This is a genomic window from Actinoplanes sp. DH11, assembly GCF_020873875.1.
GTDB lineage: Bacteria > Actinomycetota > Actinomycetes > Mycobacteriales > Micromonosporaceae > Actinoplanes.
Window position 1 is genome coordinate 1 of record NZ_JAHWGU010000042.1, and the last position, 57671, is coordinate 57671.

A 57671-nucleotide genomic window follows, 5' to 3' on the forward strand; every position below is an offset into this window, starting at 1 on the left:
TCGGCCCGATGCAGCCGACGGATCTCAGCCCAGTCCTCCACCTTCAACACCCCTTCCAAGATCAAGGAGGAAGGGGGTCAACTTTCCCGGATCCCTACGGGGTCACTCTTCAGGAAGCGGCGACAGGGGCCGACTGCAGGGGCTCAGCGACGCATGGACAGCTGAGCTGTTCAGCGCCGCACTCCGCAGGCCCCGGCAGGCGATGTAGATCATCGACTGACAGAAAGTTTTGGTGTACGGCAACCTTTGCTCGGCTCCAAAGCGTAAGTGGTACCCGTGACATTGAGACCGAAGGTACGGGGGCCGATGCGCGATCGCAGGGATGAGGAGGTCACCGCCTTCGTCCGGGCGCGGTACGGACCGCTGCTCCGTACCGCCTTCCTGTTGTGCGGTGATCATGGCAAAGCCGAAGACCTGGTGCAGGCAACGTTGGCCAAGACAGTGGCGGCATGGCCTCGGCTGCAGCGCTCCGAGAGCATCGATCACTACGTCCAGCGGGTGCTGGTCAACACATTCGTGACGTCACGGCGGCGGCGGTCGTGGTGGGAGCAGCCCTTCGGCCGGCTGGTGGAGAGCCGGGCGCCTGACGAGTACGCAGGCGTGGAGCAGCGGGATTGGCTGCGACGGGCGTTGGACGGGCTACCGGCGCGTCAGCGTGCAGCGGTTGTCTTGCGCTTCTATGAGGACCTTTCCGAGCAGGACACGGCGCACGCGCTGGGCTGTTCGGTGGGAACGGTCAAGAGCCTCTCGTCAAGGGGCCTGCAGACCCTGCGACAGCGGTGGGTTGAGACTGACGCTGCGGCGGAACACGAGGTGCGATATGCATAGTCAGACAGAGTTGCGCGCCAGCCTGGTCGAGCTGGCCGAGCCCGTCCAGCCCGCGGAGGGCTACGAGGACCGAGTCATGCGGCGGGCCCGTCGGATTCGTGGCCGACGCCACTTCGTCACCGGAACAGCGGCCGCGGTGTGTGTGGCAGTGCTGGTGACGATGTTTCAGGTGGTCGGCATCGGGCCCGCACCGCAACTCGCGGCAGTGTCTCCGGACGGGCCATTCCTGGGCTGGTCTCCTGTTGGCGACGTAGACGCCGGCCTGGTCCGTGAGGCTACTGACGTCTGGGACCGTACCAACTCGGCAGGTCCGCATACTGCCGTGCGGGCCCTGGTGGCAACGCAGCATCCGCGCTTGCGCTCGGCGGTGGTCGTCTTGCAGGGGTACGACCAGCAGGGCGCCGCGCGGTTGGCTTTCTTCACCGGAGATTCCGAAGCGGGGGACGCATTGCGGGTGCGGGTTGATCGGCCGGCGCCCGACCCAGTGAAGACCCAGGTGATCAGTCTGGTCAGTCCCCGGCTGACCGGAGCCGCCGGCGACCTTAGCAAGGATTCCTGGGGCACCTATGCCATCGCCATCGCCATGCCGGGCGTGACGGCGCTGCGAGTGTCGAGTACCGCGGTCGATGATGAGATGACACAAACCCCTGACGGGCCTACCAGCCGCCTTGTCATAAAGCGATTCCCGATCGCTGCGACTCCGCAGACGACGACGATTGCCGGGTTCATCAAGCCGAAGCGACCTTTCGCCAGCGCGACGAAGGTGTTCGAGGTTCCTGGGGAGGGCGGAGTTGATGGCGACGCACGGGCCGTGCCTGCTCAGGTGGTCAGCAGGACCAGTCAACAGATAGTCGTGGCATACCCGAAGAGCAACGGAGTTCGGCCGGGTCAACTCGTCGTTGTTGCCGACGGACTGGTCGGACGTGTGACGGCAGTTGAAGTCACACGTAATGAAGCGACGATTGACCTTGTCACCAGTACCGGCTTTGCTGGAGAGGTTTACACCAACATCAGTAACGTGCCGGGCTCAGTTCGTGGCACCGGCAAGGGTCTCGTGATGGAGCGCATTCCTGCAGGTGGAGAGGTGTATCAGACAAATCGCGTCCTGATGCCCGACCCCTGTCAAGGGAGTAAGCAAGCCGGTGCTGTCTCGATTGGACGAGCTGCCTCAGATAAGGCGGCGGAAGTCAGCAGCGTGGAATTGACGCCGACGGCTGACCTCATCAGCCTGCGGGAAGTATCAATTATGACGTCATCCACTAGCGGCGACTGCTGACAGCAATGAACTGCGCAGCCGAATCAATGTCGACGTAATCAATGCGAGTAACGGCTACAGCGGTGAGGTTCAAATGGGGTGGCGTGCGGTGCGGGCGCCAATATCGGCTGGCGCAGTCAGCTACAACGCCTACTGGCAGGAGCTTGGTCAAAACGTGGAGGAATACCACGCCTTGCCATTCGTGGATCCGGTCGGCAGTCCCAATGGATCGAACGTCGCAGACGGTGCTCAGCACACCTACATGATGATGGCATCGTCCACGGCCGGTCAGTGGGACCTGTTCTACGACTTTAACTACGTCGCGACGACCAAACGGCAGTCAGGCGGCCGCGCCGATTTTGTCACCACCGGCCTCCAGAGCCGCTACATCGATGCGCTCACCCAGTCCCAGCCGTATGAGTTCCGCGTCCAGACGACGAATGCGGCCGGAGTTAGGGTCAAACCCGACCTGGCGCAGACGGCGCTGGGCAATAACAAGGAATGCGGCATGTTCCCGATCTGGGAGGACTTCTCCAGCGGCGCTGGCAACAACCAGCCGCCTTGGTGTCTTACCACGGCCCGTACCCAGACCGAAGCGAAGACGACTGTCGAGACTACCAAGATCAGTAAGCCCACCACTGCGGTATCACTCCTCGACCAGAGCCCAGCTACGAACTTCCTTCCCCGCAGCGGCGTTGTGAACGGCGTCGACCAGGCGCTGTTGTCGCGCTGCCTGGCCAGTGATCCCACCCGCTGCCTGCAAGAGGTACCCGGCCTGCAAAGCTGCGTCCAGCAGCGACTGCTCTGTTCCGTGTCGGCGGCCACCAGGCACGCAACCATCACACGGTCCGCGACCCCGACGAGCGAGACGGACGCGATCGTCGCGGCCCGTAGCCTTATCCACAGTTCTGAGCAACCTAGCGCTAAGAGGGCGTCTGATCCCGACATGTCCGTTAGCAACGAAATACGAGTTACTCAGCGCCAGGTTTGGGTGGATTCTCCGGTCAGTCTGAGCATGATCGTGTTAGACATCGCCCATCGGACCATCGCCGCCGAACGCTGCGGGAGTGCCTCGTAGTCGCGGACCAGGCGTCGGTGCTGCATCAGCCATCCAAACGTCCGCTCGACCACCCATCGACGTGGAAGGACATGAAATCCCTTCTCGGCACGGCGTGGCACCACCTCGACGTCGATGCCGAGTCCTGCCCCGTGGCGCAGCACCGTGTTCTGGTAGCCGCCGTCGACCCAGACCTTGCTCACCGTCGGATGCTCGGCGGCCAGCGTGTTCAGCAGGCCCTTGCCGGCGGCGGAGTCGGATACCGACGCCGCCGTGACCACTACCGCCAGCAGTAGTCCGAGGGTGTCGGTGGCGATGTGCCGTTTCCGTCCTTTGATCTTCTTCGCCGCGTCGATGCCCTGCTCGGATTCCCTTACGTTGCAAGACGTTTTGACGCTCTGGGCGTCGAGCACCGCCGCGCTCGGCTCAGCATCTCGGCCCATCGTCTCGCGCACCCGAGACCGCAGAAGATCGTGGATGCGAGCCGTTGTGCCGTCGATCTCCCACTTGGCGTAGTAGTCATAGACGGTTTTCGCTGGGGGGAAGTCGTGCGGTAGGCACTCCCACGCCATGCCGGTCCTCGCTACGTACAAGATCGCGTTGACGATCTCCCGCAGATCGTGCACCGGCGGCTTGATCCCTAGGCCCCGCCGGGCCTCACGCCACTGCACCAGCACGGGCTCGATCAACGCCCACCGGGCACGCGGCAGCGTTCGGTAATCCCGCAAGCGTCCGATGACGTGCGCAAACGTGAACTATCCCCTTAGAGGATCAGACGCCCTCTTACGCGAGTACGAACACCACCACAATCAACACCGGCTTCACCGAGGCATGGCCAACGCCCGACCACTGCGGCCGCTGCCCGAACCGATCACCGAACCAGCGGCCCTCGCACGTCTACGCATCCGCCGACACGACCGACTCGGCGGACTCCTCCACGAATACGAGCATGCCGCTTGACCAGCACGGATGACATTCTCGGCACCCGCAACGGTTCACCCTTCAATCAAGCCCAACTGGCGAAAGCTATACACCTCTTTGAGCGTCGAGAAGCTACAACTACCGTCAGAAAGATCAACTTTGATGGGCATGTTCCCGCCCAAACGGTCGTCAGAGTTACCCGTTTCCAGGAATTTGGCACTGTCGAACTGTATGACGAAAACACCTTCATGCACGAATGAGGTTTCGGGCATTAGCCGAAATTCGCGAGCCCATTGTTCGCCCTGTTGCGAGAGAAAGCTCTGCGCACGAACCAAGGCATCTTCGTTACTCAACACATTCATCTCGTTTTCATCAGCTTGTAGTACCGCCACTGTATAGAGTCAGGCCCAGCCTGACCCTGCTGGCCATCGATGAACACCACTGCACCCCGGTCGTTGACGACGTTGAAGAAGTGTCCTATCCCGGCTACCGGTAAGCCCATCACGATACCGCGAGAGCCATGCCCCCAGTCACGGACCCGGCGAACCACGTTACTTAGGCCACTGGTGTCAACCCATGGGCCTCCACCAGCCATAGCCTGGACCTGGCTAGCTGTCATCGGCAGCCCGTGAGGGTCCGCGGCTTGAGGGGTTCCACCCCCAAGGGCAATGTCCACCTGACAAGCGACCAGACCGCAGTTGGTCTGCCCTCCGCCGGGGTTCACAACGTCCCGGAGGTTCGGTAGGTCAGGTGCCTTATAGCTTCCGTGCGCAGTCGTGCCAGCGTCCTCGTACTTTGCGTAGCGGCCCCCTTCGGGGTCGGGGTTGACGCCACCATTGCTGCGGCTTCCTGCGCTTGCAGTGGCACTCTTCCCGCCTCCGCCACCACCACGACTGGCCGTCGCCTTTGGGTTAGCCTCCCCTTGAGCGCGCTTCTGTATGGGGTTACCGGTCTTCTTCGTAGCCTCGACCGCTGCCGTACTAGCCTCGGTCTTTCACTTGGACGTCGGTCCATAGTCGGTGTTCGATGAATGCGGTTCGCGTGGCTGATGGCGTTTTGGTGGCATGCCGAGAGCCCGGCGCGGGGCCGGGTTCCTCCGTGCTGCTGGTCGAAGCGTGAGTTTGCGGGTTAGCCGGTGGGCCGAGGCAACGCCATAAGCTTGCTGAAGGCGCTGGTCAGGGAATCGGTCCAAGGCCAGTTCGCGGCGATGGCCAGGCGGGTCCGGCGGGCGGTGCGGGTGATCCGGGCCGCGACGTGCAGCAGCCGGTACCGCAGCTTCTTCGGCTCGGCGGTGGCCAGATCGCCGTCCAGGAGCAGGGCCTGGGTCCAGGCGAGCAGGTCGATGCCGGTCAACGCGAGTTGCAGCCAGGTCTGGTTGATCGCGAACACGCGGGACGGGAACCGGCCGAAGCCGGTGCTCTTGCCGCAGCGGATGCGGTCCTCGACGCGGGCGTGGGCCCGGTGCCGGGCTTCCAGGAACTGGATGCTGCCGCCACCGGGTGGGGTGTCGGTGGCGACGACCTGGTGTCGCCAGCCTTCGATGGAGTCGAACAACGACAGTTGGGCGCCGGGGTGCGGGCGTTCCCGGCGGACCAGGAACCGGGTGCCTTCCGGCCAGCCGGCGGCGTCGAACGATCCGGTGATCTCGCAGACTTCGGCGTGTTCACGCAGGTCACCGCCGGTATCGACGGCGGGGACCCAGCCGGTCGCGGCCCGGATCGCTGCCCGGACCGGCTCGGTGATCGCGGCGCCGACGCTGAACCGGATGTCGAGGTGCCGGTCCCGCAGCCCGCGGATGTGAGCGAGGAAGCCATGACTGGATCCGGCCGCATCACTGCGGAGCAGGATCGGGGTGCCGTGCCGGTGGGTGTCGGGGATCTGGGCGAGGGCCTGGTCCAGGACGGTGATGTGGTCGGTGGTGGTGTTGGAGCCGGCCCGGCCTTCGCGGAGCAGCCCGGCGAGGGCTTCGCCGGTGTTGTCGAGGAAGCACAGCAGAGGATGGAACCCGAACGTCTTCTTCCAGGTCCGGGTGGCTGATTCCTTGTCGGAGTGGCAGATCACGATGGTGGCGTCGATGTCGAGGACCAGGCCGTCGACGGGTTGGCCGGCGACTGTCGGCTGCGGCACGTCGCCGCGGGTGTCGGCGTGCTGGGCCCAGGCGATCTCGCGGGCCCGGGCTCGAGCGGTCCGCAGCTCGGCCAGCATCGTCGCGTCGAGTTGCGATAACAGTCGCCATGCGGTCGCATCGGACGCGACCGGCCCGAACAAGGCCTTCTGGTCACGCAGCACTGCCAGGTCGGTGATGGCCTCGCCGCCGTCGGCGAGCATCACGGCGAGATCGACCGCTATCCGGCCTGGGTCGTGCCCGCGCTGCCGTTGCCGCAGACCCGCCGGTACCGGATGCGATGACCATGGTTGGGGCGCCGCAGGTGTCATGGCCGTGGCCGTGGCCGTGGCCGGTCGAGATGAGTACGCGGTTGCCGAGGGGCGCGTTCAGGCGAAGTAGCATCTCGCGGTCATATATGTAATCCAGGGAAGCGTCGCGTTGCCGTATCCCCACGGGTTCGATGAGGACTGCCGTGGCTGTCTCGTGCACTTTGGCGCCCGGGTAGTCGACGCCGGGATGCGCGGCGAAGCGGAAGGTCAGCGTGCGGCCGTCTGCCGCGAGAGAAGCAGGTTGGCTGCTGGTGGTTCGCAGCCCTGGCGGCCACCAGGTGTGGTTGTGCTCGAAGTGAGGGTCCATGGCGATGAACGGGCTTCGGCGGCCGTCCGGGACCATCATCCAGGCCGGGAGAAGTTGTACGCCGCGGTCCGTGCCGAACGGTCCGTCGCCGCGGATGAGTGGGCCCAGTCGTCGGCCGGGAGGTAGCCGCAGGCCCTCACAGTAGGCGAGCGCGGCCGCGAGCAACGAAGGCGGAAGATCGTCCTCGGCGGGCAGGACGACGCCGGGGCCGGTCAGGTCCGCGCGCCAGCCGGGGTTGGCGCGCAGCCAGTCGTCGGTGCTGATGGCGGAGAGCACGATGGGGCGGGGTTCGCGGTGAACCGGGAAGTCGGCCCACCTGTCCAACGCCTCCATGACGGCAAGCGAGCGGATCGGCACGCCGGAACCCTATCGGGGCGTACCGCGTCTGCGCGGCACCGAGGCACGGCCCGACACCGCTGGAACTCGTCGTCGAGACACACACCGCGCTCGGCGGCGGGCGTACGAACGACCATAGGTCGGCTCGGTCAAGGCGCCGAGCAGCGGTAATCGCTCGGGGAGAACCTCACGAAGGTGCACCGCCACCCGGCACTCGAAACAGGGTAGGCGCACCGTATCGCGGACGGCTCCCGATCATCAGGGCCAGCGCATGCCGGCATACACGGGGCCGGCACCGTCGCTTGCCCCGGCATCAGCTGCTCCAAAAGTGCTCCGGGACGCCTGGTCACCATGAGGTAGCACTGGTCATCCGGTGGCAGCCGGAGTCACGTTCCGCCGGGTGGTGAATCCATATGCTCCTCATGTGCTCGCGACGACGGCTCACCCCGCCCACGATGCCGCCGATCAGCACTGGGCACCGGCGGGCAGTGGTGGTGACTCGGGGGCAGCCGCTGGTCCGGTAGCATGAGCCTTCGCGCCCTCGTAGCTCAGGGGATAGAGCATCGGTTTCCTAAACCGTGTGTCGTAGGTTCGATTCCTACCGGGGGCACCCTAGTGATCACCAGAAACGTTCGTTGAGCTGCGCGGACATAAGATCGTCGATGTGCGGCCGTGTGCAGCTGTACGCCTCTGAAAGCCGCCGTTTGTCGCCAGTCGTGCAAAATACGTGCAATGGATCTTGGTGACGTTTCCGCAGGTCAGCCCGCGGATTTCAGGCATCGAGTGCAGCCTCGATCCGGGCGTTGAACCGCTTTCGATCGCCGTCGAGGCACTTGGCGTAGACCTTGAGCAAGACGTCGACGGAGTGTCCAGCGCGGTCGGCGACGTCCGTGGCGGGAACTCCAGCGTTGAGCCACAGCGACACCCCGGCATGCCGCAGGTCGTACGGACGACCGGCCAGAGGCGTGCCGACCCGATCGGGTGGGAACGCGACCGAGCGAGCGATGTCCCACACCCGGGCGTACGACGAGGCCGAGACCACTCCGCCACGCGTGCTCCGGAACAGCCGCCCGGTCTCGTCGGTGCCGAAGCGCTCCAGGTGCTCGCGCAGGATCGCCACCAACTCGGGCGGGATGGGTACCTCTCGCGCCTCTGTCTTCCCCCGGTGTTTGAGCCCGCGGTCGTCGTGGACCTCGCCGCTGTCCGTGTACCGCTTGCCCGCAGCCGGCCGCGAGCGTTCCACGGTCAGGCTGCCCCAGCCAGTTGCCGGAAGCTTGCAGTTGCTCCGACGTAGATCCGTGGCTTCGCCTGGCCGCAGGCCCGCAAAGTAAATGCAGGCGAAGAAGGCGCGAAGCCGCTCGCCACGTCGGCCATCCTTGCCTCGCGAGCCGACGTAGGTCACGGCCGTCAGCAGCTCTCGCGCCTGGGCGGGGTTGACGACCACGCGCCGGTCGACCTGGACGGAAACCTTGGTCCGGTTGGAACTCACCCGCAGTTGGTCCACCGGGTTGTAGGCGAGGAGTTCCAGCTCGACTGCGTACTGAAGGACGTTGTAGAAGACCGCGCGCTTGCGTCGGCTGGTGGTGGCCGCAGCGCTTCGGCCGTCGAGCCGCACCGTCAACGCATTGAGTGCCGGACGGACGACCGACGCCTGAGCCAAGTCTGCCAGCGGCAGCGATGCCCGCTCCAGCCATTGCAGCGCCCTGGCTACGTCGGCCGGGCGATGCTCCGTCCTCGTTGCCGGAACAAGTTCGTAGCCACGGAGAGCCCGCCGAAGTAGCTCGAGGTCCGGCCTGCCGGGAACGTCAGCCGTCAACGCGGGCGTGACCGTAGCCAGTGCATCGGTCAAGCTCTCACGTGACTTCGCGGCGGCATCCGGCCACTTCATGTTGAGGTAGCGCCGCACGAAAACCAACCAGCTGACCCCGGACACGGTCGGCATCATTGATTCGGGCAGGCCGGTATCGGTGTCGAACGCCTCTCCACGGTTGATGGCCTGCATGAGGTCGGACCGGTAGTTGTCGGCCAGCGCCCGGGTCGCGAACGTCTTCGATTCCGGCTTGCCGGCCAACAGCCACCGCACTGTGTACGACTTCCGGCGGTTGGCGAGCTGGTTGACCTGGATGGACCGGATGCGGACTTCCTGGGATCTCACGCCGCCTCCCGGTGCCGGTTGAGCCACTCGCGGAGGTCGCTGCGGACGATGCGGAGTTCACCGTTGGGCAGGCGGATGCAGGTCGGGGCTGTGCCGAGTTCGCGCCAGCGGTAGAAGGTGCGCCGTGACACCCCCTTCAAGACGTCCAGCACCTCAAGAACCGTCATCAGGTCGTCGTCCGCCACTATCAAAGTCCCCCTCCTACTTGTGCGTCCTGGGTTGCCGAGACATCTGCGGGTCTTCGTGCTTCGGCGAGTTCGGCGCGGCGTTGGATGCGCTGGGAGATGGCTCGCAGGAGCCGATGTTCGAGCGCTGGTAGATCCGGGTCGTCGTGTCTCGCCATCTCCCAGGCGACCGCCGGCTTTTCGGCGGCTTCCGGGTCGTCGGTGACGCCGAGGACCGCCTTGACCCAGGCGTGAGCGTCCGCGCGGTGATCGGCCAACGTCTTGCCGGACCAGTCGCGGGAGACCAGCACTCGCCGGCCGCCGATGCCCAGAGTTGTCTTCTGGTGCACCCGTCCCTTGCAGTGGCCCGGTCGGAGCCTGCCGTGGGCCTTCTTCGGCTGGACGCCGTAGAGCAGCCAGTTCGAGCACCGCTCGGAGCACGGGGTTACGCGCAGCTCGTGCCAGAGCCGGTCGAGGTGGTCACGCTGCGGGTCGCTGGTGACCTGGTGGCAGTCAGCCGCGGACTTGGTCACGTACTTGGTGATGTAGCCGACGGTGCGTTCGACGTCGGCCGAGCTGGGATCGACGCCCTTGGCCTTGACCTGGGCGCCGAAGCGGACCAGGTGCGCCGGCTCGGCGTCCGGATCGTCGTCGACCGCGTCCAGCGCCTCAGCCCACGTCGGCAGCGGTCGGCCGGTGTCCGGGTCCACCCATGTCTCGGTCTTGGCGTCCCAGACGGGCGGCCGGTTGATCGGGTAGCGGAGCTGGTCGGCGGGCGGCCACCACACCTGGTGGTAGGTGGCCTTGGCGACCAGCTCCAGCATCGTCCGAGGGATGGTGCCGCGGATGGCGAAGTGCGCGTGCGGCGCCAACCGGCGTTGCGGCTCGACGCAGCCGGCGTACTGGACGTTCCAGCCGACCGCGCGGCGCAGGTTCTGCCAGTAGCGGTCGAGTAGGCGGGGGAAGTGGACGGCGTCCCAGGCGGCCCGGCGGTAGTCGTAGCGAGACGGGTCGACCGGAGTGCCGAGCAGCGGATCATCCTGGTCGTGTCGGCGGCGGCAGGAGCAGGGCCGGCCCTGGTGGATGGAGTGGACCGGGCCGTAGCTGTCCAGGGTCAGCGTGAGCCACATCGAGGGCTGGTGTTCGACCCCGTCCGGGCCGACGTAGGTCCGGCCGACGGTCCGCGGGTCGACCTTCTGACGCGGCAGGTCGGGCACGTCCTGGCGCCGCTTGGTCGACCGGATCCGCCGGGGCTGGTCATCGTCGTCCTGGTCGCCGAGTCCACGACCGGGGGCGATGCTGCCGCGGAGTCCTTCCGCCGCGATCTCCTGTTCCACAGCATCGATGGCCGTGGCGATCCGTTCGAGCTCAGCCGCGCGGTCGGCCGGGTCCATCGGGACGAGTTCGAGAGCAGCGCGGTCGAATTCGAGGTGCGCCCGCGCCGTGATCAGCTCCCGTTGCCGAGCAGTCGCCGGCGCCGGGCCGGGCTGGGGTTCGTCAGTGCGGTGCCAGCCTTCCCGGATCTGAACCTGCCGCAGGCGCCGCGCCTTCTTGGCGCAGGGCGGACACTTGGCTTCCAGGGTGGCGCCGCAGGGCAGGTCGACGAGTTCGGTCTTGCCGGTGGCCAGGTCAGTGCGGCGCAGCGCGATCGGGCGGATGCAGACGCCGTGGTCGATGGCGAGGTCTTTGAGCGCATCGACGGCCCGAGGCTGGGCCAGACGTGCCGCCCGGGAACCGGGCCGGGGAAGGGTCGCGGTGGTCAACGGGTCACCTGCCCGATGACCGGCACCCCGTTGGTCCGGGTGATCGGCTGGACCGGGACCGTCACCACCGGAGCCGGTTCCCGCTCCGTGGCGGTCGGCTCGGCGGCGGATGCCGGTGTACTGGCGAAGACCAGCTTGACCAGGGCCATGAAGGCCAGTGCGGGCACGGCGGACAGCAGCCAGCCGGACGGGCTGGGCTGGGCGACGGCGAGCTGCGCCGACAGCGACAGGGTGCCGGCGGCGATGAGCAGGAACAGCGGGTAGGCGATTGACGCATCTGCCTTGCGACGCTGCTTGATGGTCAGCAGTGCCGCGACGGGGACGAGTTCGGAGATGACGGCGTTGACCCAGCCGAACGCGTCCGGGGTGCCGGCCGGGGTGTGGCGCATGGTCCAGTCGTGGACGTGGGTGAAGGACGCCCACCCGGCCGCCACCGCCACGACGGTGAGGATGACGGCCAGGGCGAGAGATTCGATCCGGTCTTTCACGCGGCCACCCCGTAGTCGTCGGCCATGTCGCGGACGGTGTCGTCGTCGCAGTAGGTCAGCCGGACCCGCATCGGCGTCGGGTCGCCTTCCAGGACCACGAACCCGGTGCCTGGCTGGGTCTGCGGAATGCGGTCGCAGAGCGCGCCGCGGTCGCGCATCTTGTCGCCGAGGACCAGGTCGACCTCTGCGGGCTCGGACAGCCGCAGTCCGATTCGGGTCGGGAACAGCCCGCGAGCCGGAAGGACCTCCTTGCGCGGGTCCTGGATAGCGGCGACCACGTGCACCCCGACGGCACGGCCTTGGGTCAGGACGATGCCGAGCGCGGCCTTGATCCGATCCTTGAGCTGACGTTCGGTCAGGTAGGCGGTCAAGTTCGCCAGTTCGTCGATGACCAGGACGATCAGCGGCTCGTCCTCGGTCGGGACGTGCTGACGAGTGCGACCAGCCAGCCGGGCCGCCCGGTCCTGTGCGGTGGCCGCAGCAAGTTCGAGCATGGCGGCCATCTCGGCGAAGTCTCGGGAGGCGAACTTGGCGAACAGGGGTCGGCCGATGCCCAGTTCCATGCCGCCTTTGGGGTCGAGGCCCCACAGCTCGACCAGGCCAGCGTCGACCCCGCCGGCCAGGGCGCGGACGATGGACCAGATGGCCGAGCCCTTCCCGGAGCCGGTCGCACCGACGATCAGGACTTGCGTGCCGAACAGCCGCAGGCGGTAGAGGCCGCCGTCTTCCTGGACACCGATCGGCAGGGCCGTGAAGTCAGGCAGGGCAGGCACCGGGAGCGGCTCGATGGTCTCGCTCAGGGTGTCGCCGCGCATGAGGACCAGGACCACGGAACCGTAGGCGGAACCGGGGATGGCCTTGACCTGACGGACTCCGAACGTCTGCGCCAGCCGCTCTGATGCCTTGGCGAAGTCGTCGGGGATCTGCCCGGTGACCATCCGGACCAGGACTTCATCGCAACCGCCGGCCCGGCATCGCACACGGCGGATCTGCGGGATGATCGTGCGTTTGTCGTAGGAGATCGACAGGCCCGCGGTGACCATCGCAGCCATCCACCGCCGCCGGTAGAGCAGTCTGCGGACACGGGCGAGGACCGGCCACCAGCCGAACCGCAGCCAACTCGGCCGATGCGCGAAGGCCCAGCCGGTCGCCGCAGCCGTGACGCCGCCGGCCAGCAGTGCGAGGGCCTGCCAGCCGTGTGCGAGGTAGAGCCAGGTAAGTCCGGTGATCGGCAGGGTGGCGTACCAGTGGCGGACGTAGTTGGTGACGGTCCAGGCGATGGCCTTGACGATCTCCCAGACGACGACCAGCCAGATCGGAAGCTTGACGAACGGGGTGCGGACGTTGAGCGGAGCGACCGGGACCGTCTCGCCGCGGATGATGTTGATCAGCGGCACGGCTACTTCACCCCCTTGTCCTTGCGGAGCGGGTGAAGGGTCTTGAGCAGGTGCCTGATGTGGTCGAGGCGTTCGGCGTCGGTGACGTCGGTGATCTCCTCGGCCCACGCCTGGATTCCGCCGACCAGTTCGGCGAAGTCGTAGGCGATGTCCCAGCCGCTCCCGGTCGCAGCCGGAGGCTTCTCGGTTGCGCAGGAGTCGCAGCGGTCGGCCTGGTCAGGCAGCGGCTTGAGTCGGGAACAGCCGGTGCACGTACGCCAAACGGTGTTGTCTTTGGTCGTGACGCGGGCAGCGTCGGATACCTTGGGCATCGCAGCCCTCTCCTTTTGTGGGTGGAGTGGTTGAGCGCCCGGGGCGGGGGTGACTTCTTGGCGGTTGTTGACCCCGCTCCCGGACGCGGCTACTTCCAGATCAGGCGGCCTTCGCGCGGCTCGTCTGCGGGGCGCTCATTGCGCTGGCTCGGACCGACCAGCCCAGCCGGGCGCGGCACTTGCTGCCGGTGCCCTTGCATTTCTGCGAGTCGACGTACGGCGTCAGCATCACGTCGCTGAACTCCACCATCGGCGGGTAGCCCGGCACCGCGGAGGCCGGCGGGACCGGCTGGTGCGGCGCCGCGACCTTGACCTTGAACTCCTTGGAGCCGCCGAACTTCCCGGCTTCCGGGTCGAGGTCGAGAAGGCGGACCAGCCAGACCCGTTCGCCGGTCTCCTTGTCGCGCAGTTGGTCATCGCCCTGGCCGCGCTTGTCGAAGTCAGTGGCCGGCTCGACGCCGAGGCACAGAGCGCCGTGCGGGGCGACGTAGTCCCACGGAACCGGCACCTTGATCGAATTCGGAATCACCGATCGCTTCCTTCCGTCCAAGACCTGATTACTTGACTAACCAAGTTGGACAGAAGTTAGCAGATGATTAGCTTGGCTAGTCATGTCTAGGCGTGTGCGAGAGCAAAAACTTCTTCGATGCCATGCGGCGGCACGGGCATGACCTGCTCGATGACCAAAAGAGCCTGTTGTGCCGCATTACGCACCACGAGGAGACTCGCCAACGTCGATGCGTTGCGATCGAGCCCGAGCGAGGTTGCCTCGCGCGGCAAGGCGGTCCGCAGGTTCATCCGTTCGACGACGTCGGCCGCCCTGATTCGCCGCCGCCGTTCCAGGTGATCCAGCGCGCCTTCACGCAACAGGTCGGAAGCACCGAATCCAGTGCCTTCGGCCGCGACCGCGGGCATGTACACAGTGGAGAGCAGCGGCCACTCCGTCTCCGAGTCGAACATCGTCCGCTGCCGGGCGATCACGAGTTCTCCCACCGCGATCTCCAGCACCGCCGCGATCCGCGGGGACGCGGGTGCGCGGCCTGCACCGAGCAGGGTGGCGTTCGCCAGCTCCGAGGCGTGCAGGGCGACGTGCACCCTGCGTGGCGGCACTGGCCGTCGTGGCACTGGCGTACCGAGCACCATCCGCCCTTTGCCCTGCACACCTTCCAGATAGCCGAGCTGCCGCAGATACTCCAGTGCCCGCACCACGGTCGACCGCGAGGCCGCGAACTCCCGCACCAATTGCGCTTCACTGGGGAGCATCGTCCCCGGCGGGTGGACGCCGTTGTTGATCCGGGATCGCAGCGAGTCGGCGATGTGGGCGTACTTGGCTGGAGCGGGTTCCAGGGGCCGGCCCGTCACCGGCCGTGCCCATCGCGTTGAGTCGGGACCAGTCGGTCGGGCACGCACGCGGTGACGTGCACCAGGGCTTGCGTCCAGCGCAGCCGTTGCCCCGTCGCCGCGAGCTCCTCGCCTTCCAGCCACACCCACTGGCCGCCGTACCAGTCGGAGATGTCCAGGCGCACTCGCCGTACCAGCAGCAGCAGTCCGGGGCCGCGGTAGCGGCACGCGCCGGCGGGAATGCGCAGCAGCCGGCCGACGATTCGGTCCGCCGGTGTAGGCAGCCGGGGTGGAGTGCTGACGGCGATCGCGCTGAGCGCGTTATGCCGGTCGGTCAGGGTGCCGGTCACCACTGGTCGCCTTGGTTGCGGCGGTGCGGTGAATCGGTGGGGCGAACCATGGCAGCCGCCATGCCCTGATCGGCGAGCTGCCGCGCCACACACGGATAGACGATCGCCGGCCGGCAGAGCAGACACCAGCCATCCGGTCCTGGCTGGTGATCGGCGTACAGGCGACGAGCCAGTCGCCACAGCAGCGGACTGAGGCAGCCTGCCGGAGGATCGATCGGCGGGACCTGGCCTCGGGCGCCTCTCGATTCAGGCACAGCGAGCCTCCCAAAGCGTGGAAGGGCACCGAGGCGGGCGGGGACGCGACGGGGGACGCGGAGCCCAGCACCCGCCCCGGTGCCTGCTTCACTCAGGCATGACAAGTGCGGCTGAATCCGCCGTTTACCGTCCACCCGAGAGTCGATATGGCTAGCTTGGCTAGTCATGTCGACCGTACGGGGGAGGGATGCGTCTACGCAACCAGGCTGCGACCGATATTCCTAGCCTGGCTAGCCAGGCCTTACGCTGGTGGAGTGAATGTGGAAGCCCGCGAACTTGACGACCTGGAACCGGACGACGCCCGCCCGGCTTCCCAGCAGATCGCTAACGTGCTGCGCGCGGCGATCCTCACGCGCCGGTTCGCTCCCGGCGAGCGCCTACCGTCGCAGAACGAGCTGGCCGAGCGGTACGGCGTCGCCCGCGAAACCGTCAAGTCCGCACTCCGCATCCTGCGCGACGACCGCCTGATCGTCAGCCGGCAGGGAAGTGGCGCGTTCGTCCGCGCTCAGACCGACCGCCCGGTAGGCCTGCGCCCACACATCGAAGCCGCGTTCGAGCGGGCACACATCAGCATTGACTTCGCTGGCTTCTCCAGCGAAACCTTGCACGGCGCCATCCAAGAACCCTTGGACAAGATCCGAGCCGGCCGACTCACCCCCGAGTCGATCGCCATCCGCATCCTGCTCCCCGACCTAGCCCTACCCGCGATCGTGCCGTCACGCGCCGAGCCAGCCGGAGACGACCCCGCCATCCGCGAACGTGCCGCCCGCATCGCCCGCCGGCACACCGAAGCCATCGTCGAATCCGTGGGAGAGCTGAGCACACTCGGTCTGGTCCGCAACGCCACCACCGAGATCCGCGCCTACGGCACCACAGTCCTGTCGAAGCTGTACATCCTCAACCGCGACGAGGTCTTCTTCGGCTTCTACCCAGTCGTCCGCAACACCGTTTCCGTCGACAAACAGGCAGTCCAAATCTTCGACGTTCTTGGCAAAGACGTCCCGTTGTTCCACTACGTGTCCACCGGCGACGATGGTGATGCTGGGGATCAGTTCGTAGAGCAGTCCCGCGCCTGGTTCGACAGCATCTGGGACACCATCGCCCGTGAGTACGTTCCGTGACCCTCACCGGCCTGCTGAGCAACGCGCGCTGCTTGCTGGTCGACTTCGATGGCCCTATCTGCTCAGTCTTCGCCGGCTATCCAGCCACCGCAGTCGCCGACGAGCTGCGCGCCATCATCCGCCGCGGGTTGGAAGGCAAGCTTCCGCAGGCGTTGGCCGATCTACCGCCTGACCCCATGCAACTCCTCGTCGAAGTCACTGCGTTGGAGGACGACCGCCTCACCCGTGAGATAGCCGACGCGCTTCGCGATGCGGAGATCACCGCTATCACCACGGGCGCTCCCACCGCTGGTGCCGCAGAGATGCTTCTCGCCGCCCACGAGACCGGCCGCACGGTCGCGATCGTCAGCAACAACGCCAGTGCCGCAATCGATGCCTACCTCGGGCGCCACGAATTGAACCGCTACGTCGACGGCGTAGCTGCCCGCTCCGACGGGATGAACCCACGACTACTCAAGCCGCACCCGTTCCTACTCGAACGCGCTCTCACCACAGCAGGCGCAGGGAAGGCCGGGGCGCTTTTCATCGGTGATTCGACGAGCGACGTCGAGGCCGGCCGAGCCGCCGGCATACCCACGATCGGTTACGCCAATAAGCCTGGCAAACGCCAGCGACTCACCGATGCGGGAGCCGACACCGTGATCGACTCCATGCATGAGCTAGTGGACGCATTGCGCCAACCCGCAGCCAGGCCCGCACTGTGACCGTTCAGCTCACAGTGCCAGCCGTGGTGCTGGCTAACATCCGCCGTCGCTGGCCAGATGTCGCCGACTCCTGGGCTACACGAGTCGGCAGCGAGTTCCATGCCGCCTGTGAGCGATACGGAGCCATCCCACGTGAAGTCCTGCCCGCTCGGTACGGATTCGTCGCCGCAGTTGACACGCCACATGGCCCGCTAGTGTTCCGTAGCAGCCCCGACCCACGCGGAGTGGACCAAGCCGCTGTCGCTGCTGCGTTGGCCGACCTAGACGCCGCGCCCCGATTACACGAAGCCGTGACCACCGAGTACGGAACCTGGACCGTACTGGACCGCGTCTTCCCCGGCACCTCACTCAGTCAGGCAGACCCGGCAACCGTCGATCCCGAAGCGCTCTTCGCGCCGCTGGCGGCGATACGGGACCAGCCGCCACCTCGATCCGATATGCCGTCGATCTTCGAATGGCTTCGCGACCGTCTCGAAGACGACCAGCTCACTGACCTTCGCCCTGGCACTACCGTCGCCCCCGCGAGCGAGCGACGAACCGCACTCGCAGTACTGGACCACCTAGCCCGCGACCACACGCCAGCTTTGTGTCACGGTGATGCCTCCAGCGGCAACATCATCACCAACGGCAAGCATTGGATGTTCATCGATCCCCGCGGCGTAACAGGCGAACACACCTACGACGCCGCCGTACTCGCTATACGAATCACCGAAGCATATTCGTTCTCCGGTATTCGGCAATACATCGCCCAGTCAGCCAAGGTCGATTCCGTCCGCCTAGATGCGTGGATGGCAGTCGCCCAGGCGGCGCGGGTTTAACACAGACGCTGTTATACCTTACCGCCGTGAATCAAATCATGCGGCCGTACGGCGTTGAAGTAATGTTCGTGCTGAGGTAACGCTGCAAATTGGTAGCGTGTCAAGCACCGGCAGAAGACTTGTCAACATATCAATTTCGCTACCGCGGGGCGGGAGTTCGCCATCTACGTAAGGCGCCCCGATCAGACGGAAGAACGTCCCCACCATCTAGCCCCGAGGCTCGGAGCTGCTCCCAGATTCTCTTCAGCTCAGGCAAAGCTAGGCGATTTTCCAGATATTCCGCGATAAGTACATCCAGAGTGCAATGCGCCTTGATGCCAAGATCATTCGCTACGGACCGAGCGGCATTCTCGTCGATCAAGACCACTGATGTCGTCTGTTGAGCGTAGACGAGAGTTTCCGACTCTCCAAGATCCGTATCCCCACTTCTCGGATTTCTCGATGCAGCTCGGACCAGGTTACGCATCTTTTCTACCTCCTCACGGTCCGCAATACGCTGCGCGTCGCCCAGTGCGGCACGATTCGGGCCGTGCCACTTCTGCGCGGCCGAAGCCAGCTCAACGCTATCGCGATCGCGACTGCGACGTGTTCGATCAGCATGATTTGCGACCTCGGACATGACGGCTTCGGTCCAACGCATGCGCCGAAAGTAGCGGTCTCGTACTAACCTGACGCCCTTTGGTATGTGTCCGAAACAAAGTAGCGGACCCGTATCGAATGCCACCAGCGTCGGAGAACTTGCTCCGGGTTCAGCAGTCATCGAATTCCACCTCGGTCCGAACGAAGTCGGTCCCCCCGCGCAACCATTTTCCTCAGCGATGGATCATCTTGCATTTCCTCGAAGGACGTCCAAGGCTCCTGAGCGAACGAAGGCCAAAAGTCTGGAGCCAATCTTACGCATTCGCTTGCGTCGGTGACATCTACTGGAGCGTAATCGCTATCGATCACCACTACAGGGTTGTTATGCGCGAGTGTGGTGACCCGACCCCCATGAACAATTGTCATTTGTTCTGCCAAGGCTTCCGCTTCGGGGAGATCTGCGGGAGCATCCAGAAGCAGCAAGTCCACAATTGAGTCAAGGCCAGCGCGCCACCACCGCGAGGCTACGAGCTCCGACAGCTCTCCTTCGTATAGACACTCCCGAATCATCGCCGATAGAGGTGACTCAGACACAACGATTGACCGAAAATCAGCCACCGTCAGCCGGAGGAGATTTGCCGCCCATTCGTCAGCAAGCAGGAAAGATGGAAACGGCAGAATTCGATGGGCGAACCACCTCAACCACGCCGTACCTGCCGTATACGCGGCGACGGTATTCTCCGGCGGGTGGCACACTTGCACGTCTGCGAGGGCCGCCTCGCCCCACTTAGTGTCGGGCAGCTTCAGCCACTTGCTACCCTCGTTCCAATGCATGGGGTCTGCTACTAATGCCTGCAGACCACTGACCGCCCGGGCAACGCTGTGTAAGCGATCGGCAACGCTCGGGTCGCCCTTCATGAACACCCAGTCGATACTGTTCTGGGCCGCAACTACGGGTTGCCGTACCTCTCGGGGCAGCATGCCTGCTAAGTCGTCCAGCGCTCCAGTTCGCAAGACAATGGCCGCATGATGGTCTACTCGTCGGAGATGGCCGGCCACCACCGCCGCTATTGCAAGTCCGTCCTGTGGCCAGAACAAACATTGGTCAGGATGCGGCAGGATAGACCAGTCATAGTGATGATCGATCGCTATTACGTCGGCCTGCGTCATGTCGACTTTCGTGACCGTACTAGGTGACCTAACCTTTACGGCCAAATTTGACAGACGTAGTCCGGCCGCTACGAGCTCCTCTTTATTTACCTCGTCGTCAATTATGAGGACGCGGGGGGTCTCAACGCTCACTGACCTATCCTCCGGCCGGGTACTCGAACTTCAACAGCTGAGTCATACTCTGGAGATGGGGCTACGAATCGCGCGCTACCGTTGTACTCGGATACAAGTCTGCGCACAATAGGCAGGCCCATACCCATTCCTTGACCTAGCACTATGTCCACTTCCGTCGTAGTGGACTCGAAGGGCCGGAACCAGCGCTCGCTGTTCTTCAGATCGACCCGACTCCCAGTATTCTCTACTCTCAGCACCAGTCCGCCGTCGAGATCTGACGACGCATGCACCAGGATGCGACCCTTCTCGCTTGAGGCTTTAACGGCGTTAGTGAGGATATTCGTTAGGATAATCGTGATCTCAGCGGGAAACATTGGCGGCGTTCGGGCGTTTTGGTCTACGTCTCTAATCACCTCAATACGTCTTGCCGCCAAAGTGGAGGTCAAGAGACGGAGGCTTGGCTCAACGATCTGCGGGTAAGGGATTCGTCGTCGTCGGCGTCTGGCGTCGGGCCCGACCACCTCAACTAGGTAACTGCTTTGCCGCGAAAGAGATTGCACAAGCTCTTCTGTGGCATTCTCTAAATCGCGAAGCAACTTCTTTTGCTGAGTCGGCTTCTCCTCGTGCTGTGCAGCCTGGGCGAGTATGCGGATGGATTGCGCAAGGCCGAGGATGCCGTTGATATCATGAACAAATGCCGCGAGCTGCAGGCCAACGCCAGCCAGGATCTGGAGTGTGGCGCGTCCTTCATCGCCGCGTTGCGCCTCTTCGATGTAATCAATGGCGCGTTCGATAATCTCTAATCGGGGGGACGCTCCAGATTCGACACCTAGTTGTTCCCTCAGATTTTTGATCTCTCGTCGTGTAACTGAAATTGGTAACGACAAATTGTCTATAGCCGCGGTAGGCGTTTCAGAATCCGCATCTGTCGGCCGCGATGCGGCGATCTCACCGCGGTCCTTCTCTTGGCCTCCAGCTGTCTCTGCCGGTTGGGCCGGTGCAGGCGCTTCATCCGAAGTGATTCCACTTCTCAGCATCTGGAGTTTACGAACGTTTTCAGAGCGTGTGTATGAAGCCCGTACACGTGTCAGCAGATCAACACCGTTACGGACTAGCTCCCGTAATACCTCGAAGGCGGCATCTTGCACAAACCCTTCGCGGTTGACTACGGGGCGTAATGATGATGCGCCAGCCGTAGTCATAAATACGGCGCCTACATACTGGTCATTGCCTTGAGTAAAAAATGTCTCTTTCTCGACAGGACCTAGCAGGCGTGTTGAGTCATCGTCGAGCTCGATCTCGAACTCGCGTTGTCTCCTAGCATAGTCGCGGTCAAGGTTCAGCCAGTCATCGCCGAGATCGCCATATGGAAGGACCCTAAATCCCTCGACATATACGCGAACCCCTCGCGAAGTGCGCGCGAAGCGCTTGAGGGAGGAGGTCCTTGTACCTATCCCTCGTACTGGGCCGACGCGAGCATAGATCCGCGCGCTAAAGAATGGGCCGTTATTGGGATCAGGATGATCGCGACGCAGCTGGTAATTTTGATCAACGTTGACATCTTTTGCTTGGCTTCGAGAGGGTTGGATGTTGAACAAAACACCCTCTGGGCTAGCGACAATTTCAACAAGCCAGTCGGTCTGCTCTAGTAGCTGCGGCCAGAGATCCTCGCCCGCATCGAGATCGCCTTCAAACTTGATTGTAAAACCTGGATCGTCCGGCCGGCGAGAGGACACAACCATGTCGCCGAGTAGCGCTTGTGACGCAAACAAGGAAGGAGGTGGCGTGCTAGTCAGCTCAGATGGGGGGATGCATGACGATATTTGCGAAACGAATGTTGTAAGGGCGCGTGAAGTCCATTGCTGGCGCAGCCCGTCCAAAATTAGTTGCGTTCCCCATGCCTGTTCCGGCCCGACGGGAAAGATGTCAACGCGAAGGCCCTGTCGCGCATCCTCTAGCGTTTCGTAGTCATCCTCAACGCTTTGCCAGTCGATGGTGGCGTCGACACCGCGGAGGTCTGATTTTTCATGCCCCAGCTCGCGAGGTACCGAGTGAATGTTGAGTCGGCGGGCAAGCTTGTGGGCGCTGAGTCGGCCGACACCTTTAGCGCCTGTGTATGAACGCCCATAAACGGGGCTAAGCTTGCTGCCTTTTTCCTTATATCGTCCTGCAATACGAAGGAAAGCCCCCCTGAAAATTTCAGGTGTCATACCGATTCCATCATCACGTACGATGATTGCGCCGGTTGGGCTGCGCAGGTCCTCTCCGCGAACCACTACTTCAGTAGCGTCAGCGTCATACGCGTTTTTGATTAACTCCATCAAGGCAGTGCTGTCACGGCCGACTAGGAGTTCGCCCAGTTCCCGAAACAGATGAGTATCGACCGAAAAGCCGAACGACTCTTGGATGTCGTTCACCGCCACGAGCGCTCCCTTCGTGTTGTGCCGAGCGTAGCGTTGCGGCTACGCCGGGTCTAGGGCGGAGGCCAACGAGGCAGGGATGCGCAGGCTAGCTAGGTCGCGAGGTTCGATCTTCAGTGTCCCGCTTCCGTGTTGCCTGGACGACTCGATCAGCGCATCCTGGCCCGACGCTCCTCGAATCCATGCAGCAAGAGCCTCTAGCGGCTCAGAGGAGGGCAGCTTCCTTCTGAGTTTGATCCCATAGAAGGTATTGGTAGGTATGGCTCCAACATCGTTATTGAGAAGCCGAAACTTGCCCTTACCCATTGGCCCAAATAGGAGATCCGGCACGGGAATTCTTTCGAGGGCGTACCATGGCCTTCTTGCTGCACACAAGTGGGCCATATGCACCAGCGATTTCTCCCCTTCACTTAGAATCTTAGCAATGACCGGATTCTTCGCGTCCGCCTCGCTGATCCAAAGAAGCCAGCGTCGGAAACCCTGCCTCCCCATGAGGTCGTGAGCGTCTTCGTCAAGCCTGTCTGAGACAACATTTCGAAGGCGTGTTGCCGCTCTAACATATGTTTCAGGGGGCATGCCTTGTACTTGCTCATCAGTTAATAAGAAGAAGTTGTTGCAACCGGTAGCCACGCCTCGGCGAATTTGAGCGACGGAAGCTAGTGGAACGGAAGGCTCCTCCGATAAAAGCGTGGGCTTACGTGCGCTGGCGAAGTAGAAGTTCGCTGGTGTTGGGCCTTTTCGTTCAACCTCCTGATGGTTGATTGTCGAGAATCCCGACTCAAGGTCACCCGCCAGGCGGCGGATCACAAGTGGCGAACTTAGTCGTCGCTCAGGACCTACCCAAATCACCATTGCTGCGACCGATGCGATGGGAAATAGGTCTAGCTCGTGGGGAAAGATGTGAAGTTCAACCGAACGCCTTACGCTTCTCCACAGGTGCTCGCGTAGGTTACTGGCGTACCCCGCTTCGAGCCAGTTGGATGGAAGGAGTAGGCACAGGCTATCCTTCGGCTGGAGCTTAGCTAATGACGCGGCCAGAAAGTATGTGGATAGTCCTGCACGTCCGCCGGGAGCTAAATCTCCGGAAGCATACTTGGCGAAGTTCTTGACTTCCGCAGAAAGTCCCTGGTGTCTCGTGTAGGGCGGATTCCCCCAGATCAGTCGAGGCCCTGCTGTCTGTGACCAAGTGCTGTCGAGCCATTGAAGGAAGTCCGAGTGGTGTAGCGTGAGATTGCGAGAGAGGCCTTTTGCAATTGTGGGCGTGGCGGCAAGTAGGCCTAAGGTAACCACGTTCACATCGACGGCGTGTACCTCAGATTTCGGCCATGTTTCTAACGCGGCTCTAGTGAACGCTCCCACTCCAGCGCCAGGATCTGCGATTGTTCGCGGAGCGTGCGGGATGCGATCTCGGACTAGGTCCTTCATGTATGCCGAGATAGCTGTGGGGGTAAAGAAGGTTCCTAATGGGCGACGCCTTGGAGCGGAGACTAGGCGTTCATACACCTGCGCTAGTGGATCGCTGTCGCGCGCAAGAGCGGCCTGAAGATTCCTTAGCAGATCCTGAGTTAGCAATGGTCCGCGGCCTACCCAGCTTGCCACCGACTCCGGCAACAGCTCGAAGGTATTCTGTCCGTGGGGAAGAATGAGTGATCGAGCAACTCCACCGAGCGCCGCAAGGAGCCCGCGCTCTCGATCAGTAGGTCCAGGGACTTCACTCTCCGGCATTGCATTTTGATAGTTAGCGCGACACCAGGAGGCAAGCTTGCGAACTAGCTGCTCGTCTTCTGACGGATCGCCCTGATGCCGCGGGGCAAGCTGGCGGTTAGGGGTGACTGCGCGAACGCCCGACGGCAAGCTGCTGTCGTTGATCACACTCGTCATGCGATCTTGAGGTCTGCAACTTCGGCAGCGCCTGGGGTACCTATGGTCACCATGCGGCTAAGTTTGCCAGACGCACGGGGCTCGATGCGGCGGGTGGCACTATAGCGCATCGACTCGCTGTGCCGCCGCAGCTAGTGCTTTGGCCACAGGCCGTCGGCCCGAGCGGGGCCAGGCTGCGGATGGTGGTGTGGCGTCGTCAGTGTTCGCCTTCGCCGCGGACTCAGGCTCGTTCGCAACGTTGGACGTTAAGGACTTTTGGATGGCGGGCATTGCCGGTTGCGGCGTGAGTTCCGCTTCGGGTGGTGCCGGCGCAGTTGGCACATCAACGCCTGCATCTCTGACGGGTGTTCCGCCCCGGGTTTGATGGAGACATCGAAACCTGGGAGAAGATTCAACGATGGCGGCACCGAAGAAGTACCCCGATGATCTGCGTGAGCGTGCGACCCGGTTGGCGATCGAGGCCCGTCGGGACCCGGCGTCCGCGGTCGGTGCGATCCGGCGGATCGCCGACCAGTGCGGGGTTCATCCGGAGGCGTTGCGCGGCTGGGTGAAGAAGGCCGAAACCGATGCCGGCGACCGGCCGGGCACCACCAGCAGCGACGCCGAACGCCTCGCCGCCCTCGAGCGAGAGAATCGTGAGCTGCGGCGGGCGAACCAGATCTTGAAGTCCGCGGCGAGTTTCTTCGCGGCGGAGCTGGACCGTCCGTCGCGATGAAGGTCGCCTTCGTCGACTCCCACCAGGAACAACACGGTGTCCAGCCGATCCTGCGGGCCTTGGAAGGCACGCCCGCAGCGATCGCACCGTCGACCTACTACGCCGCCAAGACCCGCCCCACCAGCGCCCGATCACGACGTGACGAGAAGCTGACCGCGCTGATCAAGCAGATCCACGCGGAGAACTACGGCGTCTACGGCGCCCGCAAGATCTGGCACGAACTGCTGCGCCGCGGTGTCCGGGTGGCCCGGTGCACCGTCGAGCGGCTGATGCGCGCCGCCGGGCTGCGCGGGTTGCTGCGGGACAAGTCACCGCGCACCACCCGGCCCGCGGCTGAGACCGACCGGCCTCGTGACCTGGTGGAACGTGACTTCACCGCGCAGGCCCCGAATCAGCTGTGGGTCGCGGACCTGACCTACGTGCGCACCAGCGTGGGCTGGGTGTACGCCGCGTTCGTCCTGGACGTGTACTCCCGCATGATCGTCGGCTGGCAAGTATCCACCAGCCTCTACACCGACCTCGCGCTCGACGCGTTGAAGATGGCGATCTGGCGCCGCGAGAATCAAGGCGCTGACCTGCAAGGACTCGTGCACCACTCGGACAGGGGAGTCCAATATCGAGCGATCCGCTACAGCCAGCGCCTCGCCGAGGCCGGCGCGGTCGCCTCGGTCGGGTCGAAGGGCGACTCGTTCGACAACGCCATGGCCGAGGCGTTCAACTCCCTGTTCAAGGCCGAACTCGTCCGCAACAAGGGCCCGTGGCGCGGCCTCGACGACCTGGAGATGGCCACCGTCGAGTACATCGACTGGTACAACAACCGCAGGCTGCACGGCGAACTCGGACACGTCCCACCCGCCGAACACGAGGCCCTACACGCGACGACCCAACCGGTCACCGCGTCCCTGAAAACCAGCTAACCAACTCTCCATCAAACCCGGCGCTTGACAGGGTCCTGATGAGCGTAGCTGTTCAGGCGCGGTGACCGGGTCTGGACCCCAAGCCTTCCCCCGCATGACGGCGCAGCTGAGTATGCACGCTCTGCCGGGACACCACGACCTCGACGACCGGACCATCGGCCAAGACCGTCAGCACGGCCTGATGTGCCGTTCCACGTCGACATTGCCACCGGTCCCAGCTCCGCGACCGCCTGCTGCCGCAACGGCCGTGATCAAGAAACCGACGGTGATCATGTCAAGCAGTAGCTGGAACGTGAGCGTCAAGCAGCAGCCGTGACGAGACAACGGGTTGTTCGGCTAGCGTTGCCGAATTTTGCTGTACTAGATCAAGGCGCCGCGCAAGCGCGGCGCGGCCGGCCGCGCTCGGCCTGCTGGCGGCCTGCGGCCGGCATCAGCCGGCGCACCGGCCAGATCTCCTGTCAGGCAGACGGTTCGGCTTCAAGCGTGAGGTTGCTGCCGGCCCGCTTGGGCTCCCAGCCCGCGGCGATAGCCTGTCGCACGCTCCACACCACCAGCCGAGGCGTTACCGGCTTAGCTCGCATGCCGGGACCCCTGCCCAGCCCGTACCAGCTGTCGAGCCTCACGGACTTCGTTACGACAGACAGCGTGCCACCCGGCGACTCAGCCACTTCGACCGCGAAGGTCAACAGTCGCCACCCGGCAGCCTGAGCCTTTGTCGGCTTGCGCCTCACCGTCCAGCGGTACACGACGCCGTCCACCGCAATGAGGCGACTGCCCTTCCGAGGTAATGCCATCGCTGCACCTCCGCTCGATGTCCAGGCCAGGTTAGGCGGTGGTCCAAGCCGCGACGATCGCTTTTGTGGCTGGGCGCCGCATCGCTTCCGGCGATCGCTGCCGCGCCGCTTCGCGGCTTGCCGCCGACTGACGTGGTCACTCAGGGCGGGCCCGGCACGGATCGGCACTTCTATCCGCACGCGGTAACGGCCATCATGAGTCGCCATGAGATTCGAAACGCTCGTGGTCCTCAACGTGGTCGGCCGTCCGGCGAGCTACTCGACAGCAAGTACAACGCCGTGGAAAACCGCAGTCCGCGACGCAGTTGGGAAGACCGGCCTGGGTCCGTGGGAGGCAGCACGCTTCTCGGTCGTCATCGAGTTCCGTACACCAAAGGCTCGCAACGCAAACGACGTCTGGGATCTCGACAACCTGATCAAGCCGACCTTAGATGCCATGGAGGGAGTCTTCGGACGTCGCCCGTGGCGCGGACCGCCCCAAACCGCCGATGACCGTGTCGATCACCTTGAGGCAAGCAAACGGCCCGTTCGCACCGACGAAGCGCCTGGCGCTCGCATTGAGGTCCGGCGCGTGAGCCAGTAGGGAAGTGCACCTTCTCCTCAGCAGTCCAGAGGAGGTGCAAAGGAGTAGCTGCCCAGCTCCGGCTGGCCATGGATATCCGCAGGTGAGCTGCCTACGACATCCTTCGGGGCTCACTCATTCCTAAACCGTGTGTCGTAGGTTCGATTCCTACCGGGGGCACCAGATTTGACCAGGGGAAACCCCTGGTCAGCTCCCCTTGCACGGCGCGGGTACACCGCCCGATACAACCCGCGCAGGTGTAATCACCGCTGCTCAGGCGCGGTCTGCCACGTACGTGCCTTTACCGCGCACCGTGACCACGAGGCCTTCCTCGCGCAGAAGGCGCAGGCTGTGGCGCACCGTGTCGCGGGCGATGCCGTACTGCTGCTGCAAGGTCGTCTCGCTCGGCACCGGCCGGTTAGGTGGCAGCGCTCCGCTCCGAATCTGCCCACGGAGAATCTCGGCCAGCTGCTCATACAGCGGAACCGGGCCGTCGGGGTCCAGGGTGGGCGTCGTCACTAGATCGACGCTAATTGCTCTTGGTTGCAGGGCTACCTCGTCCGACAGGTGCCGACAGGTACGTACTTGATCAGACAAGCAGGCGTAGCCTGGCATAACTCGAACCAAGGAGGTGCCAAGTGGCCTTCGACGCCGGTAATCCGCCTGCCGAGCCGCCACCGGAAACCGACCCGACAATCTGGTTCATCGCCCGGCGAGTGGTCTTGGACCATGCACCCGACGCAGACCGGCGCTGTCAGCTCTGCAAGGTCCCCAACCCGTGCAACGCGCGGAGCATCGCCCAGTACACGCTGTACCTGGCCGTTGCTGGCCGATGGCAGGTCTGGAAGGCGAATGAGGTGCACGGATAAACCCTCCGCCCCGCGAGCGACCCCCGGGCGCACCACTCGGCCGGGGGTCGTCTGCCGTAGCGGCGCAGATCTATCCTCGTAAGGCGTGATTGCGTCCACGTGGGAGAGCCGGGATCTGCCGGTCCTAGAAGCCGTCGTCGAGCTGTGCGACGACAGCCAAGAGGAAAGAGCCATGCTGGACGACATCGTTGAGCGGACCGGACTCGACGAAGTCTCCGTGGGCAAGGCCCTTAAGGCATTGACACGCGAGCAGCCGCCACTCTTTTGGCGGTGTCATCGACATTGACGATGGCAGCGTCCTCGGCGTCGTTGGCCCCACAGGGCACGCCCGTCGCACGGTGGGCTCGTGGCCCACACCCGAGCTTCTGGCGAGTCGGCTGGTCTCCGCTCTCGACCGCGCGGCCGAGGAAGAGCAAGACGAGGAGACGAAAGGCTGGCTGCGCAAGACGGCGAATTGGTTCGGCGGCGCAGGCCGCGACGTAGCCGTCGATGTGGCCGCTGCGGTCATCAACCGGCAGATGGGCGGTGCGTAGTGCACCCAGAGACCTGGGGTGGTTCGGAGTGGCAGGCAGTCGCTGCGTTCATCGCAATCTTCGTTGCTGGACCGATCGCGTTTTGGCAAGCCCACGAAGCTCGGAAGGTTCGCCTTGATCAATCCCGCCCCTACGTCATCGTTGACTTTGAGTTCCGCGATTTCCTGGTGTACCTGAAGATCCAGAACATCGGGAAGACGATGGCCCGCGATGTACGCATCAAATTCGATCAACCACTGACTTCTACGCTTGCCAACCCTGGCTTCACAAAGTCCCGCCTGCTCCGTGAGCCGATCCCGATGCTTGCGCCCGGACGTTCCGTCAGTCTTCTGTTTGACTCATTTCCGGACCGTTATGAGCGGCGGAAGAAGTTTCCGATGGATCACACTGTGACCATCGAGTACGACGATGACAGAGGCACGCCCTACACCGATCCGCCGTATCCGCTCGACCTTGACGCATACGTGGGCGCATCATCCGATCCAAAGGGCTTGGCCGAGCTGGTCCGTGAAGTTGAGAAGATTCGCCACGAGATGAAGTCGTGGACCGACGAGGGTCGGGGGCTGCTGGTCAAAGGCGTCGATAGGAAGGCGGCGCGGGAAGCCGAAGCGCGGAGTTACTGGCGCGCGGAGGACCGAGAAACCCTGCGCGAACAGGGTCTCTCGGCCATGCTGCGAGGCCGAGCTAGGCGATACGCCCGTAGACGCGGCTGGGCTGCCTAATACTCCAGCCGCACTTTCAGGTCCGGAGTCTGCGCAGGTAGTGGCTGGTTCGCGCCCGGTATTGATGGCGGCGCCGCCAGTATGACCAATGCCAGATATGGTCTTGCTGGCGGATGGCCGTGATCAGGTGTGCCAGCAGACGTCGGACCTCACCGAGGGTGAGCGGGATGAGCTTGTCTCGTTGGAGTTCGGGCCCCCTTTTGAAGCGGCGGCGGTGACCGCCAGGAACGCGTGGGCCCACATTGCGAGGGTGATGTGCCGGTACCAGGCGTCATAGCGGCGGACCTGGTAGTCGTCGAGGCCCACTTCGTTTTTGGCGGTCTGGAAGCACTCCTCGATCGCCCAGCGGGTGCCTGCTACCCGGATGAGCTGCTCGTCGGTGGTGTCGATGGGGCCGTAACACAGGTAGTAGGCCAGTTCGGTGGGGTCGGTGATGCTGCGGCGGATCAGCAACCACCGTGCGAAGCCGTGTTCGGCGGTGCCGGTGTCGGGCAGGGTGGCGACTGCCCAGTCGTAGAGCCGGGGCCTTTGACTCCGTCGCCGCAACTGCGACGTTTCCAGGCCGGGTCCGGTGCCTGGGCGGCAAGGACATCGGCGCGTGAGCTTCCGGCAGTGGTAGGAATCTTCTGGTTGCAGGCGACGGCGAGAACGTAGCCGACGTGGCGGTGTTGCAGGGCGGCGCGGAACTTGCCGTCCTTGCCGTATGCCTCATCCGCGGTGACCCATCGTGCCGGAATGCCGGCGTCCAAGGCCCGGACCAGCATGGCTAGGCCCTGGGCGGGCTTGGTCAGGAACTTCACCTTCTCGTCGATGCCGGCCTCGGCACGTCGGGCCAGATCGTCGTTCCAGCGTTGGGGCAGGTAGAGCTGCTCCCGGTCGATCAGGGCTCGTCCTTTGCTGCTGGCGTAGGCGAGGAACACGCCGAGCTGGCAGTTCTCGATTCGCCCGGCCGTGCCGGAGTACTGCCGTTGGACCCCGGCGGACTTGACGCCCTTCTTCAGGAAACCGGTCTCGTCGACGATCAACACGCCGTCGTCGTCGCCGAGGTGTTCAGTGACGTAGTCGCGCAGGTCGTCGCGGACGGCGTCGGCATCCCAATCGGCGCGGTTGAGCAGGCGCTGCATGCCATCGGGCGTGATGTCACCGGCTGCTTCGGCGATCGTCCAGCCGTTTTTGCCGGCCAGAGGCGACAACAGGCCGAGCAGGTAACCCCGTGCCCGACGGCGTGGCTCGACGCGTCCGAACCTCCTTACGATGCGGGCCATCACATCGTCCAGACCCGCCAACCAGCCCGACACAAGATCCACTGACACAAGTCGCGGAGTCTACATAGTACGATCGGTGTCGTGGCGGCGCCGCCATCAATACCGGGCGCGAACCAGCCACTACCTGCGCAGACTCCGGACCTGGAAGTGCGGCTGGAGTACTAAGAGCCACTGTCATCCTCCGAGTCCGTAAACCGGCGGTTCGGGTTCGGTGCTGCGTTCGCGTTGAGCCGCTGTCCGCGCTCCGGCACCGGGGATGCTGGGGTCAAGCTCGCTGGCATAGCTGCTGACCCGTGGGACGGCAGGAGCGTCAAGCTCGCTCCGGTGCGGGTCGGTAGGCCGGACGCTCATCAGACCACCGCCGAGTAACGGCCCTGCTGGCCCGCCGTACCTGCGATGACGTTCTGCACGGTGTGCTGCGTGCCACCCCGCAGGAACACCTTGAGGTCGTGGACGCCGCCGTAGTCGTGGACGACCAGTGCCGGTAGCACCGAGCCGGCGGTCGGATCCGGGATGCCCCCAAGACGGAAGTTGCCGGTTGGAGTGCCGCGCTGCGCCAGGACGTTCGCCTGTGCCGCGTCGAAGCAGTACAGGACCATCTGACCGAGAGTTGCCATGGGTCTGCCTTTCTCTGTCCGCCCTCTGTGGACGGCCCGCCCTCTGTAGGCGGTTGAGCCAGGCTATGGAGGAAAAGCGCTGCTCAGGCGATCGTTCTGGGGCGCACCGTGTCACCCTTACGGGTGACACGGTGGAGCGCCCGGTGCTGCGCTGGATAACCTCGGGACGGTCTTCAGGATTGGACACCTGCAGACCGTTGAGGAAAATTCCGAAGGAAACCCCACTCTCGCACCGCTGAAAGTGGCCCCCGAGCATGGCCGCTTATCTTACTGGGGAAAGCGCAAAACACTCTCGCATCAGTCAACACCCCCACACCTCCTTTTCACTGCACGCGGCTCGGCGCGGGCTCAATGGAAGGTTTGTGTGTTGACCTGGCTGTGGTTCGTTCTCGTCTTGGCGTCTCTTCCATTGCTCGCCTTCGGCATGTGGCTGGGCTTCAATCTCCTGCTCGCCAAATGGCACGGTCTCGAAGCGCTTGACAAGACGCCTCAGATCTACCGACCCTTCCGCCCCCAGGACTGGTCGGCGCGTCGCCTCCCGGTAGACCCAGCGCAGCCGCCCACCGGCCAACAGCCGCCGGACCAACTCCCGCCTGCGGCGTGATCATCTCAGTGCCACCCTACATAGAAGAACATCTGTGTAGTTCACCGAAGTGTCAGATCTAGGACGGAACACACCGTGCTGCGCTACCTAACGTGAAGCCGCGATCACTTCCGCGAGAGGGTCGCGGAGAGGCGCGCGGTGACATGTCAAGGAAGACGACTGCACGTAACCGAGCGTTCGGGCTCCTCGGCCTCGTCATCGTGGTGCTCATCTATGCCGGAACGGAGCTCGCGCAGACGCACTACCGCAGTGGTTTCGGCGCACTGCTCCTGGTCGTCGGCTTCGTACTGTGGCTTGTGATGACTAAGGTGCGGTCGGAGTGCGGCGTACTTAGGCAGGACTACAAGGGCTACTGCACTAGACCCATCACCGGCCTCTTCTTCGGATGCCACCAGCACACCTGGCAACGCCCCCTCGCCCTTATCGGCTTCGGACAAAAGGCAAGGTCGGCAAGGTCCGCACCCCAGGAGCCTGCACCGCCCTTTGCAGCGCCGGTCGCCCCAGTGACCGAGCCGCCGACCGACGAGATCCATGAGGGCAAGCGGAACCGCATCCTCTTCTACGCTGCCGTCATCTCCACAACGATGGGCACGTTGTCCGCGTTCACTGACGTACTGGGATTGTTCAAGGGAGACTGAGCTGTATCGCCGTCGAGGCCGCCAGCCCGTAAGCCAGCGGCCTCGATCGGCCTTCAGCGCCCGCTACCCCGCACGGCGCTTGCGCCAGGCGGCCAGGTCAACGACCCCGCCCTCTGTAGCCGACGCTGCGGGCTCTGGGGTCGGCTGCTCGGTGCCGGTTACCCGTGCTCGGGCTGCGGCCCGCAAATCGGCGAGGGCGTCGCTCACGTCGCGGCCCTTGTGATCGAGGACGTGCCCGTACACGTCGAGCGTGACGCTGGGCTTGCGTGCCCGAGTCGCTTGGACACCTCACCGACCCGGCCCTCTCCCACGAGCAGCAGATGCGCGCTCGCGGCGAAATGCCGCAGGTCGTGGAACCGGGTGCCCGGCAGACCGAGCGCCTTGACCACTGCGTTGAAGACTCGCGCGTTGAAGTTGCCGTGCCGCAGCGGCACCGCGCCTTCGCCGAACACTTGGCGGCCCGGACGAGCGAGTAGGGCTCCCACTACCCGGCGAGCCTGGAGACGGTGCTCATCACGTTGCGGGACAAGGGAGCGATGGGCTTGGCAGACCTCCGGCATCAGCCATCTCGCAGAGCAGCGCCCGAAGCCCTCGCTCCGCGATCTGATGCATTGCTGGAGTGGTCGCGCCTGGCGCACAATGCGCAGCGCCATCCATAGGACCTCGATCACGCCTTCACCGTCTGCGCCCGGTTCTTGGTCAGCCAATCGCTGATAGCGGACTCCGGGATACGCATCTGGCTGCGCAGCTTGAAGGCAAGTAACTCGCCGTCACGGATCATCCGGCGTGCGGTCGACGGGCTGAGCTTCGCTCGCTCGCAGAAATCATCGATGGTGTAGAGCTGTTCCACTGCGTCTCCTGATAGGCTGCCGAGCCCCAGAGACAGGAATAGCCCAGGGGAACCCGGCGTCACTTGCGTCCGCCATATGGGGTCCCATCCCGGGCAGTCGGCCTTTCGGCCCACCTTTTGTGTGTACACACGGGGCGCGAGCCACGGAGCGGCGTGGCCGATGGCCTAACGATGCCGCCCCGGCTGCCCTGCGGCTGCCGTGCAGCGACCAAGCTAGACGCGGAGGACTCTCTGGGCAACCCCTCCAGCCGTCCCGTCTCGGGTACAACGCCGGGTACACCGAGCGCCGTGCGTGGGCAGCGATGGTCAGGGGCGGTCAATAACGCCGTTCTCGCAGGTCAGCCGGTGGCGTAGCTCACGCCTGACCACCCCAGAGATACATAAACTCAAATTCCTGAACCGTGTGTCGTAGGTTCGGTTCCTATTGGGGGCACCACCTTCTCCATCTGATCCGATCCGGTCTAGCCGACCCGATACCCGATCCCGCCCGACTCGCTCCGGCCTGACCTCGCTCCGCCACGGCCTCCCTCCCGCCTAGCCTTACCTGGCCTCACTCCCTCAGCTGAAAGCGGCCAAGCAGTGCCGTAAGAAGGCCGCCAGGGCCGGGCTCGTCCGGTTCTGCCAGACGAGCGCGAGCAGCGCCGGAATCGGGACGTCGTCGATCGGCACGGCGACCAGGTCCGGGTAGGCGCTGCTCATCGACTCGCTGAGAACGGCCACGCCGAGACCGCGGCGGGCCAGGCCGGCGACCGTGTCCGGCGAGGTCGCCGCGAGCGCGACGGGAAGATCGACGGCCAGTGCGGCGCGAGCTTGGTCGAGCACGGTGCGGATGCCGGTGCCCACCGGGAGACAGATCAACGGGTACGCCGAGAGCGCGGTGGCCGAGAGACGCTCCTGACCTGCTGCTTCACTGCCCGGTTGGCACAGCGCGACGAGCCTCTCGCTCGCGATGACGTGGCTCGCGAGGTGTTCGGGAGGCTCACCGGCCAGTCCGGCAAGCGCCAAATCTAGGTCGCCGGATCGCACCCCGGCCACCAGTTGGTCGGAATTCGCCTCCACCAGTTCGAGTTCGATGTCCGGATGCTCCCGGTGGAACGTGGCGAGTGCGTCGAAAAAGGGCGTCACCTCGCAGCCGATCACCATGCCGGCCGTGAGCCGGCCGCGTACCAGGCCGTTGACGTCGTCGATGGCCTCCCGCAGGTCGGCTGCGGCGTCCAAGGCCTCGCGCGCGTGCCGGAGCGCGGCCTCGCCCGCGTCGGTGAGCCGGGCGGTGCGCCCGGACCTGTCGAAGAGCCGCACGCCGAGCTCGTGTTCCAGGGCCTTGATCTGGGCGCTCACCCCGGACTGGGTGATGTGCACCCGCTCCGCGGCCCTGGTGAAGCTGGCCGTCTCGGCGACCGCGACGAAGTACTCGAGCTGGCGCAAATCCATGAGCGCAGATTGTAGTAACTACAAAAACTATGCGTTGGACTTCTCCATCCGCCCAGAGCAGGCTGGACCCATGACCGAGAGAGCACACCGACCCGAAGACCTGACCCGCCTGTTCGTCGAGCGTGCGAACGCGAAGGACGCGGACGGGCTCGCCGAGCTCTATGAGGAGGATGCCGTGATGGCCTATCCGCCGGGCGGCCAGACACGAGGCCGCGACGCGATCCGCAAGCTCTGGGCGGAAATCCTGCCGCACATGCCGGAGCTCGAGCCTGAGCCGCCGCTGCCCACACTGATCAGCGGCGATCTGGCGCTCACGTCAACGCCACCGAGCGACGGTTCGGGCGCGCGAGCCCAGGTCGCCCGGCGACAGCCGGACGGCACCTGGCTGCGCGTGCTCGACCAGCCGGAATTCAAGCGGCCCGAATGAACCCAGCCCGAATGAGCGCGGCCGGAGTGAGCGCGGTGCCAATGAGCGCCGTCCGAATGAGCGCGGTCCAGATGGGCGCGGTCCAGATGGGCGCGGCCCGAATGTGCCTGGCCGGAATGAGTCAGAGCCATGAGCGAGACTCAGACAGCCCCCGGGCAACATCCGGGCGTCCGACTGGGGACGCCCGGATGGGGTCCTCGGCTCAGAGCCTGATCCGCTGACCCACGAAGACCCGGTGCGGGCTGCGGAGGACATCGGCATTGGCCCGGTAAAGGGCCCGCCAGCCACCGCTGACGTCATGCCGGTTGGCGATCCGCGCGAGCGTGTCGCCCCGCCGGACGACATAGCTGCGCGTGCCGGCCGTCGCGCTTCTCAGCGTGGCCGTGCGGCCGGCAGCCGCGCGGACCGTGCGCGCCGGAGCCTTCCGGACCACGGCCTTGCGGCTCACCTTGACGTTGGCACGCCTGCCACAGCTCGGCCAAGCGCCGATCCCTTGTCCACGCAGCACCCGCTCGGCCACACGGATCTGCTCGGTCTTTGTCGCCTGGTTGGCGGTCCGGGCATAGCGCGTGCCGCCGTAAGCACGCCAGGTGCTGCGGCTGAACTGGAGGCCACCGTAATAGCCGTTGCCAGTGTTGATGCGCCAGTTCCCGCCGGACTCGCAGCGTGCGACGGCGTCCCAGTTCACGTCCGACGGCACAGCTTGCGCGGGCGCGCTGGGGCCCAGCAGGCCCACGGTGCCGACGAGTCCCGCGACGGCTACACCGAACGCGACGTGGACGTGCTTTCGGATTTGCACCATTTTAGTTGTCCTCCACGCCTGCGAGGTCAGCTGTCGGGTTCGGGCAGAGTGGCCCGGCCGCGGTGCGCGGCTTCACCCCAAGACGCCTGAGCGCCGAAGAACCTTTGGGTCCCCCGCTCCATGCCTTCGAGTTGTTGTCCGTGGTCGGCGGCAGGATTCGGCGATCCGGCCACGGTGCCCGCTCCACGCGGGCTTCCTACGGATGGTCACGGGCCGGTCGAGCGCGTCTCGCGTGGATTCGCGTTACGCCTGGATCGCGGTGCCGTGGTGTTGTTCCCCCAAATTAGCCCTTTGATTCGAGCTTGTATGGATAACTCGGCAGATTTTCCCCAACCCACCTACCAGGAGGTAACTGTTGTGCTGCGCACCCTCCATCGAGGGTGCACAATCGGCAGCCATGAGCGATCCAGCGCGCGAGTTCGACGTGATCGTCTACGGTGCCACCGGCTTCGTCGGTGTCCTCGTGGCACGGCACCTGGCACAACACGCCCCGGCCGGAACCCGGATCGCCCTGGCCGGCCGGTCACCGGAGAAGCTGGAGTCCGTCCGTTCACGACTGAGCGTGGACTGGCCGATCGTGGTCGCCGACGCCACCGACGCGTCGGCACTGGACGCGATGGCCGCCCGCACGCGAGTGGTCATCACGACTGCGGGGCCCTACGCGAAGTACGGCCGGGTTCTCGCGCGCTCCTGCGCCGAAGCGGGCACGGACTACGTCGACCTGACCGGCGAAGTGCTGTTCGCCCGGGACAGCATCGACGAGAACCACGAGACCGCGCGGCGCACCGGGGCACGGATCGTACATTCCTGCGGTTTCGACTCGATACCGTCCGACATCGGTGTGCACGTGCTGCACTCGCTGGTGCAAGCCGACGGTGCCGGCGAACTGACGGATACGACGCTGGTGGTGACCAGCCTTCGTGGCGGCGTGAGCGGCGGGACGATCGACTCGATGCGCTACCAGGCCGACGTCATGAGTAAGGATCGGCGACTGCGGCGGATCGGCGCGAGTCCGTACTCGCTCAGCCCCAACCGTGAGGCCGAGCCGGACCTGGGCCGCCAGGAGGACATGCCGACCCTCCCGGCATCTGAAGTGGATCCGTCATTGCGGGGGCACCTGGCGCCGTTCGTGATGGCGTCCTACAACACGCGCGTGGTGCGGCGCAGCAATGCGCTGCGCGACTGGGCCTACGGGCGGCGGTTCCGCTACCGCGAGGTGATGAGCGTCGGAACGTCGCCGTTGTCACCCGTGATCGCCTTCGGGACGAAGGTCGCGCTCGGCGGTCTCTTCGTCGGCATGGCCGTGCCGCCCGTGCGCTTCGTGCTCGACCGCGTGCTGCCGAAACCGGGTTCCGGGCCGAGCGAGCGAACCCAGCAGTCCGGGCACTTCACGATGGATGTGTTCACCACGACGACGACCGGCGCGCGTTACACGGCACGGTTCCGGGCCAAGGGCGACCCCGGCTACGCGGCCACCGCGGTGATGCTGGGCGAGTCCGCGCTGGCCCTGGCTCTGGACAGGGACGCGCTGCCCAAGGTGGAAGGCGGCGTGCTGACTCCGGCCACAGCGATCGGCGATGCCCTTGTCGACCGCCTCCGCACCGCCGGAGTGGAGATCACCGCCCGTCGCCTGTGAGACCTGCGGCGGCGGAGTTGCGGGCGATCACCGTGAAGACGTGCCAGTGTTTGGGACCACTGAACGCTTCGCCCGGGGCGTCCTCCTCGTCCCAGTGCTCAATCTCCAGACCGTCGAGCAGGGAACGGACTTCGTGCTCCCGCAGGAACGTCATGCCCTGATCGCCGGCCCAGGAGTCGTGGTCACCGAAGAGGTTCACTGCCAGACGTCCGCCCGGGCGCAGGTTTGACCTCATCAGGGTCCACAAGCGGTCGAATGACGGCCGTTGCTGGTAGGGAAGCGAATAACTGGCGTGGATCAGGTCGGCCCCGGGGAGGGTGGTGAGGTTTTCGAACGCGCAGACCCGTACGCCCAGCGCCTCATGCCTGCCCCCGACGGCGCGCAAGAGACGCGGCTCCGTGCCGGGTTCGCTGTCGTGCGCAAGCACGCGCCACCCGTCGTCGAGCAGCGCCTTCGTCTCCCGGCCGGCGCCACAACCGAGATCGATCGCGGTTCGACCGGCGCCGGGACCGGCGAGTGTCATGGCGCGCCGGCACAGCTCACGGATCGGGCGTTCGCCCTGGCGGGAAAGGTATTCGGCCCAGTGCCCGGGATCGTTGCGCATTCCCCGATCATGTCGCGCCGCAACCAGGCACGAAGGAGCGAGCTTACATTGACGGAAGATCCGGCAAACGCGACATAATTTTTTGAGCGCAGGTCAAGAGCCGTATCGACAAGCCGACTGGATATCGATCGCGACTAGCACCAACCGGGTCTTTGTGGGCAGGATTCAGAGGGTGACCGCCGACCCTCTGCCCTACCCGCTGAGGCTGACGGGAACCGGCATAATCCTGCGCGAGTGGCGTCCGGACGACCTGGACGATCTGGTCGCTCTGCTGGACGAGCCGGAGATCGCGCGCTGGACGCCGATGCCGTCGCCCTTCGACGCCGACGCCGGACAGGCGTACCTCAAGCGTGCCTTCCAGGGCCGCGCCAACGGTAGCCGCATCCAACTCGCGATCACAGCCGACGGCGGGCGCCCGGTCGGCGAGATGTTGCTTTTCGCCGTCAACGAGGAGCTCCGTGAGGCGGAACTCGGCTATCTGGTGGGGTGCTCCTACCGCCGGCGGGGTCTCGCGTCGGGCGCGCTGGCACTGCTTTCGGGGTACGCGTGTCGCACACTCCGGCTTCGCCGCCTGCTGCTGCGCATCGACCCGGCGAACGTGGCGAGTACGTCCGTGGCGCGCCGATGCGGGTACTGGCTGACCGGTGAGCCGCCGATCCACCAGGAGGGGCCGTACGGTCCGACCACCCTGGACACCTGGGAATACGTCGACGGACGGGTCGGCACCCGGCAGGAACGCCGGAGAAATGTCGCAGCCCGGCGGTACGGTCGTCGAACCTAGCAGTGCAGGAGGTGCCGATGATCAGCGTTGATCGAGCCCGAGTGATGGCCTACCGGGTCGCCGCCCTGGGGCTGGCCGAGCAGGTCACCGCACGCCCGGCCGATCTGCCGGTGCTCGACCTCGGCATCCAGCAGTACATGCCCGACTCCGCCCAGGTCGCTCTCACCGCCCGCAGCAGCGCCGAGCCTTCCGACCACCGGCTGATCGCTGTCTGGGCCGCCCGCGGCGCGCCTCACCTGCACCGGCGGCAGGACCTCCCGGCGCTGGTCCGCCGGCTCTGGCCGCTCACCGACACGGACGCCGCCGCCCGGATCAACAGTGCCCAGATTCCCGACGCCGACGGGCTCGGGCTGCGCGCGTTCACCGTGACGGCCGAGGCGTTCCGCGAGGTCGTCACCGCCCCGATCGCCAGGGGTGCGGCGAGCACCGAGGTGAGCAGGCGGGTGCCGGCCGCGTTGACGTACGAGTGCCGCTCCTGCCAGGCCCGCCACATCGCCGGCAACGTCTGGCAGCACGCCGGCCTGGCCGGTGGCGTCGAAGTCCTGTCACGCGGCAAGGACGCCGCGCTCGGTCCGCTTCCCGACGCCCCGCCGGTGCCGTCAGCGAACGAGGGGATCGACGACCTCATCGCGACCTACCTGCGGTTCCTCGGTCCCGCCGGGCCGGCCGAGGTGGCGAAATACTTGGGCAGTTCGACCGCCGAGATCCGCAAGGTCTGGCCCGCCGCCCTCGTCGAGGTGCGGGTCGACGGCCGCAGGTCCTGGCTGCCCGAGCCCGCGGTCGCCGCCCTGGAGTCGGCCGCGACCCCGCACGGTGTCCGCTGGCTGCCCGGCATGGACCCGCTGCTCCAGGCCCGCGACCGCGATCTGCTGCTCCCCGACCGGGCCGCGCAGAAAGAGGTGTGGCGGCCGATCGGTAACCCCGGCGTCCTACTGGTGGACGGGGAGATCGCCGGCGTCTGGCGAGCCCGGATGTCCGGCCGGAAACGGGTCGATCTGTCGGTCAAGGCGTTCGGCGAGCTCGGTGCGAGCCGGCGCAAACGTGTCGAGGACGAGGCCGGGGAGGTGGCGCGGGCTCGCGGGGTGCCCGAGGCCCGGGTGAGCTTCGACTGAGGCGGCGTGGCGTCGGGCAGGCCTGCGAGACTTGGATCCGTGTCCACGATCGGGTTCCTGCACACGGCAGAGGTCCACGTCGCGACGTTCCAGCGACTGGTGGAGGAGCTCGCGCCGGGCTGCGACACGCGCCACCTGGTCGATGCGTCGCTGCTCGCGGACGCGCGGGCGAGTGGTGTGACTTCCGCGATCGCTGAGCGGGTGCGTGCGCGGCTGGCCGAGCTGGAGAGTGACGGCGCGGAGGTGATCGTCTGCACCTGCTCGACCATCGGCGCGGCCGCGGAAGAGGCGAGCGAAATGACAGGCAGACCAGGCGGGGCGAGCCGCGAGCCGAGCGGGCCCAGCAGGGCGAGCGGCGGGACAGGCGGGGCGAGCGGCGGGACAGGCGGGGCGAGCGGCGGGCCAGGCGGGGCGGCGGTTCGGGTGCCGGTGGTTCGGGTGGATCGGCCCATGGCGGATGCCGCGGTGACGCGGGGTGGGCGGATCGCGGTGGTGGTGGCGGTGGCATCTACGACAGAGCCCACGATGGCGTTGCTGCGGGAGAGCGCCACGGCCGCGAACGCGCAGGTCGACTTGGTGGCCGTGCCGTGCCTCGGCGCTTGGCGGCACTTCGAGGCGGGGGAGATCGAGCGGTACCACGACGAGATCGCCGAGCATGTGCGGGCCGTCGCGGACGGGTTCGACGTGGTGGTGCTGGCGCAGGCGAGCATGAGCCCGGCCGCCGAACGGCTTCCCGGCCTGCCGGTACTCACCAGCCCACGAGCGGCCGTGGCGGCAGCCGTCACCCGCCTGCACTGAGACGGTCAGCGTTTGGGTGCCCGTTCCACCACCACGGTCGTCGATTTGATGACTGCTACGGCGACCGAGCCGACCTGCAGGTCCAGCTCGTCGACGGCCTCGCGGCTCATCAGGGAGACGACCCGGAACGGGCCTGCCTGGATGTCCACCTGCGCCATCACGGTGTCCTTGACGACCGCCGTGACGATGCCGCGCAGGCGGTTGCGGGCCGACGACTCCTCGGAGCGTTCGTCCGGGTCGGCGGCCTGTGCCCGGACGAAGGCGGCCAAGTCCACGCCGTCGATCGTGCGGTGGCCCTGCTGGTCGCGGTTCGCGGCGAGCCGGCCCGCGTCGACCCAGCGGCGGACCGTGTCGGGGCTGACGCCGAGCAGCTCCGCGGCCTCACCGATCTGAAATGTCGTCACGGCGATCACCCTATTGGCCGGAACTGGAGGCAGCGCCAGCACGGAGACAGCACCGGCCCGGAGGCAGCGCCGGCACCGAGACAGCACCAGACCGGAGGCAGCGCCGGCACCGAGACAGCGCCGGCGAAGAGGCGCGGAGGCGGAAGACGTTTCTTGTCGCCCGGGATGGGCATGCCGCGGGCATGCCGGTCGAGCTGGAACCGCCGCTTCCCGCCCACCTCCAGGTGGAGGTCACCTCGGCGTGCAATCTGCGCTGCACGATGTGCCTGGTCCGGTACCGCCCACCGGTGAACAAACTGGCCGGCGCCATGCCCGCGGAGCTGTTCCACCGCCTGGTCGACGGCGTCCCGTTGCGGCAGCTCACGCTGCAGGGGCTCGGGGAGCCGCTGCTGTCGCCGTACCTGCCGGAGATGATCGCGACCGCGGTGCAGCGCGGCATCCGGGTCGGTTTCAACACCAATGCGACGCTGCTGAACCGGAAGCGGGCCGAGGAACTGGTGGCGAGCCGGGTGGACTGGTTGCACGTGTCGCTGGACGGGGCGAGCGCCGCCGCCTACGAGGCCATCCGGGAGGGTGCGCGGTTCGACACGGTGATCGCGAACCTGGAAGGGCTGGTGCGGGCGAAGCGGGCCGCCGGCAGTGCGACGCCCTGGATCCGGGTGGTCTTCGTCGCGATGCGCGACAACGTGGGTGAGCTGCCGGAACTTGTCCGGCTGCTGGGTCGGATCGGGGTCGACGAGTTGCGCGTACAAAATCTGTCGCACAGCTTCGACGACACCGACCCGGCCGGGGGTTATGACGAGATCCGGACGTTCACCGCCGCGCAGGCGCTCTGGACCGGGGAGGATCTGGCGCGTGCGGAGGCTGCCTTCGCGGCGGCTTCGCGGGCGGCGAAAGATTCAGGGGTACGCCTACGCCTCCCACGGTTCTCGGAGGAGGGCACCGGAAGTTGCAGCTGGCCCTGGGACGCCGCCTATGTCACGAGCGCGGGTGTGGTGCAGCCGTGCTGCATGGTGATGGGCGACGACCGGGTGTCCCTCGGCGACCTCACGGAGGCGACGTTCCCGGAGATCTGGCACGGCCCCGCGTACCGCGAGTTCCGCCGGCGCCTGGCGAGCGTCGACCCGCCCGACGTGTGCCGCGGCTGCTCGCTCTACCGCAACACTTTCTGACGCCGGTCCCGTCAGGGGGCGGGCGTCAGACCGTCACCCACGTCCCAGCGGCGGCCGAGGCCGCCACCGCGTCGAGGATCTCGGCGGCGCGAACGGCATCGGCCAGAACCGGGCCGTGCGGTACGCCCTCGGTGATCGACCGCAGGAAGTTCGCCGCCTCGATCACCTTGAGGTCGTCGTAGCTCATCGCGGTGGCCGGGCCGGGCTGGAAGGCGCCGAACTCGCCGTCCCCGGGCCCGGCGAAAATCACCGCATCGCCCACGCGCAGCTCACCCATCCGGCGGAAGTCCCAGGACAGGACGCCGTCCGTCCCGTGGATGGTGAAGCCGTAGTGGTTCTGGTCCCCGGCGGCGACCCGGCTGGCCTCCAGCGAGACCCGGGCGCCGGACGTCATCCGTAGCAGCGCTGCGAACCAGTCATCGTTCTCCACGGGGCCGGGTTCGCCGGTACCCCGCTCGTGGCCGGATGTGGCGTTCAGCGCCCGCCGCCGCTGCGGGATGAGGATCGCCGTGTCAGCGGTCAGCGCGGTGATTTCGCCGAGCAGGTGCCGGATCAGGTCGACGGCGTGGGAACCGAGGTCGCCGAGCACGCCGTTGCCGCCGAGGTCACGCTGGAAACGCCAGGTGAGCGCGGCGTCCGGGGAGGCCGCGTAGTCGCTGAAGAAGCGGAACCGGGCGTGGGTGACGGTGCCGATCCGGCCGGCGGCGAGCAGGTCCCGTGCTTTCGCGACGGCCGGCGCGTTGCGGTAGTTGAAGCCGACGGTGACGTGTCCGGGGCCGGTGACGGCGCGGGCGTCGGCGGCGCTGAGCCCGACCGGTTTCTCGATCCAGATGTGCCGGCCGGCGGCGGCGAACGCGGCGCCGATCTCCCGGTGCAGGAAGTTGGGCGCGGTGACACTCACCGCCTGGATCCGCGGGTCGGTTACCAGCGTGCGCCAATCCTGTGTGGATCCTGCGAACCCGAACCGGGCTGCGGCGGCATCGGCCCGGCCGGGGACGTCGTCGGCCACGGCGACCAGAACGGGTTCGGGAAGGGCCGGATAGTGGTGACGGACCCGCAGGTAGGCCTGGGTGTGCACGCGACCCATCCAGCCCATGCCGATCACTGCGACACCGATGGTCATCGTTACGACCTCTCCCGTACGCGATGCGGGTAGCTGGACTCGAGATCACCGTGGCCAGCGCCGTCGGGCCGGTTCTCGCCGAGCAGGAGACCCTGGCGCTCAGCTCCACACATCATGCACGGCCGCGAGGCCAAGGCGGGAGGCGGCGCCGCTCTACCTGGAGGAGGTGGCCACCCCGCTGTCGGCGGTGACCACGCGCCCCCGGGCTACCGGCTGACCACCCGGAACGTCGTCAGGGTGGGGTCGCTCGCGTCCGGCACGGTCATGCCGGACGCGAGACCGGCCCGTAGGTAACGGACGACCGCTGCGGTGAACCGCTCCCCCGGCAGCACGGCCGGCACCCCCGGCGGGTACGGGCTGATCATCTCGGCGGAGATCCGCCCGACCGGGTCGGCGACCTGTTCCGTCTCGGCGAAGTACGCCTCGCGCGGGCTCATCGCCTGCTCCAGGTTCAGCTCCTCCAGCGGCGGGATCTCCGGCGTCGCGCCGGCGGCCGGCCCGGCCGGCGGACCGGCCACCAGGTCCTCGAACGCCGTGGCCAGCCGATCCAGGGCAGCAAAGCCGTCCGCGTGGGTGAGCGAGCAGATCACCCGCCGGGCATCACCCAGCTGTACGACGATCCGGTGCCGCTCGGCCATCCAGTCCTTCGCCTGATAGCCGGTGATGCCGAGCCCGGAGACGTCGGCGACGAGTTTCAGCGGGTCCCACTGGGCCACGCTGTCGTGCCCGATGATCGACTCGTCGAGCACGCCGAGGCCGGGCAGCTTGCCGAGCCGGGCCCGCAGGGCTTTCACCCGGGTCAGGGTCTCGTCGAGCAGCCGGTGCCCGTCCAGTGCCATCTGCCGCCGGTAACCGTCGATCGAGCCGTAGAGCAGCGCGCTGGTACTCGTCGTCGTGATCAGGTCCAGCCGCAGCCGCAGGTCGACCGGGTCCACCAGGTCACCGCCGAGCAGGATCACCGACGCCTGGCAGAGGCCGCCGCCGGCCTTGTGCAGGCTCTGCACCGCCAGGTCCGCCCCGGCCTGGACGGCCGCCGCCGGCAGGTCCGGATGGAACGGGAAGTGCGCACCCCATGCCTCGTCGACGAGCAGCGGTACTCCGTACCGGTGACAGATCCGCGCGATGGCCCCGGTGTCGGCCCCGGTGCCGTACTCGGTCGGCGTGATCATGAGGACCGCCGCGACGTCCGGGTTCTCCCGCAGCGCCGCGGCCACGTCGTCCGCGGCGGCCGGATGGGCGATCTGGCGCTCGTGGTCCCACCGGGGGCGCAGCCAGACCGGTTCGGCGCCGGCCAGGATCAGCGACGCGACGACCGACTTGTGCATGTTGCGGTCGACGAGCACGCGCTTGCCGGGACCGGCCACGGTGAGCACCGCGGTGTGGATCGAGATGCTGGACCCGCAAGTGGTGAAGACCGCGTGCCGGGCACCGACCGCGTCGGCCAGCAGCTTCTCGGCGTCGGACACCGCCACCTTCGCGGTGATCACATCGGCTTCGAACGCGCCGCGGGACAGCACGGCCGCAGCCCGGTCGTCGAGCCCGAGACCGAGCCGGTGCCCGGGGAGCGCGAAGGTGTACTCGTCGTCGCGCCGGAACTGCTCGATGGCGTCCAGCACGGGTGTCGCTCGTTGGTCCATGCCGTTCCGGTACCACTAGAAATGGTCCGTAAACGGACAATTCCGCGCGGGCTCAGGCGGCTTCGGAAGTCAGCAGACCGGCGCTGCCGGCCAGCGCCGCCGCCTCGGTCCGGCTGGAGACCTTCATCTTGCGCAGCAGGGAGGCGGTCAGGCGTTTGACCGTACGCTCGGACACGTGCAGCAACCCGGCGATCTCACTCGTCGACGCACCGCCCGCGATCAGGCGCAACAACCGCCGGTCGTCGTCGTCGAGATGAGCCGCCACGGGGTGCGGCGGCCGCGGGCGGGCCTGTTCCAGCAGCGTGCTCAGCAGCGCCGGCGGCACCACGGCCCAGCCCTCCAACGCGGCCAGCAACGGCTGCCGCATCTCCGTCATCTCCCCGGTGCGGCGCAGCAGACCTGCCGCACCGGCGTGCAACGCCTCGACCGCGACCGTGTGGTCGCCGTCGTCCGCGATCGCCACGATCCGCGCCTGCGGCGCCGCCTCACGGACCAGCGCGACCAGGTGCCGCCCGCCGGGTGGCGGCAGGCACGGGTCGAGCAACACCACGTCCGGTACGGCTGCGCGCATCACACTCGCGACCTTCCCCGACTCGCCGGTCGTCGCCACCACCGTCGCGCGACCGTCGCTGACCTCGGGGATCAAGGTCTCCAGGCCACGCACGAAGGTGGCGTGGCCGTCCACCACGACAACCCTGATGCCGTTCTGCATGGGGGCGGCATGCCCAACTCCCGCGAATACATGCGTGCGGGTTTATCGCATCAGCGCGGGTGTGCCGCCACGAACTTCGCGACGTACTCGTCCAGGCTGCGCTCGGGGCGCCAGCCCAGCGACGCGGCCTTGGTGATGTCGGCCTGGCCGCGGGTGCGCTCGCCGGGCAGGGCCGGGATCAGCTGGTACTCGCCGCCGAACATCTTGGCGACGTCCAGCAGCGGCCACTCGTGACCGGCGCCGAGCAGGTAACCGTCGCCCTCGCCACCGCGGGCCACCAGGATCAGGCCCCGGACGATGTCGTCGATGTGCGTGAAGTCCCTCGTCTGGGTGCCCGGTGACACCACGGTGAGCGGCTCCCCCGCGAGGTACTGCCGCTCGAAGATGCCGATGACCGTCGCGTACTTGCCCGCGCTGATCTGCCCCGGCCCGTAGACGTTGTAGAAGTACGTGATCGCGTAGTCGAGCCCGAACCAGTTCGAGTAGTTCCGGATGTACTCGATGTTCTTGGCCTTCGTCCACGCGTACGGGTTCAGGTTCTCGTCCTGCCCGTCGTTGCCGAACTTGGAGCTGGAACCGGCATAGATGAGCTTGGCCCGGTGGTTGGCGGTGAACTTCACCACCTCGCGGGTGCCCAGCAGGTTGAAGTCCCAGGTCAGGTCGTGGTCCTCGAACGACTGCACGATGCGCGAATATTCGCCCATGTGGAAGACCAGCTCGGGTGAGAAGAAACCGCCCTCGACCCAGTGCCGCGCGATGTCGACCGTCGAGCCGTCGATGTAGGTGACCCGCGGGTCGTCGACGTGACTCTCCCGGGAGCCGGTGAAGTAGTTGTCGAGCGAGACGATCGTCGCGTCCGGGTACTCGGTCAGCAACGACCTGATCAGGGCGCCACCGACGAATCCGGCGCCACCGGTGACCAGCAGGGTTCGGCTCAACGTGTTTCCCATCTCCCGGTGCTGAAGCGCCGCCCAGGCTACCAAGGCCGTCGTGCGTTCCTGGATTCCCCGCCGTTAACCCGCTATACATTCATAAACCTCATTGGATTGACCCTCGTCGACTCTGCTGGTGGCCATGACCGCTCACGGACATCCACACTCCCCGATGAACCGCCGCGCCCTGATCGCCGGCAGCGGTGGCCTGCTGATGCTCGCGGCGACCCCGGGCAGCGCCTGGGCACGGACCGCCGGCGTCGCCACCGGTGCCGCACCGGTACGCGCCACCGGTGCCGCCCGCGCCTCGGCGATCAGCCAGGGCACCACCCTGGTCCACGCCGACCTGCACAACCACACCCTGATGTCGGACGGTGACGGCGACCCGGCCCTCGCCTTCGAGTCGATGCGCTCGGCCGGCCTGGACGTCGCCGCGCTCACCGACCACACCACGCTGTTCGCGGTGAACGGCCTGAGCCGCTCCGAGTGGAACCGCACCGGGCAGCTCGCGGACGCGGCCAATCAGCCCGGCACCTACACCGCCCTGCGCGGATTCGAGTGGTCGCACCCACTGCTCGGGCACGTCAACGTCTGGTACACCGGCGACTTCACCGACCTGGGCGGATCCAGCAGCATGTCCCGCCTCTACGACTGGATCACCGCGACCGGCGGGATCAGCGGCTTCAACCACCCGGGGCGGGAGCTGCTGCGGTTCAACGACTTCGCGTACAAGGCGGCGATGCGGGACCAGATGGTCGGCCTGGAGATGTTCAACCGCGGCGACGACTACCTCTTCGACGGCTGGTCGAGCGGGCAGAGCTCGCCGCTCAACGCCTGCCTGAACGCGGGCTGGCGCACCGGGCTGACCGGTGTGACCGACGAGCACGGCACCGACTGGGGTCACCCGGAGGGCAAGGGCCGCACCGGGCTGTGGGTCGCCGAGAACACCCGCAACGGCGTGCTCGCCGCGATGCGGTCCCGCAACTTCTTCGCCACCCGGGTGAGCGGCCTGCGCCTGGACGCGACCGCGGCGGGGGTACGGATGGGCGGCACCCTGCCCCTGACCGGTGGTGACGTCCGTTTCGTGGTGGACCTCGACCGCGGCCCGGAGTGGGCCGGCAAGCCGTTGCGCATCCAGGTGCTGCGGCCGGGCAACCGGGCGCCCGAGGTGGTCGACGTGATCGACGCCGAGGCCGGCCGGGTCACCGAGTTCACCGTCCCGATGGACCTGGCCGACGGTTCCTGGGTGGTGCTGCGCGTCTCCGACCCGACCCGGGTCAACGACTCCCCCGGCCCGTCCGGGCACCCCTGCAACGACTGGGGCGTCGCCTACTCCAGCCCCTGGTGGCTGACCGCCTGACCGGCCGGGCCCGGACCTCGCCGGTGAGGTCCGGGCCGCGCCGATCACCAGTGGGAGGGCGCCGGCGGTGCCACGACTGGCGGGCGGTCGTCGCAGGTGATGACGTTCGGGACGTACGGGCCGAGCCAGCCACCGTCGTTGCCGCCCCGGTCGGTGAGGGCGAACTCGGAACCGGTGGCCGGGAAGCCGAACCGGCCGCAGTTGTTCACGCCGACCGCGCCGACGTTGCGGGCGTCCACGTTCTCGAAGGACGCGGAACCGCCGGCGCGGGCGCTGACCACGCTGGTCCCCGTACCGTCGACTCTGATGTCCTTGAACGTCACAGCGTCGATCGAGTAGAGATCCTTCACCGGCCAGTCCGCGACCATCATGATCGCGTTGTAGGTGCTGTCCAGGTAGTGGTCACCGACGACCCGCACGTCCGCGTCGATGCTGCCCTCCAGCGCGAACAGCCAGAGCGCGCCGAGCCCGATGTTCCAGTTCAACTCGTACGTCCCCGCGCGCACCGTGGTGTTGTCGGTGAACCGCAGGTACCCGGCGAACGGCTCGGCACCGAAGCGGGTGCCCGCGTGCAGGGCGCTGCCCTCGCGGATCGGGTCGGCGACCAGGTTCCGGGACACGGTGATGTCCCGGCCGCCGTAGATCGCGATGCCGTTGGCCAGGGTCGGCGTCTGCACGGTGTTGCGGTCGAACGTGTTGCCGGCGTTGACGGTGTCCTCCGACCACATGGCCAGCGCGTCGTCACCGGTGTTGCGAACGAAGTTGTTGCTCACCAGCGAGTCGGTGACGCCGGTGTGGAAGTTCAGCCCGTCGGCGATCTGATCGACAATGATGTTGCCGGTGACCGCGACGTTCGACATCGGACCGTCGAACCAGAGGCCGACCTTGGTGTGCTGGATGTGCAGCCCGCGGATCGTGGAGTCGCTCATCGCGCCGCCGACGCCGTTCACCTGGTCGGTGTCGATCCGTTCCCGCACGTCGCCGTGGATGGCGAAGTCGGCGAGGTGCACGTTGCGGCTGCCACCCTCGGCGGCGCCGCGGCCGTAGAACCCGACGCCGGTGTGCACCGAGCCGTCCGGCGCCGGCCGATCCAGCGCCACCTCGCGGCCCTTGATGATCGTGTACCAGTTCCCGGCGCCGGTGATCGTGACGTCGTCGACCACGATGTGCCGGTTCACCTGGAAGACGCCGGGCGGCAGATAGACCCGGCGGTGCGTCTTCTTGGCGTACGCCATCGCTCTCTCGATGGCCGGCGCCGCATCGCGCCGGCCGGTCGGGTCGGCGCCGAAGAGCAGCACGTTCACCGCGGCGAGGTCGACCTTCGGTGCGCCGACCAGCTCGGAATCGAGGAGGTCGATCGTGGTGGGCACGTCCCGCGCGGTCAGCCGGACCGTGTCGCCGGCCCGGTGGGTGCGCCCGAGCAGAAGGCGCTGCTCGTCGTAGAAGTGCATCGGCCGGAACGGCTTGGTGATCACCGGCGCCGGCGTGGTCGCGGCCGGCACGCACTGGCACTCGGTGATCCACCAGTCCGGGTGCAGCAGGTCGGCCCGCGGGTCGTTGGTGAACTGGTACTGGTTGTAGAGCCAGGAGTACTGCGACGTCAGCGGCATCGTCCGGGTGCCGTGCTTGGTGCGCACGGTGAGCGGCGCGGTGATCCCGCCACCGGCCGGCGCGTCCGGAATGCTGTACCGCACGGTGATCGCGTTGGCGGCGCGCGGCAGGGTGAACTCCACGAACTCACCCGGGTCGAGGGTGACGGCGGAGCGACCGGACGCTTCGGCGGGCAACGTGTACGCCGTCCGGTCCGGCCCGATCACCGTCCCGCTGGTGGCCGCGTGCTCGGCCTCCTGCTCGAGGAAGGCGACGTCGGCGCCCCGGCCGGCGCTCAGGGCCGGGTCGAGGGCGGCCCGGGTGATCTTGCCGGGCGGCGCGGGCGCGGTGGTTCCGGCCGGCGCGGCGGTTCCGGCGGGCGCGGCGGTTCCGGCCGGCGTCGCGGCGACTGCCGGCGCGGTCCCGGTGACTCCCAGGACCGCGCCGAGGACGAGGGCGGACAGTTTCCTATGTGCGGACATCGACGCTCACTTCTTCCGGTGGTGAGCCGACGATAGATGCCCGGTGATCTAACTCACAAGCACTCGTCCATGTCTTTCGCTTTTTCGACGAGTTCTTGCAACTCAATGAAAACTGGCGTCGCGGGAGGCGTTCAGAACTCGGCCGGCGGAACGTTGTACGGGGTGATCACCTGCACCGCGGCGGGGCGGGACCGGATCGGCCCGGGCAGCACGCCCTGCGCGCGAAGGATCGCGAGGACGGCGTGCCGCAGATCGGACCGGAGGTCCTGGTGCAGCACCGCGGAGATCCGCTGAGCCCGCAGCAGGGCTACGTTCTCCTCGTCCAGCCCGTGCGCGACGAACACGTCGTAGTTGCGCCGCTCGGCAGCGAACGCGGCGACCACCTCGGCAGTCCCGCCGGTGCCGGCGCAGTAGACGGCCCGGACCGACGGGTTGCCGGCCAGGATGGCCCGCAACGACCCGCCCTCCGCAAGCCCGGCGACCGGCGGCACGGCCTCCGCAAGCCCGGCGACCGGCGGCACGGCCTCCGCGAGCAGGGACCCGGCGGTCGCGGTGAGCACCCGGCGGGCCGGCAGCACCGAACGGAAGCCGGCCTCCCGGGCACCCCGCCCGTTGATCAGCAGCACGTCGCCGGCCCGGTCCGCGAGCAGCCGGTCGACGAGGTGTCCCGCGGTGGCGCCGGCGTCGAAGTCGTCGACGCCGACGTGCGCGATCCGCTTGCCCGCCGGCAGATCGGTGTTGAGGGTCACCACCGGGACATCGAGCCGGGCCACCGCGTCGGCGACCTCCGGCGCGGGCGGTGCCAGCACGATCAGGCCGTGCGACCGGGACCGGCCGACCCGGTCGAGGGCCTGCGCCGGCTCGTCGGTGAGGTGCAGCCGCGGACGCACCAGAACCGGCACCTCAGCGATCTCCGCGTCCAGGGCGGCCCGCACCGCGGCGCCGTGACCGCGCGACGTCCGGAGCACCACGTCGATCACGTAGGTGCGGCCGGACGCCGGTTCGAGACGGTCCAGTTCGGCGATCGCCCGGTGCACCTGCCGGACGGTGCTCTCCCGGACCCCGCCCCGGTTGTGCAGCACGCGGTCCACGGTGGCCTGGCTCAACCCGGCTCGCGCGGCGATCTCGCGGATGGGGTGGGGGTGCTTCACGCGTACAGGATGATGGGTTTTTGAGGGCTCATGGAAGGTCTTTGATGTTTTCTCGCCCCTTCGCGTGACAGGGCGCAGCGTGACGCGCCGCAACACCGATACGCTCCCCGGATGCGCGTGATCTCCCGCTTGCGGCCGGACGGTGTCGACGTGTTCGACGCCGCGATGGACCTGGTCCGGACCTTCCCGACACCGCCGCCGGGAAGTTACAAAGATCCAGGGACGCAGGGGTACGCCGCCCCGGCCGCCCGCGATCGTCTGGCCTACGCCACCGAGGACGCCGTCGTGCTCATCGATCCGGACGGGCGCCCGCAGTGGCGTTTCGACCTCGGCGTGCGCGGGCCGGGCCGTGGCGTCGCGGCTGTCGATGTCGCGTTCTCCGCCGACGACGCCCTGGTCTGGGTCTACGCGCCGGACGCCATGGCCGATCGGGGCGAGGACGTGTGGTTCGCCCTGGACGCCGCCACCGGCGAGGTCCGCGCCCGGCACGTGCTGCCGACGGTGGGGCACGGCGGCAACCAGTGCGCACTCCCGGACGGGCGGATGCTGCTGGGGGTCGGCGAGGGCCAGGACGGCGTGCGGATCTACCTGGCCGGGCCGGGCACCCCGCAGGCGGGGCCGGGCACGTCGCAGGCCGGGCCGGGCACGTCGCTGCACGATTTCGGCTGGGACGACCGGGTGCTCATCGCGGCGTCGCCGGACGGGTCGCAGTTCATGACCGTCGGGCACGAACAGGAGGATCTGCTGATCCATGACCTTCCCGACGGGCGGACCCGGCTCCGGCTGACCGCGGCGGACTTCGGTTTCGCCGCCCGCGACGAGGTCTTCCTCGAGTGGAGCGGCGGCTACCTGGACGAGCACACCGTGATCGCGGTGCTGGCCGGCGTGGACGACGAGGCGGAGTCGGCGGACGAGGAGGAGTGGTGGCGGCATTACCGGGTCGACGCCCGTACCGGTGAGGTGCTGGGCGAACTGCGGGTCACCACCATCGATCAGTACGACCTGACGCCGCTGGGCGACGGCACCTACGTGATCACTGATACGGACGGAACGCCGCGCCGGATGTGATCATGCGTTCGGTCGGCTAAAGTTGAGGAGCCCTGCCGAGAGGCGCTGCAACGGGTCACCAAACCCGCCACGCTCGGCCGGGTTAGATGACGCAAGGGCGCCTCCTGAGAGGGAGGAGCCCTCTTTTCATGAGCGACAAACTTCGATCCGTCAACGGTCTCGACTTCGCCGTTGCCGATCTGTCCCTGGCCGAGGCCGGCCGTCACCAGCTGCGCCTCGCCGAGCACGAGATGCCCGGCCTGATGTCGCTGCGCACCGAGTTCGGCGACTCGAAGCCGCTGGCCGGTGCCCGGATCGCCGGTTCGCTGCACATGACCGTGCAGACCGCCGTGCTGATCGAGACCCTGGTCGCGCTTGGCGCCGAGGTCCGCTGGGTCTCCTGCAACATCTTCTCGACGCAGGACGAGGCGGCCGCCGCGGTCGTGGTCGGCCCGACCGGCACGGTCGACGCCCCGGCCGGCGTGCCGGTCTTCGCCTGGAAGGGCGAGACCCTCGAGGAGTACTGGTGGGCCACCATGCGGCTCTTCGACTTCGGCGACGGCCAGGGCCCGAACATGATCCTGGACGACGGCGGTGACGCCACCCTGCTCGTGCACAAGGGTGTCGAGTTCGAGGCGGCCGGTGCGGTCCCGCGGACCACGCCGGAGGACAACCACGAGTACTCGATCATCCTGGAGACGCTGCGCGAGAGCCTGGCCGGCTCCAAGGACCGCTTCACGAAGATCGCCGCTGACATCAAGGGCGTGACCGAGGAGACCACCACCGGTGTGGCGCGGCTCTACAAGCTCGCCAAGGAGGGCACGCTGCTCTTCCCGGCGATCAACGTCAACGACGCGGTCACCAAGAGCAAGTTCGACAACAAGTACGGCATCCGCCACTCGCTCGTCGACGGCCTGAACCGGGCCACCGACGTGATGCTCGGCGGCAAGCTGGCCGTGGTCTGCGGTTACGGCGACGTCGGCAAGGGCTCCGCGGAGACCCTGCGTGGCCAGGGCGCCCGTGTCGTGGTGACCGAGGTCGACCCGATCTGCGCGCTGCAGGCCGCGATGGACGGCATGCAGGTCGTCCGGCTCGAGGACGTGGTCGGCGAGGCCGACATCTTCATCACCACCACCGGTGGCACCGACATCATCACGGTCGAGCATCTCTCCGCGATGAAGCACAACGCGATCGTCGGCAACGTCGGTCACTTCGACGACGAGATCGACATGGCCGGGCTCGCCAAGGTCCCGGGCATCGAGAAGGTCGAGATCAAGCCGCAGGTGCACGAGTGGCGCTTCCCGGACGGCCACTCGGTGATCGTCCTCTCCGAGGGCCGGCTGATGAACCTGGGCAACGCCACCGGGCACCCCAGCTTCGTCATGTCGAACTCGTTCACCAACCAGGTGATGGCCCAGATCGAGCTCTGGACCAAGCCCGGCGAGTACGAGAAGCAGGTCTACGTGCTGCCCAAGCACCTGGACGAGAAGGTGGCCCGGCTGCACCTGGACGCGCTCGGCGTCCGCCTCACCACCCTCACCAAGAAGCAGGCGGAGTACCTGGGCGTGGACGTCGAGGGCCCGTTCAAGCCCGAGCACTACCGCTACTGATCCGCCAGGAATTCGCGTAACACCGCGTTGACCCGATCGGGCCGCTCCATGTTCGGCATGTGAGCGGCCCCTTCGATCGGTACGACACGGCAGCCGGCGACGGACGCCGCGACCATCCGACCAGCACCGCCCGCCGCACCGACAGGCGGTCGAGCAGCGCGACCACGTCGTCGCACTGCCGGAAGGGTGCCGGCGGCGTCGGTGACCGATCGTGCCCGACTTGTCGGCTTATGCTGCGTTTATGACTTTCCGTAACGTCATTGCCACCCTGAGCGCGGTCGTCATGTTCGCCGCCTGTGGAGCCCACCCCACCCAAGCCCACCCCGCCCAAGCCCGGCCGCTGAACCCGGACGCGGACTTCCTGATCGCCGCCCACCAGGGCAACCTCGCCCAGATCACGGTCGGCCGCCTCGCCAAGCGCAAGGGCACCACCGAGCCGGTCCGCGCGTTCGGCCGCGAGTTCGCCGTCTACCACCGCCGGCTCGACACGGCGGTACGCGAGGCGGCCGCCCGCCTCCAGGTCGAACTGCCCGCCGAACCCAACTCCGAGCAGCGGACCCTGGTCGAGCAGTACCGGGCGGCCGACGGCGCCGACTTCGACACGCTTTTCCTCGGCAGCCAGCTGATCGCCCACGAACGAGCGATCACTTTGACCCGGATCGTCCTGGACACCGGCAGCGAGCCGTCGGTCGAGAACCTCGCCACCGCCGCCTTGCCGGTCCTCCAGCACCACCACCAGGCACTCACCGACGCACAGCGCAAGTTACCGCCACGTTAAACGCCGACCTCGTCGAATCCCGCCGCGTCCCAGCAGCGACAATGATCGAATGAATCTCGAGGAGATCCTGCTTTTCGGCCTGGGTGCTGTCGCGGTGATCATCGCGGTGCGCTGGGTCACCGAGAAGACCGGCCTCCCCGCGGCGGTCTTGCTCACCCTGATCGGCATTGTCTACGCCTACCTGCCGGGTCCCAACCTCGAACTGGAACCCGAACTCGTCCTGACGTTCATCCTGCCGCCGTTGCTCTACAACGCCGCGCTCGATTCATCACTGCTCGACATCCGCCGCAACATGCGGACGGTGATCAGCCTCTCGGTGGTGCTGGTGCTGGTCACCGCGCTCCTGATCGGCCTCGGCTTCTCGCTCTGGGTGGCCGGGGCCACCCTCGCCGCGGGTGTCGCCCTGGGCGCGGCGGTCGCACCGCCCGACCCGGTCGCGGCTCTCGCGGTCGGCCGCAAGGCCGGGCTGCCGGGCAAGCTGGTCACGCTGATCTCCGGTGAGGGTCTGCTCAACGACGCGACAGCGCTGACCATCCTGACCGTCGCGGTCGCCGCCCACGCGGACGGCAACTTCGCGTTCGACAACGCGGTGGGCCAGTTCGTCATCTCCGCGGTCGGTGGTGTGCTGGTCGGTGTCGCAGTCGCGTACGCCGTCCGGGGTCTCAAGGCCCTGCGCTCCGACCCGCTCAATGCGAACGCGCTCTCGCTCATCACGCCGCTCGCGGCGTATCTGATCTGTGAGAACGATTTCGTCCACCACTACGTGGTGATCTCCGGCGTGCTCGCCGTGGTCGTCGCTGGCCTGATCGTCGGCCACGACACCCCGCGCTACACGACCGGTGCGAGCCGCCTGCAGACCAGCGCCGTCTGGCGCCTGATCGACTTCTTGCTGGAAGGCGTCGTCTTCCTGCTGATCGGCCAGCAGGTGCCGAAGGTGATCGACGGCCTCGCCCAGTACGAGACCAGCACGATCATCATCGCGCTGACGATCACGCTCGGCGTGGTCCTGCTGCTGCGCCCGCTCTGGCTCGTGATCACCCAGTGGCTGCCGCGCTCGCTGCACACCAGGCTGGGTGGCCAGGTCGACGAGGACGACACCACGAACCGCGAGGTCCCGCTCACCGGCAAGGAGATCACGGTCCTGAGCTGGGCCGGCACCCGCGGCGTGATCACCCTCGCGGCGATCTTCACGCTGCCCGCCGGCTTCCCCGACCGCGAGTTGCTGCACTTCTGCGCCATCGCGGTCGTGCTGGTCACCCTGGTCGGCCAGGGCCTCACCTTCGCGCCACTGGTACGCCGGCTCGGCCTGCGCGCCAACCAGACCGACAAGGCCCGGCTGCGCAACGAGGCCCGCTCGGCCGCCGTGCGGGCCGCCCTCGACCGGCTCGACGACATCCAGGAACAGCAGCACGACAACGTCGAGGACGAGGCGATCGAGACCATGCGCCGGCAGCTCCAGGTCCGGCTCGACCGGTACCGCCGCCGCCTCGACCTGCTCGAACAGTCCGAGTCGAGCGACCTGCCGACCTCACCGCAGTACGAGGCCGCGCTCATGGTCCGGCAGGCCGTCATCGACGCCGAGCGCGAGGAGCTGCTGCGCTGGCGGGACGCCGGGCGTCTCAGCGACGACAGTTTGCGGGTCCTGAACCGCGAACTCGACCATGAGGAACTGATCCTGCCGAAACGCAACTCAGCCCACTGACCCCACCGGGCCGGCCCGATCATCGGGCCGGCCCGTCGCTTTCCGGCCCTTCGCTGGCTGGCCCTTCGCCGGCTGGCCCTTCGCCGGCTGGCCCTTCGCCGGCTGGCCCTTCACTTTGCAAGCGCGAGATCAAACGGTCGTCGACTTCCCGTTCACGGTGGCGGTGAGCACCGCGCTCGACGTGAGCCCCCAGCGCGCCAGCAACTCGCCGTAGATCCCGGAGTCGATCAGTCGCTGCAGGGCCTCCCGCAGGCAGTACCTCAACTCCGTGTCGTGCTTGGCGACGGCGATGCCGAACAGGCCGGGCTCGTACTGAACCTCCGACGCCAGCTCGTAGAACGCGCTGGTCCGCGGCTCGCTCACCAGGTAGGCCGCGGGCGGGTGGTCGACCGGCACCGCGTCCACCCGGCCGGTGCGCAGCAGCACCAGCGCGTCCGCGTTCGTCGGCTCGCTGTCGATCACCATCCGGCGGTCGCCGCACCGGGTCTGCAGGCGCTGAAGCATCTCCTCCTGCAGGGTGCCCTTCTCGGTGCCGACGGTCCGGCCGCACAGGGTCTCGAACGTGGTGATCCGCTGCGGGTTGCCGCGCTGCACCACGATCGACGTCCCGGCGTTGAGGTAGTTGACGAAGTCCGCCTCGGCCTGCCGGTCCGGTGTGTCGGTCATCGAGGAGAGCACGCCGTCGAACTCGCCGGCGTTCACCTCGTCCAGGGCGCTGCCGAAACTGCCGGCCACCATCTCGGCGCGGATGCCGAGCACCTCACCCAGCGCGGTGGCCAGGTCGGGAGAGAAACCGATGATGGTACGGCCGTCGGCCGCGAAGTACTCCATCGGCGCGTAACTGGGATCGGTCACCAGCCGGATCGAGCCGCGGGCCTGGATCGCCTGCGGCAGCCGGTCGTGCAACGTCTGGTCGACGGTCACGCCGCCGGTGATGTCGAGCCCTTCGGCCACGGCCGCCGGCTCGCTCTTGGCACACCCGCCCGCAGCCAGCAGGAGCGCGGAACTTGTCGCGGCGATGAACCGGCGGATCCTCATCGGTTTGCCCCTTCGGGTTCGGCGTGTGCGGTGACGGAGATCTGCGGCCAGGGAACCGGCCGGCCGAAGAGGTAGCCCTGGGCCT

55 protein-coding genes, 1 tRNA gene, 2 pseudogenes and 2 riboswitches (1 of these 60 running past the window's edge) are annotated in these 57671 nt (G+C 66.7%); of the genes and pseudogenes, 24 read left to right on the top strand and 34 right to left on the bottom strand.

The genetic code is table 11. From position 1 onward, the window contains the following. The first annotated feature begins 306 nt into the window (after positions 1-306). From LPA41_RS37530 to LPA41_RS37540, 3 genes are all read left to right on the top strand, one after another. Positions 307-828, top strand: a complete 522-nt coding sequence (locus tag LPA41_RS37530; RefSeq protein ID WP_229076049.1) for a SigE family RNA polymerase sigma factor — start codon at positions 307-309, stop codon at positions 826-828. Next, entirely contained in the window at positions 821-2104 is a 1284-nt protein-coding gene (locus LPA41_RS37535) for a rod shape-determining protein MreC (RefSeq protein WP_229076050.1), read from the top strand. Before LPA41_RS37530 ends, LPA41_RS37535 begins: the two co-directional genes overlap by 8 nt. Positions 2105-2258: 154 nt before the next feature. After that, complete coding sequence (locus LPA41_RS37540) at positions 2259-3161, top strand: hypothetical protein (protein WP_229076051.1); 903 nt, start codon at positions 2259-2261, stop codon at positions 3159-3161. On the opposite strand, the gene LPA41_RS37545 is transcribed toward LPA41_RS37540, so the two are convergent. The 5 genes and pseudogenes from LPA41_RS37545 to LPA41_RS37560 all read right to left on the bottom strand — a co-directional run bounded on the left by LPA41_RS37545 (position 3059) and on the right by LPA41_RS37560 (position 7161). Next, positions 3059-3877, bottom strand: a complete 819-nt coding sequence (locus LPA41_RS37545) for an IS5 family transposase (protein ID WP_229076104.1) — start codon at positions 3875-3877, stop codon at positions 3059-3061. The two genes, LPA41_RS37540 and LPA41_RS37545, sit on opposite strands and share 103 nt — an antisense overlap. 258 nt (positions 3878-4135) lie before the next feature. Continuing rightward, positions 4136-4453, bottom strand: a complete 318-nt coding sequence (locus LPA41_RS37550) for a hypothetical protein (RefSeq protein WP_229076052.1) — start codon at positions 4451-4453, stop codon at positions 4136-4138. After that, entirely contained in the window at positions 4420-4785 is a 366-nt protein-coding gene (locus tag LPA41_RS43460; RefSeq protein WP_374238265.1) for a toxin glutamine deamidase domain-containing protein, read from the bottom strand. The genes LPA41_RS37550 and LPA41_RS43460 overlap by 34 nt, the downstream gene beginning before the upstream one ends. Positions 4786-5189: 404 nt before the next feature. Then, positions 5190-6452, bottom strand: a pseudogene (locus tag LPA41_RS37555) (IS1380 family transposase); the annotation flags it as partial. Next, positions 6340-7161 carry a hypothetical protein gene (locus LPA41_RS37560; protein WP_229076053.1) on the bottom strand — a complete coding sequence of 274 codons (822 nt, stop codon included), beginning with the start codon at positions 7159-7161 and terminating at the stop codon, positions 6340-6342. The gene LPA41_RS37560 and the pseudogene LPA41_RS37555, both read right to left, overlap by 113 nt. Before the next feature lie 516 nt (positions 7162-7677). Between LPA41_RS37560 and LPA41_RS37565 the strand changes: the two genes are divergently transcribed. After that, positions 7678-7750, top strand: a tRNA-Arg gene (locus tag LPA41_RS37565). 162 nt (positions 7751-7912) lie between these two features. Here LPA41_RS37565 and LPA41_RS37570 read toward each other — a convergent pair. The 9 genes from LPA41_RS37570 to LPA41_RS43140 form a co-directional block, all read right to left on the bottom strand. Then, the gene (locus tag LPA41_RS37570) at positions 7913-9295 is read right to left on the bottom strand and encodes a tyrosine-type recombinase/integrase (protein ID WP_229076054.1); all 1383 of its coding nucleotides are present in this window, start codon (positions 9293-9295) and stop codon (positions 7913-7915) included. After that, on the bottom strand, positions 9292-9480 hold the full coding sequence (locus LPA41_RS37575) for a helix-turn-helix transcriptional regulator (protein ID WP_374238266.1): 189 nt from the start codon (positions 9478-9480) through the stop codon (positions 9292-9294). The genes LPA41_RS37570 and LPA41_RS37575 overlap by 4 nt, the downstream gene beginning before the upstream one ends. Positions 9481-9482: 2 nt before the next feature. Next, positions 9483-11222 carry a replication initiator gene (locus LPA41_RS37580; RefSeq protein ID WP_229076055.1) on the bottom strand — a complete coding sequence of 580 codons (1740 nt, stop codon included), beginning with the start codon at positions 11220-11222 and terminating at the stop codon, positions 9483-9485. Then, the gene (locus LPA41_RS37585; RefSeq protein WP_374238267.1) at positions 11219-11710 is read right to left on the bottom strand and encodes a hypothetical protein; all 492 of its coding nucleotides are present in this window, start codon (positions 11708-11710) and stop codon (positions 11219-11221) included. Before LPA41_RS37585 ends, LPA41_RS37580 begins: the two co-directional genes overlap by 4 nt. Then, on the bottom strand, positions 11707-13107 hold the full coding sequence (locus tag LPA41_RS37590; protein WP_229076056.1) for an FtsK/SpoIIIE domain-containing protein: 1401 nt from the start codon (positions 13105-13107) through the stop codon (positions 11707-11709). The genes LPA41_RS37585 and LPA41_RS37590 overlap by 4 nt, the downstream gene beginning before the upstream one ends. Before the next feature lie 2 nt (positions 13108-13109). Continuing rightward, positions 13110-13418, bottom strand: a complete 309-nt coding sequence (locus tag LPA41_RS37595; protein ID WP_229076057.1) for a hypothetical protein — start codon at positions 13416-13418, stop codon at positions 13110-13112. A 100-nt stretch (positions 13419-13518) separates the two neighbouring features. After that, positions 13519-13947, bottom strand: coding sequence for a hypothetical protein (locus LPA41_RS37600; protein WP_229076058.1), 429 nt, complete (start codon positions 13945-13947; stop codon positions 13519-13521). 86 nt (positions 13948-14033) lie between these two features. Next, positions 14034-14780, bottom strand: a complete 747-nt coding sequence (locus tag LPA41_RS37605) for a GntR family transcriptional regulator (protein ID WP_229076059.1) — start codon at positions 14778-14780, stop codon at positions 14034-14036. Beyond that, complete coding sequence (locus LPA41_RS43140; protein ID WP_229076060.1) at positions 14777-15109, bottom strand: hypothetical protein; 333 nt, start codon at positions 15107-15109, stop codon at positions 14777-14779. Before LPA41_RS43140 ends, LPA41_RS37605 begins: the two co-directional genes overlap by 4 nt. Positions 15110-15618: 509 nt before the next feature. On the opposite strand from LPA41_RS43140, the gene LPA41_RS37615 reads away from it, so the two are divergent. From LPA41_RS37615 to LPA41_RS37625, 3 genes are read left to right on the top strand one after another with little or no spacing between them, the layout of a single operon-like run. Continuing rightward, entirely contained in the window at positions 15619-16485 is an 867-nt protein-coding gene (locus tag LPA41_RS37615) for a GntR family transcriptional regulator (RefSeq protein WP_229076061.1), read from the top strand. After that, positions 16482-17189: an HAD family hydrolase gene (locus LPA41_RS37620; protein ID WP_229076062.1), complete on the top strand. Its 708-nt coding sequence runs from the start codon at positions 16482-16484 to the stop codon at positions 17187-17189. Before LPA41_RS37615 ends, LPA41_RS37620 begins: the two co-directional genes overlap by 4 nt. A 26-nt stretch (positions 17190-17215) precedes the next feature. Further along, the gene (locus LPA41_RS37625; RefSeq protein WP_308036665.1) at positions 17216-18007 is read left to right on the top strand and encodes a phosphotransferase; all 792 of its coding nucleotides are present in this window, start codon (positions 17216-17218) and stop codon (positions 18005-18007) included. Positions 18008-18763: 756 nt separating this feature from the next. On the opposite strand, the gene LPA41_RS37630 is transcribed toward LPA41_RS37625, so the two are convergent. The 3 genes from LPA41_RS37630 to LPA41_RS43465 form a co-directional block, all read right to left on the bottom strand. Next, the gene (locus LPA41_RS37630; RefSeq protein WP_229076064.1) at positions 18764-19756 is read right to left on the bottom strand and encodes a hypothetical protein; all 993 of its coding nucleotides are present in this window, start codon (positions 19754-19756) and stop codon (positions 18764-18766) included. A gap of 128 nt (positions 19757-19884) precedes the next feature. Continuing rightward, entirely contained in the window at positions 19885-22293 is a 2409-nt protein-coding gene (locus LPA41_RS37635) for a sensor histidine kinase (RefSeq protein WP_229076065.1), read from the bottom strand. 39 nt (positions 22294-22332) lie between these two features. Continuing rightward, positions 22333-24171: an Eco57I restriction-modification methylase domain-containing protein gene (locus LPA41_RS43465; RefSeq protein WP_374238268.1), complete on the bottom strand. Its 1839-nt coding sequence runs from the start codon at positions 24169-24171 to the stop codon at positions 22333-22335. Positions 24172-24568: 397 nt separating this feature from the next. Here LPA41_RS43465 and LPA41_RS37640 point away from each other — a divergent pair. After that, a protein-coding gene (locus LPA41_RS37640; RefSeq protein ID WP_229076066.1) for an IS3 family transposase occupies positions 24569-25803 on the top strand; the annotation gives its coding sequence in 2 pieces (ribosomal slippage) (positions 24569-24848 and positions 24848-25803; 1236 coding nt in all). 999 nt (positions 25804-26802) lie between these two features. Then, on the top strand, positions 26803-27180 hold the full coding sequence (locus tag LPA41_RS37645) for a RusA family crossover junction endodeoxyribonuclease (RefSeq protein WP_229076067.1): 378 nt from the start codon (positions 26803-26805) through the stop codon (positions 27178-27180). A 252-nt stretch (positions 27181-27432) separates the two neighbouring features. Here the strand turns inward: LPA41_RS37645 and LPA41_RS37650 are convergent, their stop codons facing one another. Then, positions 27433-27678: a GntR family transcriptional regulator gene (locus LPA41_RS37650; protein WP_229076068.1), complete on the bottom strand. Its 246-nt coding sequence runs from the start codon at positions 27676-27678 to the stop codon at positions 27433-27435. A gap of 119 nt (positions 27679-27797) precedes the next feature. Here LPA41_RS37650 and LPA41_RS37655 point away from each other — a divergent pair, with 119 nt between their 5' ends. From LPA41_RS37655 to LPA41_RS37665, 3 genes are all read left to right on the top strand, one after another. Beyond that, a complete protein-coding gene (locus tag LPA41_RS37655; protein WP_229076069.1) occupies positions 27798-28028 on the top strand; it encodes a hypothetical protein in 231 nt (76 codons plus the stop codon). A gap of 338 nt (positions 28029-28366) precedes the next feature. Then, entirely contained in the window at positions 28367-28561 is a 195-nt protein-coding gene (locus LPA41_RS37660) for a hypothetical protein (protein ID WP_229076070.1), read from the top strand. Then, positions 28561-29283, top strand: coding sequence for a hypothetical protein (locus LPA41_RS37665; protein ID WP_229076071.1), 723 nt, complete (start codon positions 28561-28563; stop codon positions 29281-29283). The genes LPA41_RS37660 and LPA41_RS37665 overlap by 1 nt, the downstream gene beginning before the upstream one ends. Before the next feature lie 123 nt (positions 29284-29406). Here LPA41_RS37665 and LPA41_RS37670 read toward each other — a convergent pair. Further along, positions 29407-30548 (bottom strand): annotated as a pseudogene (locus LPA41_RS37670) (IS701 family transposase). Between the two features lie 350 nt (positions 30549-30898). After that, positions 30899-31165 carry a hypothetical protein gene (locus LPA41_RS37675; protein ID WP_229076072.1) on the bottom strand — a complete coding sequence of 89 codons (267 nt, stop codon included), beginning with the start codon at positions 31163-31165 and terminating at the stop codon, positions 30899-30901. 747 nt (positions 31166-31912) lie between these two features. On the opposite strand from LPA41_RS37675, the gene LPA41_RS37680 reads away from it, so the two are divergent. Continuing rightward, on the top strand, positions 31913-32407 hold the full coding sequence (locus tag LPA41_RS37680; protein WP_229076073.1) for a hypothetical protein: 495 nt from the start codon (positions 31913-31915) through the stop codon (positions 32405-32407). Between the two features lie 203 nt (positions 32408-32610). Here LPA41_RS37680 and LPA41_RS37685 read toward each other — a convergent pair whose 3' ends face one another. The 3 genes from LPA41_RS37685 to LPA41_RS37695 form a co-directional block, all read right to left on the bottom strand. Further along, complete coding sequence (locus LPA41_RS37685; RefSeq protein ID WP_229076074.1) at positions 32611-32841, bottom strand: hypothetical protein; 231 nt, start codon at positions 32839-32841, stop codon at positions 32611-32613. A 233-nt stretch (positions 32842-33074) separates the two neighbouring features. Next, positions 33075-33257 carry a helix-turn-helix domain-containing protein gene (locus tag LPA41_RS37690; RefSeq protein ID WP_229076075.1) on the bottom strand — a complete coding sequence of 61 codons (183 nt, stop codon included), beginning with the start codon at positions 33255-33257 and terminating at the stop codon, positions 33075-33077. Between the two features lie 558 nt (positions 33258-33815). Continuing rightward, positions 33816-34688, bottom strand: coding sequence for a LysR family transcriptional regulator (locus LPA41_RS37695; protein ID WP_229076076.1), 873 nt, complete (start codon positions 34686-34688; stop codon positions 33816-33818). 70 nt (positions 34689-34758) lie between these two features. On the opposite strand from LPA41_RS37695, the gene LPA41_RS37700 reads away from it, so the two are divergent. Then, entirely contained in the window at positions 34759-35115 is a 357-nt protein-coding gene (locus LPA41_RS37700; protein ID WP_229076077.1) for a nuclear transport factor 2 family protein, read from the top strand. Positions 35116-35317: 202 nt separating this feature from the next. Here LPA41_RS37700 and LPA41_RS37705 read toward each other — a convergent pair whose 3' ends face one another. Further along, complete coding sequence (locus LPA41_RS37705; protein WP_229076078.1) at positions 35318-35917, bottom strand: transglycosylase family protein; 600 nt, start codon at positions 35915-35917, stop codon at positions 35318-35320. Further along, positions 35918-36090: riboswitch (cyclic di-AMP (ydaO/yuaA leader) on the bottom strand. A 224-nt stretch (positions 36091-36314) separates the two neighbouring features. On the opposite strand from LPA41_RS37705, the gene LPA41_RS37710 reads away from it, so the two are divergent. Further along, positions 36315-37553 (top strand): trans-acting enoyl reductase family protein, encoded by a 1239-nt coding sequence (locus tag LPA41_RS37710; protein WP_229076079.1) that lies wholly within the window; start codon positions 36315-36317, stop codon positions 37551-37553. Here the strand turns inward: LPA41_RS37710 and LPA41_RS37715 are convergent. Then, positions 37534-38157: a trans-aconitate 2-methyltransferase gene (locus tag LPA41_RS37715; protein ID WP_229076080.1), complete on the bottom strand. Its 624-nt coding sequence runs from the start codon at positions 38155-38157 to the stop codon at positions 37534-37536. The two genes, LPA41_RS37710 and LPA41_RS37715, sit on opposite strands and share 20 nt — an antisense overlap. Before the next feature lie 172 nt (positions 38158-38329). Between LPA41_RS37715 and LPA41_RS37720 the strand changes: the two genes are divergently transcribed. The 3 genes from LPA41_RS37720 to LPA41_RS37730 are packed head-to-tail and all read left to right on the top strand — an operon-like array spanning position 38330 to position 40848. After that, positions 38330-38938, top strand: coding sequence for a GNAT family N-acetyltransferase (locus LPA41_RS37720; RefSeq protein ID WP_229076081.1), 609 nt, complete (start codon positions 38330-38332; stop codon positions 38936-38938). 17 nt (positions 38939-38955) lie between these two features. After that, the gene (locus LPA41_RS37725) at positions 38956-40050 is read left to right on the top strand and encodes a DNA glycosylase AlkZ-like family protein (RefSeq protein ID WP_229076082.1); all 1095 of its coding nucleotides are present in this window, start codon (positions 38956-38958) and stop codon (positions 40048-40050) included. Between the two features lie 39 nt (positions 40051-40089). Continuing rightward, on the top strand, positions 40090-40848 hold the full coding sequence (locus tag LPA41_RS37730) for a hypothetical protein (RefSeq protein ID WP_229076083.1): 759 nt from the start codon (positions 40090-40092) through the stop codon (positions 40846-40848). Between the two features lie 5 nt (positions 40849-40853). Here the strand turns inward: LPA41_RS37730 and LPA41_RS37735 are convergent, their stop codons facing one another. Next, positions 40854-41252 carry a molybdopterin-binding protein gene (locus LPA41_RS37735; RefSeq protein ID WP_229076084.1) on the bottom strand — a complete coding sequence of 133 codons (399 nt, stop codon included), beginning with the start codon at positions 41250-41252 and terminating at the stop codon, positions 40854-40856. A gap of 182 nt (positions 41253-41434) precedes the next feature. Between LPA41_RS37735 and LPA41_RS37740 the strand changes: the two genes are divergently transcribed. Then, a complete protein-coding gene (locus LPA41_RS37740; protein ID WP_229076085.1) occupies positions 41435-42424 on the top strand; it encodes a radical SAM protein in 990 nt (329 codons plus the stop codon). A 25-nt stretch (positions 42425-42449) separates the two neighbouring features. Here LPA41_RS37740 and LPA41_RS37745 read toward each other — a convergent pair whose 3' ends face one another. From LPA41_RS37745 to LPA41_RS37765, 4 genes are all read right to left on the bottom strand, one after another. Then, complete coding sequence (locus LPA41_RS37745; RefSeq protein WP_229076086.1) at positions 42450-43547, bottom strand: Gfo/Idh/MocA family protein; 1098 nt, start codon at positions 43545-43547, stop codon at positions 42450-42452. Between the two features lie 206 nt (positions 43548-43753). After that, positions 43754-45184: an aminotransferase class I/II-fold pyridoxal phosphate-dependent enzyme gene (locus LPA41_RS42585; RefSeq protein ID WP_304523821.1), complete on the bottom strand. Its 1431-nt coding sequence runs from the start codon at positions 45182-45184 to the stop codon at positions 43754-43756. A 52-nt stretch (positions 45185-45236) separates the two neighbouring features. Further along, positions 45237-45896 carry a response regulator transcription factor gene (locus LPA41_RS37760; protein WP_229076087.1) on the bottom strand — a complete coding sequence of 220 codons (660 nt, stop codon included), beginning with the start codon at positions 45894-45896 and terminating at the stop codon, positions 45237-45239. A gap of 50 nt (positions 45897-45946) precedes the next feature. Next, positions 45947-46846 carry an NAD-dependent epimerase/dehydratase family protein gene (locus LPA41_RS37765; protein ID WP_229076088.1) on the bottom strand — a complete coding sequence of 300 codons (900 nt, stop codon included), beginning with the start codon at positions 46844-46846 and terminating at the stop codon, positions 45947-45949. Between the two features lie 154 nt (positions 46847-47000). Between LPA41_RS37765 and LPA41_RS37770 the strand changes: the two genes are divergently transcribed. After that, positions 47001-48188, top strand: coding sequence for a CehA/McbA family metallohydrolase (locus LPA41_RS37770; protein ID WP_229076089.1), 1188 nt, complete (start codon positions 47001-47003; stop codon positions 48186-48188). A 44-nt stretch (positions 48189-48232) separates the two neighbouring features. Here the strand turns inward: LPA41_RS37770 and LPA41_RS37775 are convergent, their stop codons facing one another. Both LPA41_RS37775 and LPA41_RS37780 read right to left on the bottom strand, forming a co-directional pair. Further along, entirely contained in the window at positions 48233-50260 is a 2028-nt protein-coding gene (locus LPA41_RS37775; RefSeq protein WP_229076090.1) for a glycosyl hydrolase family 28-related protein, read from the bottom strand. Positions 50261-50391: 131 nt separating this feature from the next. Next, positions 50392-51411 (bottom strand): LacI family DNA-binding transcriptional regulator, encoded by a 1020-nt coding sequence (locus LPA41_RS37780; RefSeq protein ID WP_229076091.1) that lies wholly within the window; start codon positions 51409-51411, stop codon positions 50392-50394. 111 nt (positions 51412-51522) lie between these two features. Between LPA41_RS37780 and LPA41_RS37785 the strand changes: the two genes are divergently transcribed. The 4 genes from LPA41_RS37785 (at position 51523) to LPA41_RS37800 (ending at position 56548) form a co-directional block, all read left to right on the top strand. Next, the gene (locus LPA41_RS37785; protein WP_229076092.1) at positions 51523-52479 is read left to right on the top strand and encodes a hypothetical protein; all 957 of its coding nucleotides are present in this window, start codon (positions 51523-51525) and stop codon (positions 52477-52479) included. Positions 52480-52510: 31 nt separating this feature from the next. Next, a riboswitch (S-adenosyl-L-homocysteine riboswitch) is annotated at positions 52511-52589 on the top strand. 18 nt (positions 52590-52607) lie between these two features. After that, a complete protein-coding gene (gene ahcY / locus LPA41_RS37790) occupies positions 52608-54068 on the top strand; it encodes an adenosylhomocysteinase (protein ID WP_229076093.1) in 1461 nt (486 codons plus the stop codon). Positions 54069-54309: 241 nt separating this feature from the next. Beyond that, positions 54310-54846, top strand: coding sequence for a DUF4142 domain-containing protein (locus LPA41_RS37795; RefSeq protein WP_229076094.1), 537 nt, complete (start codon positions 54310-54312; stop codon positions 54844-54846). Between the two features lie 49 nt (positions 54847-54895). Continuing rightward, the gene (locus LPA41_RS37800; protein WP_229076095.1) at positions 54896-56548 is read left to right on the top strand and encodes a Na+/H+ antiporter; all 1653 of its coding nucleotides are present in this window, start codon (positions 54896-54898) and stop codon (positions 56546-56548) included. Between the two features lie 129 nt (positions 56549-56677). Here LPA41_RS37800 and LPA41_RS37805 read toward each other — a convergent pair whose 3' ends face one another. Continuing rightward, positions 56678-57586: an ABC transporter substrate-binding protein gene (locus tag LPA41_RS37805; RefSeq protein ID WP_229076096.1), complete on the bottom strand. Its 909-nt coding sequence runs from the start codon at positions 57584-57586 to the stop codon at positions 56678-56680. After that, positions 57583-57671: the final stretch of a bifunctional diguanylate cyclase/phosphodiesterase gene (locus LPA41_RS37810; protein ID WP_229076097.1), read on the bottom strand. It continues 1885 nt past the right edge of the window; 89 of the gene's 1974 nt are visible here — the last part of the coding sequence; its start codon lies off the right edge, out of view; its stop codon occupies positions 57583-57585. Before LPA41_RS37810 ends, LPA41_RS37805 begins: the two co-directional genes overlap by 4 nt.

Coding starts and splice junctions, on each gene's coding strand:
- LPA41_RS37770 (WP_229076089.1), top strand. CDS start 47,001: ATGAACCGCCGCGCCCTGATCGCCGGCAGCGGTGGCCTGCTGATGCTC.
- LPA41_RS37725 (WP_229076082.1), top strand. CDS start 38,956: ATGATCAGCGTTGATCGAGCCCGAGTGATGGCCTACCGGGTCGCCGCC.
- LPA41_RS37535 (WP_229076050.1), top strand. CDS start 821: ATGCATAGTCAGACAGAGTTGCGCGCCAGCCTGGTCGAGCTGGCCGAG.
- LPA41_RS37645 (WP_229076067.1), top strand. CDS start 26,803: ATGAGATTCGAAACGCTCGTGGTCCTCAACGTGGTCGGCCGTCCGGCG.
- LPA41_RS37680 (WP_229076073.1), top strand. CDS start 31,913: ATGTCAAGGAAGACGACTGCACGTAACCGAGCGTTCGGGCTCCTCGGC.
- LPA41_RS37795 (WP_229076094.1), top strand. CDS start 54,310: ATGACTTTCCGTAACGTCATTGCCACCCTGAGCGCGGTCGTCATGTTC.
- LPA41_RS37775 (WP_229076090.1), bottom strand. CDS start 50,260: ATGTCCGCACATAGGAAACTGTCCGCCCTCGTCCTCGGCGCGGTCCTG.
- LPA41_RS37700 (WP_229076077.1), top strand. CDS start 34,759: ATGACCGAGAGAGCACACCGACCCGAAGACCTGACCCGCCTGTTCGTC.
- LPA41_RS37800 (WP_229076095.1), top strand. CDS start 54,896: ATGAATCTCGAGGAGATCCTGCTTTTCGGCCTGGGTGCTGTCGCGGTG.
- LPA41_RS37530 (WP_229076049.1), top strand. CDS start 307: ATGCGCGATCGCAGGGATGAGGAGGTCACCGCCTTCGTCCGGGCGCGG.
- ahcY (WP_229076093.1), top strand. CDS start 52,608: ATGAGCGACAAACTTCGATCCGTCAACGGTCTCGACTTCGCCGTTGCC.
- LPA41_RS37745 (WP_229076086.1), bottom strand. CDS start 43,547: ATGACCATCGGTGTCGCAGTGATCGGCATGGGCTGGATGGGTCGCGTG.
- LPA41_RS37765 (WP_229076088.1), bottom strand. CDS start 46,846: ATGGGAAACACGTTGAGCCGAACCCTGCTGGTCACCGGTGGCGCCGGA.
- LPA41_RS42585 (WP_304523821.1), bottom strand. CDS start 45,184: ATGGACCAACGAGCGACACCCGTGCTGGACGCCATCGAGCAGTTCCGG.
- LPA41_RS37630 (WP_229076064.1), bottom strand. CDS start 19,756: ATGACGCAGGCCGACGTAATAGCGATCGATCATCACTATGACTGGTCT.
- LPA41_RS37675 (WP_229076072.1), bottom strand. CDS start 31,165: ATGGCAACTCTCGGTCAGATGGTCCTGTACTGCTTCGACGCGGCACAG.
- LPA41_RS37695 (WP_229076076.1), bottom strand. CDS start 34,688: ATGGATTTGCGCCAGCTCGAGTACTTCGTCGCGGTCGCCGAGACGGCC.
- LPA41_RS37740 (WP_229076085.1), top strand. CDS start 41,435: ATGCCGGTCGAGCTGGAACCGCCGCTTCCCGCCCACCTCCAGGTGGAG.
- LPA41_RS37705 (WP_229076078.1), bottom strand. CDS start 35,917: ATGGTGCAAATCCGAAAGCACGTCCACGTCGCGTTCGGTGTAGCCGTC.
- LPA41_RS37710 (WP_229076079.1), top strand. CDS start 36,315: ATGAGCGATCCAGCGCGCGAGTTCGACGTGATCGTCTACGGTGCCACC.
- LPA41_RS37760 (WP_229076087.1), bottom strand. CDS start 45,896: ATGCAGAACGGCATCAGGGTTGTCGTGGTGGACGGCCACGCCACCTTC.
- LPA41_RS43465 (WP_374238268.1), bottom strand. CDS start 24,171: ATGACGAGTGTGATCAACGACAGCAGCTTGCCGTCGGGCGTTCGCGCA.
- LPA41_RS37715 (WP_229076080.1), bottom strand. CDS start 38,157: ATGCGCAACGATCCCGGGCACTGGGCCGAATACCTTTCCCGCCAGGGC.
- LPA41_RS37785 (WP_229076092.1), top strand. CDS start 51,523: ATGCGCGTGATCTCCCGCTTGCGGCCGGACGGTGTCGACGTGTTCGAC.
- LPA41_RS37805 (WP_229076096.1), bottom strand. CDS start 57,586: ATGAGGATCCGCCGGTTCATCGCCGCGACAAGTTCCGCGCTCCTGCTG.
- LPA41_RS37595 (WP_229076057.1), bottom strand. CDS start 13,418: ATGCCCAAGGTATCCGACGCTGCCCGCGTCACGACCAAAGACAACACC.